At 40.6% G+C, this 57,671-nt stretch carries 52 protein-coding genes (2 of these 52 cut by a window edge); 6 read left to right on the top strand and 46 right to left on the bottom strand.

Features of this window, described 5'->3' with window-relative positions; translation table 11 throughout:
• Positions 1 to 817, bottom strand: the beginning of a protein-coding gene (gene parC, locus HMPREF2758_RS03140) for a DNA topoisomerase IV subunit A (protein ID WP_070609116.1). 1,682 nt of this gene lie to the left of the window's left edge; 817 of the gene's 2,499 nt are visible here — the first part of the coding sequence; its start codon is at positions 815 to 817; its stop codon lies off the left edge, out of view.
• Positions 818 to 823: 6 nt separating this feature from the next.
• Entirely contained in the window at positions 824 to 2,980 is a 2,157-nt protein-coding gene (gene parE / locus HMPREF2758_RS03135; RefSeq protein WP_070609115.1) for a DNA topoisomerase IV subunit B, read from the bottom strand.
• 223 nt (positions 2,981 to 3,203) lie between these two features.
• On the opposite strand from parE, the gene HMPREF2758_RS03130 reads away from it, so the two are divergent.
• Both HMPREF2758_RS03130 and plsY read left to right on the top strand, forming a co-directional pair.
• The gene (locus HMPREF2758_RS03130; RefSeq protein ID WP_070609114.1) at positions 3,204 to 3,806 is read left to right on the top strand and encodes a nitroreductase family protein; all 603 of its coding nucleotides are present in this window, start codon (positions 3,204 to 3,206) and stop codon (positions 3,804 to 3,806) included.
• 269 nt (positions 3,807 to 4,075) lie between these two features.
• Positions 4,076 to 4,681 carry a glycerol-3-phosphate 1-O-acyltransferase PlsY gene (gene plsY / locus HMPREF2758_RS03125; protein WP_070609113.1) on the top strand — a complete coding sequence of 202 codons (606 nt, stop codon included), beginning with the start codon at positions 4,076 to 4,078 and terminating at the stop codon, positions 4,679 to 4,681.
• A gap of 84 nt (positions 4,682 to 4,765) precedes the next feature.
• On the opposite strand, the gene HMPREF2758_RS03120 is transcribed toward plsY, so the two are convergent.
• From HMPREF2758_RS03120 to HMPREF2758_RS03055, 14 genes are all read right to left on the bottom strand, one after another.
• On the bottom strand, positions 4,766 to 5,329 hold the full coding sequence (locus HMPREF2758_RS03120; protein ID WP_006907645.1) for a thioredoxin family protein: 564 nt from the start codon (positions 5,327 to 5,329) through the stop codon (positions 4,766 to 4,768).
• A 9-nt stretch (positions 5,330 to 5,338) separates the two neighbouring features.
• Positions 5,339 to 6,232 (bottom strand): aldose epimerase family protein, encoded by an 894-nt coding sequence (locus HMPREF2758_RS03115; protein ID WP_070609112.1) that lies wholly within the window; start codon positions 6,230 to 6,232, stop codon positions 5,339 to 5,341.
• 19 nt (positions 6,233 to 6,251) lie between these two features.
• Positions 6,252 to 7,655, bottom strand: a complete 1,404-nt coding sequence (gene hslU / locus HMPREF2758_RS03110; RefSeq protein ID WP_006907647.1) for an ATP-dependent protease ATPase subunit HslU — start codon at positions 7,653 to 7,655, stop codon at positions 6,252 to 6,254.
• Between the two features lie 11 nt (positions 7,656 to 7,666).
• The gene (hslV, locus tag HMPREF2758_RS03105; protein ID WP_006907648.1) at positions 7,667 to 8,194 is read right to left on the bottom strand and encodes an HslVU peptidase proteolytic subunit; all 528 of its coding nucleotides are present in this window, start codon (positions 8,192 to 8,194) and stop codon (positions 7,667 to 7,669) included.
• On the bottom strand, positions 8,191 to 9,108 hold the full coding sequence (xerC, locus tag HMPREF2758_RS03100; protein ID WP_070609111.1) for a tyrosine recombinase XerC: 918 nt from the start codon (positions 9,106 to 9,108) through the stop codon (positions 8,191 to 8,193). Before xerC ends, hslV begins: the two co-directional genes overlap by 4 nt.
• Positions 9,109 to 9,337: 229 nt before the next feature.
• On the bottom strand, positions 9,338 to 11,398 hold the full coding sequence (topA, locus tag HMPREF2758_RS03095) for a type I DNA topoisomerase (protein WP_070609110.1): 2,061 nt from the start codon (positions 11,396 to 11,398) through the stop codon (positions 9,338 to 9,340).
• 196 nt (positions 11,399 to 11,594) lie between these two features.
• The gene (gene dprA / locus HMPREF2758_RS03090; protein WP_070609109.1) at positions 11,595 to 12,494 is read right to left on the bottom strand and encodes a DNA-processing protein DprA; all 900 of its coding nucleotides are present in this window, start codon (positions 12,492 to 12,494) and stop codon (positions 11,595 to 11,597) included.
• Between the two features lie 55 nt (positions 12,495 to 12,549).
• Positions 12,550 to 13,338, bottom strand: a complete 789-nt coding sequence (locus HMPREF2758_RS03085; RefSeq protein WP_070609108.1) for a ribonuclease HII — start codon at positions 13,336 to 13,338, stop codon at positions 12,550 to 12,552.
• Entirely contained in the window at positions 13,338 to 14,186 is an 849-nt protein-coding gene (ylqF, locus tag HMPREF2758_RS03080; protein WP_070609107.1) for a ribosome biogenesis GTPase YlqF, read from the bottom strand. The genes HMPREF2758_RS03085 and ylqF overlap by 1 nt, the downstream gene beginning before the upstream one ends.
• Before the next feature lie 129 nt (positions 14,187 to 14,315).
• Positions 14,316 to 15,806, bottom strand: coding sequence for a S41 family peptidase (locus tag HMPREF2758_RS03075; RefSeq protein WP_070609106.1), 1,491 nt, complete (start codon positions 15,804 to 15,806; stop codon positions 14,316 to 14,318).
• A gap of 10 nt (positions 15,807 to 15,816) precedes the next feature.
• Positions 15,817 to 16,539 (bottom strand): purine-nucleoside phosphorylase, encoded by a 723-nt coding sequence (gene deoD / locus HMPREF2758_RS03070; protein ID WP_070609105.1) that lies wholly within the window; start codon positions 16,537 to 16,539, stop codon positions 15,817 to 15,819.
• Positions 16,540 to 16,563: 24 nt separating this feature from the next.
• On the bottom strand, positions 16,564 to 16,776 hold the full coding sequence (locus tag HMPREF2758_RS03065; protein WP_006907656.1) for a YozE family protein: 213 nt from the start codon (positions 16,774 to 16,776) through the stop codon (positions 16,564 to 16,566).
• A gap of 78 nt (positions 16,777 to 16,854) precedes the next feature.
• Positions 16,855 to 17,355 (bottom strand): dihydrofolate reductase, encoded by a 501-nt coding sequence (locus HMPREF2758_RS03060; protein ID WP_246823234.1) that lies wholly within the window; start codon positions 17,353 to 17,355, stop codon positions 16,855 to 16,857.
• 11 nt (positions 17,356 to 17,366) lie between these two features.
• Positions 17,367 to 19,262 (bottom strand): ABC-F family ATP-binding cassette domain-containing protein, encoded by a 1,896-nt coding sequence (locus HMPREF2758_RS03055; RefSeq protein WP_070609102.1) that lies wholly within the window; start codon positions 19,260 to 19,262, stop codon positions 17,367 to 17,369.
• A gap of 89 nt (positions 19,263 to 19,351) precedes the next feature.
• Between HMPREF2758_RS03055 and HMPREF2758_RS03050 the strand changes: the two genes are divergently transcribed.
• The gene (locus HMPREF2758_RS03050) at positions 19,352 to 20,011 is read left to right on the top strand and encodes a CPBP family intramembrane glutamic endopeptidase (RefSeq protein WP_070609101.1); all 660 of its coding nucleotides are present in this window, start codon (positions 19,352 to 19,354) and stop codon (positions 20,009 to 20,011) included.
• A gap of 71 nt (positions 20,012 to 20,082) precedes the next feature.
• Here HMPREF2758_RS03050 and apgM read toward each other — a convergent pair whose 3' ends face one another.
• Positions 20,083 to 21,321 carry a 2,3-bisphosphoglycerate-independent phosphoglycerate mutase gene (apgM, locus tag HMPREF2758_RS03045; RefSeq protein ID WP_070609100.1) on the bottom strand — a complete coding sequence of 413 codons (1,239 nt, stop codon included), beginning with the start codon at positions 21,319 to 21,321 and terminating at the stop codon, positions 20,083 to 20,085.
• A gap of 12 nt (positions 21,322 to 21,333) precedes the next feature.
• A complete protein-coding gene (locus tag HMPREF2758_RS03040) occupies positions 21,334 to 22,779 on the bottom strand; it encodes an SLC13 family permease (RefSeq protein WP_070609099.1) in 1,446 nt (481 codons plus the stop codon).
• 182 nt (positions 22,780 to 22,961) lie between these two features.
• On the opposite strand from HMPREF2758_RS03040, the gene HMPREF2758_RS03035 reads away from it, so the two are divergent.
• A complete protein-coding gene (locus tag HMPREF2758_RS03035; RefSeq protein ID WP_070609098.1) occupies positions 22,962 to 23,882 on the top strand; it encodes a LysR family transcriptional regulator in 921 nt (306 codons plus the stop codon).
• A 55-nt stretch (positions 23,883 to 23,937) separates the two neighbouring features.
• Here the strand turns inward: HMPREF2758_RS03035 and HMPREF2758_RS03030 are convergent, their stop codons facing one another.
• A complete protein-coding gene (locus tag HMPREF2758_RS03030; RefSeq protein WP_070609097.1) occupies positions 23,938 to 24,615 on the bottom strand; it encodes a uracil-DNA glycosylase in 678 nt (225 codons plus the stop codon).
• A 187-nt stretch (positions 24,616 to 24,802) separates the two neighbouring features.
• Between HMPREF2758_RS03030 and HMPREF2758_RS03025 the strand changes: the two genes are divergently transcribed.
• On the top strand, positions 24,803 to 25,375 hold the full coding sequence (locus HMPREF2758_RS03025; protein WP_070609096.1) for a 5-formyltetrahydrofolate cyclo-ligase: 573 nt from the start codon (positions 24,803 to 24,805) through the stop codon (positions 25,373 to 25,375).
• Positions 25,376 to 25,433: 58 nt separating this feature from the next.
• Positions 25,434 to 26,324 carry a fructose bisphosphate aldolase gene (locus HMPREF2758_RS03020; RefSeq protein ID WP_070609095.1) on the top strand — a complete coding sequence of 297 codons (891 nt, stop codon included), beginning with the start codon at positions 25,434 to 25,436 and terminating at the stop codon, positions 26,322 to 26,324.
• Between the two features lie 180 nt (positions 26,325 to 26,504).
• On the opposite strand, the gene HMPREF2758_RS03015 is transcribed toward HMPREF2758_RS03020, so the two are convergent.
• The 27 genes from HMPREF2758_RS03015 to clpB form a co-directional block, all read right to left on the bottom strand.
• Complete coding sequence (locus HMPREF2758_RS03015; protein WP_246823220.1) at positions 26,505 to 28,016, bottom strand: helix-turn-helix domain-containing protein; 1,512 nt, start codon at positions 28,014 to 28,016, stop codon at positions 26,505 to 26,507.
• Between the two features lie 216 nt (positions 28,017 to 28,232).
• Positions 28,233 to 30,056 (bottom strand): translation elongation factor 4, encoded by a 1,824-nt coding sequence (gene lepA, locus HMPREF2758_RS03010; RefSeq protein WP_070609094.1) that lies wholly within the window; start codon positions 30,054 to 30,056, stop codon positions 28,233 to 28,235.
• Between the two features lie 219 nt (positions 30,057 to 30,275).
• Positions 30,276 to 31,424: a molecular chaperone DnaJ gene (gene dnaJ, locus HMPREF2758_RS03005; RefSeq protein WP_016647823.1), complete on the bottom strand. Its 1,149-nt coding sequence runs from the start codon at positions 31,422 to 31,424 to the stop codon at positions 30,276 to 30,278.
• An 82-nt stretch (positions 31,425 to 31,506) separates the two neighbouring features.
• Complete coding sequence (gene dnaK / locus HMPREF2758_RS03000) at positions 31,507 to 33,345, bottom strand: molecular chaperone DnaK (RefSeq protein WP_006907669.1); 1,839 nt, start codon at positions 33,343 to 33,345, stop codon at positions 31,507 to 31,509.
• Positions 33,346 to 33,430: 85 nt separating this feature from the next.
• Positions 33,431 to 34,060, bottom strand: coding sequence for a nucleotide exchange factor GrpE (gene grpE, locus HMPREF2758_RS02995; RefSeq protein ID WP_006907670.1), 630 nt, complete (start codon positions 34,058 to 34,060; stop codon positions 33,431 to 33,433).
• Between the two features lie 13 nt (positions 34,061 to 34,073).
• Positions 34,074 to 35,093: a heat-inducible transcriptional repressor HrcA gene (gene hrcA / locus HMPREF2758_RS02990; protein ID WP_006907671.1), complete on the bottom strand. Its 1,020-nt coding sequence runs from the start codon at positions 35,091 to 35,093 to the stop codon at positions 34,074 to 34,076.
• Positions 35,094 to 35,238: 145 nt separating this feature from the next.
• Positions 35,239 to 36,180: a riboflavin biosynthesis protein RibF gene (ribF, locus tag HMPREF2758_RS02985; protein WP_016647824.1), complete on the bottom strand. Its 942-nt coding sequence runs from the start codon at positions 36,178 to 36,180 to the stop codon at positions 35,239 to 35,241.
• Positions 36,181 to 36,182: 2 nt separating this feature from the next.
• Entirely contained in the window at positions 36,183 to 37,106 is a 924-nt protein-coding gene (truB, locus tag HMPREF2758_RS02980; protein ID WP_016647825.1) for a tRNA pseudouridine(55) synthase TruB, read from the bottom strand.
• A 23-nt stretch (positions 37,107 to 37,129) separates the two neighbouring features.
• Positions 37,130 to 37,492, bottom strand: coding sequence for a 30S ribosome-binding factor RbfA (gene rbfA, locus HMPREF2758_RS02975; protein ID WP_006907674.1), 363 nt, complete (start codon positions 37,490 to 37,492; stop codon positions 37,130 to 37,132).
• A gap of 16 nt (positions 37,493 to 37,508) precedes the next feature.
• On the bottom strand, positions 37,509 to 39,767 hold the full coding sequence (gene infB / locus HMPREF2758_RS02970; protein ID WP_016647826.1) for a translation initiation factor IF-2: 2,259 nt from the start codon (positions 39,765 to 39,767) through the stop codon (positions 37,509 to 37,511).
• Positions 39,768 to 39,788: 21 nt separating this feature from the next.
• Complete coding sequence (locus HMPREF2758_RS02965; RefSeq protein ID WP_016647827.1) at positions 39,789 to 40,112, bottom strand: L7Ae/L30e/S12e/Gadd45 family ribosomal protein; 324 nt, start codon at positions 40,110 to 40,112, stop codon at positions 39,789 to 39,791.
• A gap of 3 nt (positions 40,113 to 40,115) precedes the next feature.
• Positions 40,116 to 40,412 carry an RNase P modulator RnpM gene (gene rnpM / locus HMPREF2758_RS02960; RefSeq protein ID WP_006907677.1) on the bottom strand — a complete coding sequence of 99 codons (297 nt, stop codon included), beginning with the start codon at positions 40,410 to 40,412 and terminating at the stop codon, positions 40,116 to 40,118.
• A gap of 18 nt (positions 40,413 to 40,430) precedes the next feature.
• Complete coding sequence (nusA, locus tag HMPREF2758_RS02955; RefSeq protein ID WP_016647829.1) at positions 40,431 to 41,750, bottom strand: transcription termination factor NusA; 1,320 nt, start codon at positions 41,748 to 41,750, stop codon at positions 40,431 to 40,433.
• Between the two features lie 16 nt (positions 41,751 to 41,766).
• Positions 41,767 to 42,240 carry a ribosome maturation factor RimP gene (rimP, locus tag HMPREF2758_RS02950; protein ID WP_016647830.1) on the bottom strand — a complete coding sequence of 158 codons (474 nt, stop codon included), beginning with the start codon at positions 42,238 to 42,240 and terminating at the stop codon, positions 41,767 to 41,769.
• 219 nt (positions 42,241 to 42,459) lie between these two features.
• Positions 42,460 to 46,761, bottom strand: a complete 4,302-nt coding sequence (locus HMPREF2758_RS02945) for a PolC-type DNA polymerase III (protein WP_070609093.1) — start codon at positions 46,759 to 46,761, stop codon at positions 42,460 to 42,462.
• 133 nt (positions 46,762 to 46,894) lie between these two features.
• Entirely contained in the window at positions 46,895 to 48,151 is a 1,257-nt protein-coding gene (rseP, locus tag HMPREF2758_RS02940) for an RIP metalloprotease RseP (protein WP_070609092.1), read from the bottom strand.
• Positions 48,152 to 48,171: 20 nt separating this feature from the next.
• Positions 48,172 to 48,969 (bottom strand): phosphatidate cytidylyltransferase, encoded by a 798-nt coding sequence (locus tag HMPREF2758_RS02935; protein WP_006907682.1) that lies wholly within the window; start codon positions 48,967 to 48,969, stop codon positions 48,172 to 48,174.
• Positions 48,970 to 48,992: 23 nt separating this feature from the next.
• Positions 48,993 to 49,715: an isoprenyl transferase gene (locus HMPREF2758_RS02930; protein ID WP_006907683.1), complete on the bottom strand. Its 723-nt coding sequence runs from the start codon at positions 49,713 to 49,715 to the stop codon at positions 48,993 to 48,995.
• A gap of 223 nt (positions 49,716 to 49,938) precedes the next feature.
• Positions 49,939 to 50,496 (bottom strand): ribosome recycling factor, encoded by a 558-nt coding sequence (frr, locus tag HMPREF2758_RS02925; RefSeq protein WP_006907684.1) that lies wholly within the window; start codon positions 50,494 to 50,496, stop codon positions 49,939 to 49,941.
• Between the two features lie 69 nt (positions 50,497 to 50,565).
• The gene (pyrH, locus tag HMPREF2758_RS02920; protein ID WP_006907685.1) at positions 50,566 to 51,294 is read right to left on the bottom strand and encodes a UMP kinase; all 729 of its coding nucleotides are present in this window, start codon (positions 51,292 to 51,294) and stop codon (positions 50,566 to 50,568) included.
• A 99-nt stretch (positions 51,295 to 51,393) separates the two neighbouring features.
• Entirely contained in the window at positions 51,394 to 52,275 is an 882-nt protein-coding gene (gene tsf / locus HMPREF2758_RS02915) for a translation elongation factor Ts (protein ID WP_070609091.1), read from the bottom strand.
• A 139-nt stretch (positions 52,276 to 52,414) separates the two neighbouring features.
• On the bottom strand, positions 52,415 to 53,203 hold the full coding sequence (gene rpsB, locus HMPREF2758_RS02910) for a 30S ribosomal protein S2 (protein ID WP_006907687.1): 789 nt from the start codon (positions 53,201 to 53,203) through the stop codon (positions 52,415 to 52,417).
• A 153-nt stretch (positions 53,204 to 53,356) separates the two neighbouring features.
• Positions 53,357 to 53,818, bottom strand: coding sequence for a hypothetical protein (locus tag HMPREF2758_RS02905; protein WP_070609090.1), 462 nt, complete (start codon positions 53,816 to 53,818; stop codon positions 53,357 to 53,359).
• Positions 53,811 to 54,836: a flotillin-like protein FloA gene (floA, locus tag HMPREF2758_RS02900; protein ID WP_070609089.1), complete on the bottom strand. Its 1,026-nt coding sequence runs from the start codon at positions 54,834 to 54,836 to the stop codon at positions 53,811 to 53,813. Before floA ends, HMPREF2758_RS02905 begins: the two co-directional genes overlap by 8 nt.
• Positions 54,836 to 55,435, bottom strand: a complete 600-nt coding sequence (locus HMPREF2758_RS02895; protein WP_070609088.1) for an NfeD family protein — start codon at positions 55,433 to 55,435, stop codon at positions 54,836 to 54,838. The genes floA and HMPREF2758_RS02895 overlap by 1 nt, the downstream gene beginning before the upstream one ends.
• A 27-nt stretch (positions 55,436 to 55,462) precedes the next feature.
• Complete coding sequence (locus HMPREF2758_RS02890; RefSeq protein WP_006907691.1) at positions 55,463 to 56,680, bottom strand: AI-2E family transporter; 1,218 nt, start codon at positions 56,678 to 56,680, stop codon at positions 55,463 to 55,465.
• Between the two features lie 284 nt (positions 56,681 to 56,964).
• On the bottom strand, positions 56,965 to 57,671 hold the 3' portion of the coding sequence (clpB, locus tag HMPREF2758_RS02885; protein WP_070609087.1) for an ATP-dependent chaperone ClpB. Its footprint extends 1,906 nt past the window's final position; 707 of the gene's 2,613 nt are visible here — the last part of the coding sequence; its start codon lies off the right edge, out of view — the gene reads right to left on this strand; it ends in the stop codon at positions 56,965 to 56,967.

The following is a 57,671-nucleotide window of genomic DNA, read 5'->3' as shown; positions in this document are numbered from 1 at the left end:
CCTTATTAATATCATAAGGAATTTCACTGATAAGCAATTGACTCTTACCCGCTTTAAGGGATTCGACTTCAACTTTAGACCGAACGACCACTTTACCCTGACCCGTTTGATAGGCAGCTTTGAGATCGTCTAAGCCTTCGATAATCGCTCCCGTTGGAAAATCAGGCCCTTTAATAAAATTCATAATCTGGTCTAGACTGACTGTTTTTCCATCATGTTCCAATAAATAAACCAAGGCATCAATCACTTCAGCCAGATTGTGTGGCGGAATATCGGTAGCATAGCCTGCCGAGATCCCGGTCGACCCATTGACTAACAAATTAGGAAAACGTGCCGGTAAAACTCGGGGTTCTTCCAGGGTGTCATCAAAATTCAACATCCAATCTACCGTGTCTGCGTGAATGTCACTCAATAAGGATGAGGCAATCTTGGATAATCTTGCTTCGGTATACCGCATCGCTGCCGCTGGGTCTCCATCCATCGACCCGTTATTTCCATGCATATCAATTAAAGGCAAGCGATTCTTCCAAGATTGAGACATCCGAACCATGGCTTCATAGACTGATAAATCCCCATGAGGATGATAATTACCAATCACATTCCCCACGGTCTTAGCCGACTTCCGATAAGGCTTGTCAGCCGTGTTCGAGTCTGCATACATGGCATAGAGAATCCGCCGTTGAACCGGTTTGAGTCCATCGCGAATATCTGGCAAAGCTCGATCCTGAATAATATATTTTGAATAGCGTCCAAAACGATCACCGATAATCGCTGAAAAGTTCAATTCTTGAACGCCAGATTTTTCACTATTAGGCATTTAGGATCACTCCTCGAATAATTGAATTTGTTCCGTTTCTGAATCTAGGTCCCTTTTGGAAGGCGATTTTGCCGACCTAGTCGAAGCAGATTTTGGCTTCAGATTCTCTTCTAGATGGGTTTGCTTGCTGGAAGCTGCTGGATTCTTATCCGCAATCAAGGCTTCTTTGGCTAGAGTCTCTTTAGAGACTTTAGAATCTTGCCAGGTCTGATTATCTTGTAGTAATGAATCCTCTTCATCCATGGTGAACTGGACATGAGATTCAATCCACTTCCGTCTGGGCTCCACCTTAGCTCCCATCAAAGTGGATAGACGTTTTTCAGATAAGGCCTCATCATCTAAGGTCACTCGAATGAGTAAACGAGAGTCCGGATTCATGGTCGTCTCCCAAAGTTGGTCGGCATTCATTTCCCCCAAACCTTTATAGCGTTGTAAGGTATATCCCTTCCCAACCTTTTTGATGGCTTGGGCCAATTCTTCATCTGTCCAAGCATATTCTATCTGCTCTTTCTTGCCCTTGCCTTTAGAGACTTTATAAAGCGGTGGCATGGCAATATAGACCTTCCCTGCTTCGACCAAGGCTTTCATATAACGATAGAAAAAAGTCAATAATAAGACTTGAATATGGGCACCATCAGTATCCGCATCGGTCATGATGACGACTTTATCATAATTAACGGCATCCAAATCAAAGTCAGGGCCAACGCCTCCACCGATCGTATAGATCATCGTATTGATCTCTTCATTTTTCATAATTTCACTCAGGGAGGCTTTTTCCGTATTGATGACCTTTCCCCTTAAAGGTAAGATCGCTTGATACTTGCGATCCCGGCCAAGCTTGGCCGAGCCTCCAGCAGAATCCCCTTCGACGAGGAAGAGTTCATTACGGCTCGCATCCTTCGATTGCGCTTTGGTTAACTTACCAGATATCAGCCGTTCTGATTGTTTATTGCTTGAGGAGGATCGAGAAGCATCCCGGGCTTTACGAGCAGCCTCCCGAGTCTGGCGGGCCTTGAGGGCTTTTCGCAAGATACTTTGGGCCCAGTTGCCATTTTCAGCTAGAAAATAGCCCACCCGTTCCATAACCACACTTTCGACTAATGACCGAGCTTTAGGAGTTCCTAATTTGTCCTTGGTTTGTCCTTCAAATTGTAGATACTGCTCAGGAACACGTAGAGATAGGACAGCGACTAAGCCCTCTCGCACGTCCGATCCTTCCAAGTTCTTATCCTTATCCTTGATCAAACCAACCTTGCGACCGTAATCATTAAAGGCCTTGGTGATCCCTGTTTTCATACCAGTCTCGTGACTTCCGCCACCAGCTGTTCTTACATTATTAGCAAAGGAAAGAATCGTCTCTGAATAGCCGTCATTATACTGCATAGCAAAATCGATCTCGAAGCCTTCTTCCTGGGCAGAAAAACTAATAATATCACCCATGACTTCCTTATCCTCATTTAAGTAGGCGATAAAATCAATTAGTCCCTTTTCATAGTGGAAACTCTCTACTTGTTCCTTAGACTGATCGGTTAGATCGAAGCGGACGTCTTTCAAAAGGAAGGCAGACTCACGTAAGCGTTCTGCCACAGTATCAAAACGAAAATGCGCCCCAGCGAAAATCTCAGGGTCTGGCATAAAATGTACACGAGTTCCAGTTTGCCCTTTATTAGGGTGTTTACGTTTCTTAAGTGGGGTAACTGGATGTCCCCCCTTTTCAAAGCGCATAAAATACTCATAATTATCACGCCAAACAGTCACTTCCAACCAAGAGGATAGCGCATTGACGACCGAAGCTCCAACACCGTGAAGACCGCCGGCTGATTTGTAACCGCCTTGCCCAAATTTACCGCCCGCATGAAGGACGGTAAAAATAACTTGAACGGTTGGAATACCGGAAGCATGTTGCCCAACAGGCATCCCCCGCCCATTATCTTCAACGATTACCGATCCATCCGCTTGAAGGCTTACTTGGATATGATCTGCAAAGCCGGATAAAGCCTCATCGACTGAATTATCAACGATTTCATAGATTAAATGGTGTAAACCTCTTTGGTCCGTCGAACCAATATACATACCTGGCCGTTTTCGAACGGCATCCAAGCCCTCCAGAATCTGAATCGCATCATCTTCATACTGCTTTAATGAATTTTTATCTTGGGCCATTAGGTCACCTACTTTTATTTATTAGTGTTTCGAATACGAATCAACTGTTTTATCATAGCAGACATCTTAGCCTTTAGGCAAGGGAATGCCCATCTTATCACCCCTGGCCTTAAAAGATTGATTTAAAATTATTTTAATGGATGAAGCATGAAGCATATCGGTTGACATATTCAAATGATCATTATAATATACAACTGTACAAAACATATAAAGGAGTGAATGTATGTCAAACTTTTTAGAAATTGCTAACAAACTCCGTACTCAATATGCGATTGGTGGTGAAGCCAATCATTCGATCGAAGAAATCGCTGCAGAATTAGCAAAAGTGGTTACCACTTCTCCTTCTGCTTTTAATTCACAGACTACCCGGTTGGTGATTGTTTCTGGAGCAGCCAATCAAAAAGTCTGGGAAATTATTGATTGCACACAAAAAGAAATCTTAGATGAAGGAATGTATAACTACTTCAAAGGCGTTTTTGATACAGCTAAAAATGCAGTGGGTACCGTCCTCTTCTTCGAAGACCGTCAAGCACTTGAAGAAAAGGTTACAACGACCCCTGAGCGTCGTGAATTATATAAAGAACAAAATGCCGCCATGGCAGAATATGCTGCCTGGTTACGTTTAGCTGAATTAGGCTATGGGGCTAACCTACAGCACTTTAATATTGGCTTCCAACAAGGCTTTGACCGATCCATTAAAGAAGCCCTAGACTTACCAGACCACTGGGAATTAAATGCTCAAATGCCTTTCGGTCCAGTTATCGAGCCCGCACAAGACTTAGAAAAATTAAGTCACGAAGAACAAGTTCGAATCATTAAAGACTAGGCCCTAAACGATTTTACTAATTGAGCTGAGCCCTTATTATCATAAGGATCACTGACTCTACACATTATTCGACTAATCAAAACTACCCGAAAGGCCTCCTTGGTCCGATCGGGTAGTTTTTTAAGGTACAATTTCAATTCGAGTTCTTTACTGATAAGAGTTCACATTATCATCACTTCTTAATTAAGACCAGTCTAACTAGCTCTATTGCGCTTGTCCTCTTGCAAGCTGTCGTGGTAGAATAGACTATATTATAAAGGAGGATCAGCATGCCAATTATTATTTTATTATGCGCTTATCTGGCGGGATCAATCCCTTCTGGAGTCTGGTATTCAAAATGGGTTCACCATATTGATGTGAGAGAACTCGGATCGGGTAATTCCGGCGGTTCTAATATCGGACGTAATTTTGGTAAAAAAGCAGCCTTAATCGTAATTACCATTGACGTATTAAAGGGTTGGATTCCAACAGGGCTAGCTTACCATTACTTTGCTGGACAACAAGATTGGTTGGTCATGGGCGTAGGAATTGCTTGTGTAATTGGTCATGCCTACCCCCTCTTTGCCCATTTTAAAGGGGGTAAAGTCGTTGCGACATCAATAGGGGTTCTATTAGGCTACCATTTTTACTTGGCTATTTGCCAAGTCATTCTACTTGTTATTTGCCTCTATCTCTCTTCCATGATTTCACTGGCCGCGATGGTCTCATACACCCTAACGGTCATCTATATTATTATGACTCAAGCTTTTGTCTATAAGATCGGTTTTACCGCCATCGCACTTTTTATGATTTATCGCCATCGACAAAATATTGACCGAATTCTTCATGGCAATGAACGACGTCTTCCTTTTGGTCTATATCGCAGCAATAAATAACGACTCAATCCATTCAATCCTGAAAAAGGCTGTGACAAAAAAAGTCACAGCCTTTTTAGTTAATATTTAAAATTCACTCTACCTTCAATCGGCTCTAACCTGTTGCAATAAATCCTCAATCTCCTGCATTTTACTTTGATGGTCTACTTGTCCAATAATTTTATCCGACTTGATTAGAAAGAGTGCAGGTACCGTTGAGATCTTCAAAAAATCAATCAAGTCATCAAAATCGGCATCCTCTTGATGATCCATCACATTATAATAAGCAATCCGAAGCTCCAAACGATCAGCCAAATGGTTCAGCTTGGGAACAAAAGCCTGGCAAAAAGGACAGTCCTCAAATCCCAGATACAAAAGATAAACTTGATCAGATTGTTGATTTTTATAATTTTGATAAGCTTGAGGCCCATTTAAAAGATCTAATGAAGTTTGATCTTTGGGATCCACCGGTATCGGTGGGTCCATCTGATGATACTGGTCCAAGGCCTGGTAAGCCTCTTGCTTTTCTTGCTTTGTAAGGTCCAAAAGATTAACTGACAATTCCTTGAGTTTTAAGGGATTTAGGTCAGAATAATTACTCTTAGAATAAGTCCCCTGACAAGCCGTTAATAATAAGACCAGCCCCATTATGACAATTTTCTTCATCATCTTTATATCCTACTCACTCTTATCAAAGCGAATGGTTAAATCATGTGTCTGCAACTGATTACAATCTAAAGCGATAATACCCTCTTTTTCAGTTAGATCCCCCTTGAAGTAATCATAATCTGAGATCCCAGTTGCAGCTTGTAATTGAATAAAATCGGCCCGCTTTGGATAGGAAGCCCAAACCCCTAGGTAGTACATACCACTTGGCTTAAATTCAATGCCTGCTCCTTGAACTTCATCCTTCAGTATCACTTCAGTATGATGGCTCACTTGATGAATCACAGGTCCTCGGCGGAATTCTTTATAATCTAAGATATGCTTGCTGACATCACTAAAATGGGTCTTACGGTCATGGACCAATCCTTCTTTATTCAAGGGAAGACGGAAATAATGGCCTTCCGGTTCAATATCCAACCACACCCGATCAAATTCTCGTTTATTCTTTAAAGAATAGGTTGAAACATTAAAGGTTGGCAGGTAGCCCAAGCTATAATAAAGGGGCTGATCACTCGAAGGATTCAAGACCTCAAAAGAAATCGTAATTGTCTTTTCAAATAAGGTATAAGTCACCTGCAATGAAAAGTCAAAGGGATATTGTAAACGGGTCTCTTCACTTGACTTTAAGCAAAAGGAGACGGAATGCTGTGATTGATGTTGCAAACTAAAGGGCATCTCCCTTACAAAGCCATCTTGCGGCATAGAATAAACCTGATCTTTGTAACGATATTGATTATTCACTAATGAACCCACAAACGGAAAGGAGATGGGTGCTTGGAATGGCCAAGTTTTCTTATCTCCTTGCCAGATAAATTCATAATTCGATCTTTTATCAATCACTGATTGAATTTGTGCTCCTACTTCACTAATATCAATTTTTAATGATGAATTCTCAATTGTTACCATACAGGCTAACTCCTCTTTTTTATAATATATAATGACTTAAGTCCGTATTGTTCACTTTATCGGCTAAACGATCATCCACATATTTTTGATTGATTTCTACTTTCATTGGGGCATCAGCTGCTTCAAACAACAATTCTTCCAAGACAGTTTCTAAAATGGTATGAAGACGACGTGCCCCAATATTATCGGTTTCCCTGTTCAAGGTCACTGCATAATAAGCCATCCGTTGAATGGCATCCTCAGTAAAACTCACTTCCACCATTTCAGTTGCTAATAAAGCTTGATATTGCTTCAACAAAGCATTCTTCGGTTGAGTTAAAATATTAACGAAGTCTTCTTCAACAAGATCATCCAAATGCACTCGAATTGGGAAACGACCTTGCAGTTCTGGAATCAGATCCGATGGCTTACACTCATGAAAGGCTCCCGATCCAATAAATAAGATATGATCTGTCGCAATAATACCATACTTCGTTTGGACTTGAGATCCCTCCACAATTGGAAGAATGTCTCGTTGAACACCTTGACGAGAGACTTGACCAGAATCGCGACCTGACATAGCAATCTTATCCATTTCGTCAATAAAGATAATGCCAGATTCCTGGGCTAGTTTAAGTGCCTTTTGGTGAATGTCATCTTGATTCACTAGCTTATCCGCTTCTTCATCAGTTAATAGCTCAACCGCTTCTTTAACGGTAACAGTTCGCTCGATGAACTTCTTGGGCTTTAAGGAATTGATCGAATCTTGCATCTCCATCATCTGTTCCATGGCTGGGTTCAAGGAGGTCAACTGCACCTTTTGTTCCTGCATCTTAATGGTCACTTCATGTTTATCTAATTTATGGTCTCGAATTTGTTGACGGATAGCTCGGCGATTAGAAGCAAGCTCTTCACTCTCCACTTCCTCCTCTTCGCCCCCTTCTTCTGCTTGGGTCAATTGTTTAAATAAGGACTGCATATCAAATGGCATACCTTCCTTATGAGCTTCTTTTTTAGCTTTTTTCTCTTTGTTAGGTACCAAGGCTTTTGCCACCCGTTCAATGGCACGAGCTTCAGCAGTATCAGCGACCTCCTCATGCATCTGTTGACGAACGATCCGAATCGCATTTTCTACCAGGTCACGGACCATAGACTCGACATCTCGGCCAACATAACCAACTTCCGTATACTTCGTCGCTTCCACCTTGACAAAAGGTGCTTGCGAATATTTGGCCAATCTTCGGGCTATTTCTGTTTTACCTACCCCAGTAGGACCGATCATTAATAAGTTCTTAGGCTTCACTTCTTCTTGCATTTCATCGTCTAATTTTAAACGACGCTCACGATTACGCATGGCTACAGCCACCGCTCGCTTAGCTTGCTTTTGTCCAACAATATAACGATCTAACTCCGCTACAATTTGACGAGGACTAAAATTCTTCATTCTTCATTCTCCTAACTAAATGACTCAATAATGATATTGTCATTGGTGTATACATCGATTTCTGAAGCGATCTGAAGGGCTCTTTTAGCAATTTCTTCAGCCGTTAAATCATTTTCAATGCGAATCATGGCTCGAGCTGCTGACAGGGCAAAATTACCACCCGATCCAATCGTTAAAATACCATCATCTGGCTCAATCACTTCCCCTGTACCAGAAACCAATAACAATTCATCTTTATTCATCACAATGATTAAGGCCTCTAAGCGTTGCAAAGACCGATCCGTCCGCCATTGCTTAGCAACTTCCACAGCTGCTCTGGTTAATTGACCTTGGTGAGCTTGTAATTTTTCCTCAAACATCTCTGAAAGGGTCATGGCATCCGCTACACCACCAGCAAATCCGATCACCACTTGATCATTGAAGATTCGGCGGAGCTTACGTGCCCCAGATTTCATCACAAATTTTTCACCCATTGTTACTTGGCCGTCACCAGCCATAGCAAGTTGATTTCCTTTTTTAACTGCACACACTGTCGTCATTCTGATTCCTCCTTAGATTGTCTTTTTGCCCTTGGAAAGGCATTTAAATAAGCTTTTTTTAAACTCGCATTGGAAATATGTGTATAAATTTGAGTCGAAGATAGATTCTCATGGCCTAGTAATTCTTGAACAGATCGCAAATCCGCTCCATGGTCCAATAGATGCGTCGCAAATGAATGGCGAAACTTATGCGGATGTACCGTTAAGGATAAATGATGCTGATCCACCAAGGCTTGAAGAATCCGCCTTAATTGATGAGTGGTTAGTGGCTTACCCTTATCCGATAAAAAGAGAAAATCATCACTCTCACTCGAAACTAACTGGGGCCGATCCTGACTGAGATAGCTTTTAACAGCCAAAGCCGCTGGATCTCCAAATGGAATCAGGCGTTCTTTATTACCCTTACCGATCACCCGAAGCCATTGACGGTCCAAATCCAACTGAGTCAATTTTAGCCCCACACACTCGGAGACCCGCATCCCTGTTCCATATAACAATTCGAGTAGGGCAAGATTGCGCTCTTTATGTGGCGCTTGATCACACCGAGCCGCTTCCAGCAGTTGGTTTATCTCTTCTTCATAAAAGAAGTCTGGTAATCGTTCTTTCTTTGCCTTATAAGTAATTAGTTCCATAGGATCCTGATCAATCCACTCTCGCCTTAGGCAATAAGCAAAAAAAGACCGTAAGCTAGATAATTTGCGACTAATTGTGGTCGAGGATAACCCTCTCTCATTCAAGTAGGCTAAAAATAAGCGCATATCTTGATAGGTCAGCTCGGCTAAGTTCCCACCACCTGATTGATCAATAAAAACTTGAAATTCCTCCAAGTCTCTTTTATATGCTTGAAGAGTATGCTGTGAATAGCGTCGCTCATTATTAATATATGCTAAGAATGATTGAATCGCTGCTCGCAAACGTCCACATCCTTTTTATATAATAGATAAGTTCATTATACCCTTTTATGCCAAAGATTTCGAATGATAAAACTTTAATTGGCTTCTTTTTAGAGAATGACTCTCAGAAAAATAAAGAAATCAAGTGAAAATCCTTAAAAGTCTTAATCTATAACTAAAAAAGCTAGCCGTGGTCAAACCATAAGCTAGCTTATTGCAATATTAAAGCTATTCAAATCCTATCATTGTCTTAGTTCTGTAGGTCTTCCTCATAATCACAAGAAGAACATTTAACTTGTTTTCCTTTACGAGACACCTTTTCAATCAGATACTCCCCACACTTAGGACAAGCTCTGGCAATGGGTTGATCCCAAGACACAAAATCGCAATCTGGATAACGAGAACATCCAAAGAACTTGCGGTTTTTCTTAGATTTCCGTTCAACTACTTGACCCTCGTGACACTTAGGACAAGTCACCCCGATTTCCTTAACAATGGCTTGGGTATGGCGACAATCTGGGAAGTTGGAACAAGCATAAAATTTACCAAAACGACCAATTTTAATCACCATCGGATGACCACACTCGGGACAATCAAAACCAGCGGGCTCATCCTTAATCTCCACTTCCTGCATTTGGTCTTCTGCTGTATGAAGATCTTTTTCAAACATTTGATAGAATTCCGCCAATACCTCTTGCCAAATCTGTCCACCGGCTTCAATTTCATCCAGTTGTCCTTCCATATTAGCCGTAAAATCACTGTTCACAATGGCAGGGAAATATTCTTCCATCACCTGATTCACGATCAAGCCTAGCTCGGTTGGCATAAAACGCTTGGCTTCCATCTTAACGTAGTAGCGTTTGCGCAGGGTTTCCAAGGTTGGAGCATAGGTGGACGGCCGACCGATACCAAGTTCTTCTAAAACTTTAACCAACGCAGCTTCCGTATAACGTGCCGGTGGTTGGGTAAAGTGTTGACTGGGATCCAACTTAGCTAATTTCACCGCATCCCCTTGTGCTAAAGCAGGCAGGTAATTATCTTTATCAGACTTAGTCGGATAGACCTTTAAGAAGCCTTCAAACTTAATCCGTGATCCCTTAGCTCTGAAATTAACGGAATGCTGACTGATATCCGCTCGAATGGTGTCAAAGACAGCATTGGCCATTTGAGAAGCCATAAACCGACTCCAGATCAGGGCATAGAGTCGATATTGATCCTTGCTTAGGGATTCCTTAATCGACTCTGGGGTCAAAGTGACATCCGAAGGACGAATGGCCTCATGGGCATCTTGTGCTCCTTGTTGTTTATTTCCTTTTTGGCCTGGCCCCAGATAATTTTTACCATAGGTCGATTCAATGTACCGACAGGCCATCTCTCTGGCAGACGCCGAAATCCGCGTTGAATCCGTACGCATGTAGGTAATAAGTCCGACCGTATTCCCCTTAATCGAAATCCCTTCATAAAGCTGTTGAGCAACCATCATCGTCTTCCCTGTTCTAAAGTTCAATCGATTAGCTGCGTCCTGTTGCATCGTCGAAGTGGTAAAAGGTGCATAGGGCTGACGTTGCCGGGTGCCCTCTTCTACTTTATCCACTGTAAAAGCTTCTTTTTCATCTAATAGGTCCATGATTTGATTGACCTGATCTTCATTCTTTAAATCGAGCTTCTTGCCTTCTTTTCCATAGAAATCTGCCTCAAACTGTCTTCGCCCTTTTTTAAATTTGGCTGTTAGCTTCCAATACTCTTCGGGTTTAAAGGCTGAGATCTGTTTTTCACGGTCAATAATGATCTTTAGAGCCGTTGATTGAACCCGACCTGCCGATAGGCCCCGCTTAATCTTTTTCCAAAGGAGAGGTGAAATCGAATAACCAACAATACGGTCTAGTATTCGCCGAGCTTGTTGGGCATCCACCAAATCCTGATCGATTTTACGCGGATGTTTGAAGGCTTCTTTCACCGCTGCCTTAGTAATCTCATTAAAGACCACCCGGTTAGGCTCATTTCGATCCAGATCTAAAAGATAAGATAGATGCCAAGCAATGGCTTCCCCTTCACGGTCCGGGTCACTTGCCAGAAAGACTTTCTCGGCCTTTTTCGCTAATTTACGAAGCTCTTTAATTGTGTCACCGCGACCGCGAATCGAAATATAATCCGGCTCAAAGCCTTCTTCAATATTGACACCCATCCGTGATTTAGGTAAGTCACGCAAGTGTCCCTTAGACGCAACCACCTTATAATTACGTCCCAGGTATTTATCAATTGTTTTGGCTTTTGTGGGCGATTCGACAATCACGAGATATTTATAGGCCAAGTAGCATTCATCCTTTTCTTGGTTTTTAAGTTAGACCGCTGCTGATCATCAAAGACTGAGATCACGCGTCGCAGTTCTTTGATTGAATTCCATCGGACTGCATTAACAATCCATATTTTAACATCAAAAAGTCATTTGTCCACTATTTAATCATTTTAGCTTTTTGATCTAGCAAAAATTCAGCGAATAGAATGGATTATTTGGGACGAGTTATATCTTGTTGACAGGCATATAGATGATGCAAGTCTTGAACAAAACCAGGAATATCAGTAATCGCTGCTGCCCCAGCCGCAATCAGTTCATTACAGCCCTTCGATTGAGAGTCATCGATCGGACCAGGTAGAGCATAAATTTGACGATTATATTCCAAGGCATAATTAGCAGTGATTAAGGAGCCCGAGCGCTGAGCCGCTTGAATGATAACCGTAGCTAGACTTAAACCAGCAACTAAACGATTACGTCCGACAAATTGATACTTGCGCGGACCTTGATCGGGAAAGTACTCACTCAAAATTAAATGACGCTGTGCCAGACGGTCTTGAAAGGCTGCATGCTCTCTAGGATAGGGCTGATTAAAGCCCGAAGGTAAGATTGCAATCGTCGTTCTAGGTCGATAGCGATCTGCCCTTTGCTGGCAAATATAATCCACCCCTTTAGCAAGGCCCGAAACCAAGACAAAGCCAGACTCTAACAAGGCCTGACTGATATGCAAACTCGCTTTTTGACCATATGCCGATAGCTTTCTAGAACCAATGATAGATACGCACTGCTTTTCTAGAAGGGACAGATCCCCTTGATAGTAGACTAATAGCGGTGGTTGAGGAATTTGTAGCCATAATTTTGGGTAGGTATTCTCACCAAAGGCAAAAGTCTGCTTAGATAGTTGGGCAACCTGGGCTTCGTATTCAACCCAATCCTTAAAAAGAGAGGGATGCTCTTTATTAAAGGCTCCAAGCTGACTTAACTTTTCAGCCAACGCATAACAATCCTGCTTATCTCTGATCGAGCTTGTTAATAGATGATTTAAATAAACCCAACGATCATGGTAGGAGACCTTTTTTAGATCTAAATAGATTAACGCTTGTTTAAAATGCATTGTTATCACCTCTAGTAATAACTAGTAAAAAGTGACTTAAATGCGCTTAAAAAGCTTAATGATACCAATGATCCACCTTCATCACTGGACCAAAACTTTGACGGTGATGAGGAGTCTTGCCATAAGTCTGTAAGGCTTGTAAATGTTGTTTAGTCGGGTAACCCATATGTTGATCAAAGCTAAATTCGGGATACTTAGCCGCTAATTCCACCATTTTTTGATCTCGATAGACCTTGGCAATAATTGACGCCGCTGCAATTGACAAGGATTTTTGATCACCTTTAATGAGTGAGGTTTGAGGGGTTGGCAAATCAAGCGTCATCGCGTCCAATAAAATATGATCTAAATCAAGTGAAAGAGAAAGTACTGCCTGCTTCATTGCTTGACGACTCGCCTGATAGATATTGATTTCATCAATGACTGATTCCGATACTTCAACAATTTGATAGGCCTTGGCCTCTTTTTGAATCATCTGAGCTAATTCCAAGCGTTTATCATGAGATAGGCTCTTAGAATCATTAACCTGGTACCAATGAGACGTATCTTGAGGCAGTACCACACAAGCAGCCACCACCGGTCCTGCAATAGGACCCCGTCCGACTTCATCCACCCCACCAATAATAGCTTGCGGATTGTCTGTTAGAATGGCTGACTCATAACGCAATCGTTCAAGGTAAGCAACCTTTAGGGCCTGCTGATTTTCAATTTGCCGAATACGTTGTTGAAGAATTCGTTGGACTCCTTTTCGCGAATCTTGAGTCAAAGTTTCTAGCAGCGGATCGGTTAGATCTTCAACTAGCGCTAGGGCTTGCTTAATTTGCTGAATCGTTAGCTTCTGAGTCATTAATCTACCTCACCTTGCGGAAATTCTAGACTCAAAGCCCCCAACTTACCTGATCGAAAATCTTGGATGAGGCCTTCACCCGCTTGATTAAAATCTTCTCCCAAGTTCATGGCCTGAGTAAATTGAATCAAATAATCACTAGAGGATAGGTCTTCAGGAACTTCTAACTGATAATGATTCTCTAATAAGCCAGGGTAATGCTGACGTAATTGTTCAATTAACACCAAGGCTAGCTCTTGCATAGGTAATAATTGATCTTTGATCGCCCCAGTCAGAGCCAAATGATGTCCCGTCATGGGATCCTCAAATTTTGGCCAAAGAATCCCTGGGGTATCCAACAATTCAAATTCTTTACCAATTTTAAGCCAACGTTGAGCTTTAGTGACCCCTGGTTTATTACCCGTTTGTGCTTGATTCTTACCTACGAATCGATTGATCAAGGTAGATTTTCCCACATTAGGAATCCCTAAAATCATAAGTCGAATGGCACGAGGCTTGATTCCCTTGGCTTTACGTTTAGCAAAAAAATCCTGCATTTGATCTTGAATCACACGATTTATCGCTTTGGTAGAACGAAGATGTTGAGCATCAAGACTGAGTGCCTGTTGACCTTGGCTCCGGTAGTAATCTTCCCAAGCGCGAGTAGTAGCAGGATCGGCTAAATCAGCTTTATTCAAAATAAGCAGAGAAGGCTTTTGGCCGATAATTTCTTGAATGATCGGATTCCGAGAAGACTCGGGAATGCGAGCATCAGCCAGCTCGATCACTAAATCGACCAATTTTATTTTTTCTTGGGCCTCGCGCTTGGCCTTGGCCATATGTCCAGGATACCATTGGATAGTTGGCATAGTATTCATCCTTTCTTTGTATTAGATCAGCAAATCATTTCTAACATAAGAGAGGCTAGGACAACGATGTCTTAGCCTCTTATTCATAAAAATTCAATAATTTAGAAGACCAATCATGGTCTCACTCTATTATTTTTCTTGTTTGACGAGGTCTAGAGCGGCTTGGTATTGAGGATCGTGCTCTTTGAGATAATCACGGGTTAGGTCCATGAGTCGTTCACTTGTTTGCCCTTGAACCTGTCCAGTGACTTCTAATCCTTGATCTTTTTGAAAGGCTTTAACCGCTGCTTCCATCTTTTCATCATAATAACTTGTCTCAGCTAAGTCATAACCTAGAGCATCTAGCATCAAGGAAGCCGATTGAACCTGGGCGGAGGCATCTCCTTTCTTAAGCGGAGTCTTGCTATCGAGGGTGATCGCCTTTGCCACCGCTGGACGTTCTACTTGCTTGTCCGGCTTTACCCCTTTCTTATGAATCCAATGACCTTCTGGACTTAACCACTTAGCAATGGTTAACTTAAGCTCACCATAATCACTTAATTCTGAAACTGTTTGGACAGTCCCCTTACCAAAGGTTGTCGTACCGACTAACGGACGATCCGTGTTTTCAGAGATAGCAACTGCTAGAATCTCACTGGCTGAAGCGGACCCCTCATCCACTAAGACCACATAAGGCTCTGTCACCTTTTCCTTGCCATATTCATTATCATTAGCAAAATACGGCATCGCTTGCTTATCTTTTTCTTGAACTTGCATCAAAACCTGACCATTCTCCATAAAGAGGTTGGTTACTGACAAGGCGGTCGGTAATAAACCACCTGGGTTATAGCGTAGATCAAAGATAAAGCGTTTGGCTCCTTGCGTGCGTAATTGATCCAATTGGTCTACGAGTTCCTCATAAGTTGTTGAAGCAAATTGACTAATCTTGAGATAGCCAACTTCCTTATCAGTCGGATCTAACTTACCTTCAACGGTCGTTAAAGGAATCTCAGCCCGCACTAAGTCCACATCAAACTGACTGTCTCCACGTTGAACAGTGAGCGTTAGGGAACTTCCAGCCTTACCTCTAATCAATTGAACCACAGCTTGCGTATCGAGTCCTTCGAGTTTCTTCCCATCGACAGCGATAAAGATATCATTGGCTAAGATACCCGCCTCTTGAGCCGGCGTCTTATCAATCGGAGCAATAACCGTTACTTTGCCTTCTTTAATCGTAAATTGAACACCAATTCCAGTAAAAGAACCATCCATCGAATCATCTAATGGCTGAGTTTCTTCAGGGGTCAAGTATTCTGAAAAAGGATCTTGGGTCGCACCCACCATGCCTTTTAGTGCTCCTTGGATTAGCTCTTTCTTATCGATATCCTCAATATAACTCGACTGAATAGCCTGATAAACTGCTTGGAATTTGGCTAAATCCGCTTGACTTAAGGCGTCTTTGGACTCCTTTTCTTCGATTTGAGCCGCACTCTTGAGTGACGGTTGACGACTTTCGATCGAATTAGGGCCTTGCCCCCACAAAAAAATAATCAAGGCGAGTATCGCCACCGTCCCCATAAAAAGCTGCTTAGACCGATAGGCTTTAGTAGTGCTTTTTGAAGTGTGTCCTTGTTTTGACATAGTCAACTTCTTAATCGGCCTGTGCCGTTTGATAGAAGGTTTCAAGGGCTACTTCCATCATATCCGTAAAGGTCTGTTCCCGTTCTTGGGCGGTCGTTTGTTCTTTAGTAATAGCATGGTCTGATATCGTACATAAAGCCAAGGCCTTACGTTGATGTTTAGCAGCGACAGCATAAAGACCGGCCGCTTCCATTTCAACGGCTAACATGCCATAACGGGCTAATTTTTTCTTGTCTATTTCTTCGTTGTAGAAGCGGTCACTGGATAGCAAGTTTCCAACGTGGACTTTAGCTTTTCCTTGGTCTAGAGCAATATGGTAAGCTTTGTCCAATAATTGGAAGTCACTGATGGCTGAAAAAGAGACTTGTTGATTGAAAATATTACGTAGGCAAGATGAATCCGTCGTTGCTCCTTGACCTAGAACCAAATCACGCACATGAATTGATTCTTGTAGGGCACCTGCAGAGCCTACTCGAATAATGGCTTGGACATCAAAACCTGTATATAATTCTTCCGCATAAATCATGGCCGAAGGAATTCCCATCCCAGAGCCTTGAACTGAAATTGGAAGTCCCTTATAAGTTCCGGTAAATCCAAACATATTGCGCACTTCGTTATAACAATGAACATCTTCTAAGTAGCTCTCAGCAATATACTTTGCTCTCAAAGGGTCTCCCGGAAATAGAACGTATGGAGCAATATCTCCTTTTTTGGCATTAATATGTGTTGTCATAAAATCGTCTCCTTCTATATAAAACTATGAATGGTACTGATAATCCTGCCATGCCTGATCAAAATGGCTAAGCAACTTGCTATAGAGCGAACTCTTCTCTAGATAATCAGATATCTCCTCAAAATCATCAGACTGCTTGGGAAAAGCGGTATCTTTAACAATGGTATTCGCCAAGCGACTCCGTGGATCATCCGCTCCCTCATCCACAAAGCGTTTTATAAAATTATAAAATGTCAATCCATCACTCCTTTGCAGGCTTTTGATTTTTACTTATTATAGCATGTTCCCGCTAAAATGCGTAATCTCTTCCACATTTTATTTCAATGATTTTCTAAGCCATGTTTCATAACGGTGGGCATAAGGATTTTTTTCATCCACCACACCTTCTTCAACATTCACCCGTTCAAACAGGCTTTCATCGATTTTTGGCATATAGGTATCCGCTTCAAATTCTGCTTCAATCACAGTACGAATTATTTTATCCGCATGATCAAACAATTGCTTAAAAACACCCGCCCCACCGATCACCATCAACTCTTGATCTTTAGCTAATTCAAGGACTTGATCTATTGAATGGACACAAGTTAACCCTTCAATCTCTTGACAATAATTTAAATCAGAGGTTAAAATCACCGATTTTCGGCCAGGTAACAAGCGTCGATTCATCGACTCAAAAGTATTGCGTCCCATTAGAATCGTATGTCCCATGGTGACTTTCTTGAAAAATTTAAGATCATTGGGGAGATGCCAAGGTAGATCATTTCGATAGCCAATCGCTCCCATTAAATCCTGAGCGTAAACAAATGTTATCATCATGCTTCCTCCTTTTATTGTTCCAAGTCGCTGAGATAGTCATAACGTTCATAATATTCCAATAATTGAGCTTCCGTCTCCTCTAATTCTGTCTGTAGATCCATGAGTCGGTCTGCATCACTGCCAGCCTCCTGCATCAAGCCTTCGACTTCTTCAATTTTTTGTTCACACTTTTCGATGGCTTGAGGCAGAGCTTGCCACTCTTTCTTCTCGTGATAGGTCATTCGTTGTTTCTTACTGGTAGCTTGAGGCTCCGGCAAGTCCTTCTCAATCACCGCTTTACTTGAGGTATTGCCATTGGATGAATTGCTTGATTTTTTGGCCAAAAAGTCAGAATAATTTCCCCAGAAGAATTGGCTTTGACCTTGACCTTGTAATTCTAGGATCTGGTCAACCGTCTTATCCAAGAAATAACGGTCATGGGAGACGATAATGACCAAACCTTGGAAACTTTCCAAATATTCTTCCAAACTGGATAGAGTTTGAATATCTAAGTCATTGGTGGGCTCATCCAGCAGCAAAACATTAGGCTCTTGAACCAGTAGGGTCAATAAATAGAGCCGACGACGCTCTCCTCCTGAAAGTTGGCCAATCAATAAGCCATGACTCTCCTTGGCAAAGTTAAACTGCTCTAACAAAAGCGAAGCCGAAACTTTGGAACCATCAGGTCGTTTGAATTGATCTGCCAATTGAGTTAGATAGGCCAAAACCCGCATATCATGAGGTAAGTCCTGGTCCAACTGACGATAATAGGCGATGGAAACCGTCTGACCGATACGATATTCTCCCGCATCAGGAGTGAGATAACCCGCCAATAAGTTTAAGAAGCTTGACTTCCCAACCCCATTAGCGCCCACGATCCCCAAACGATCTCCCTTGACAAAAGTCTTGGTAAAATCCTTAATAATTTGATGATCCGCTACCTTTAAATCCACCCCATCCAATTCCAAAACCTGGTTACCCATCCGCTGCTGACCAAAATCCATGGTTAAATCTGCTTGGGGCGTCTGTTTTTGAGCTAATTGGTCCTTTAATTCATGAAAACGATCAACCCGTGCTTGTTGCTTGGTTGAACGCGCTTGAGCACCTTGACGCATCCAAGCCAATTCTCGTTCATAAAATCGTTGCCGCTTATGCGCCGTACGTGCTTCGATGGCGTCCTGCTCACTCTTCTGGGTTAGATAAGCCTCATAATTCCCCTCGTATTCTCGGATTCGTCCGTTACTCAGTTCCACAATCTTATTAACCGATCGTTCCAAAAAATAACGGTCATGAGTTACGATCAATAGGGCGCCAGGATAATTGGCTAAGAATTTTTCTAGCCAAAGAATTGAATCAATATCTAAATGGTTGGTTGGTTCATCTAGAATCAATAGGTCAGCTTGGGTCATCAAGACTTGTGCTAAGGCCACTCGCTTTTGTTGCCCCCCTGAACATTGGCCTAGTTTTTGGTCAAGGTCCGTAATTTGAAGTTGTGACAAGATGGTCTTAGCCTTGACTTCAATTTCCCAGGCGCCTTGATGGGTCATCGCTTCACCCAAATGAGTTAATCGATCTTGTAACTTCGGGTTTTGCGGATCTTTTTCCAAAGCGACTTGAGCCGACTGATAATCTAACAATAATTGAATCAAAGGATCTTTAGATTGATAGACTGTTTCGCGGATCGTTAAGTCTGGATTCAAGTGATTCTTTTGCCCTAAATAAGCGATCGTGTATTGGTTGGGCTTACTAATCTCTCCTGCATCATAGCTTTCAATACCCGCAATCACCTTTAAAAAAGTAGATTTACCCGTTCCATTAGGCCCAATCAAGCCAATCCGGTCCCCGGTTCGAATGGCAAAGTCAACCTGATCGATGAGGGTTTTAATGCCATAAGATTTAGAGAGCTTTTCTATTTTTAATTCTTTCATAAAAACTCCTTACCTTATATTTGTATTCATTTAATGCTTAAACTATACTCTATTATATACTAAATAATTCAATTTATTGGGAGGTTCTCATGAAAAAACAAGCTTTAACTTTAATTATTAGCTACTTATTACTCAATATGGGCATTCCAGTAGCCCTAAGTCGGCTTGCTTGGATGAATCAAGGGCAACGGCCCCTCTACTTGCTTGTCTTATGTCAGCTATTAACCATGATCATTGCATACCTACTCTACAAAGATGAATTAAAAAAACAATGGTTAGACTTGAAGGCACAAAACTTCCGTCAATTATTCCCCAAGCAATTCTTAAAACTCTATTTTGCCATGTTGGTTATTCGAATTATCTCTATGCAGATTATAGGTCTTTTCGTAGATCCTAATCTATTGGGACAAAATCAAGAGATTATCAATCAAATTGCCCAATCAACCCCCTATATAATGACTTTCTTCATGACTGTCCTATTTGCACCTTTTGTGGAGGAATTGGTCTTTCGCCAAGCTTTGATTGGAAGTTTTCAATCCAAAAAATGGATCAATATCATGACCTTTGTCTCAATCATTTTATTTACATTAGCTCATATGATGCACTGGGCAGACTTTGTGATTTATTTACCGATGGCCGTCATCATCGTTTATTTTTACCGACATTATCAGGAAAATGTCATCGCTTCGATGGCCTTTCATGGCTTAAATAATCTCATTGCAGCTCTGCTACTTTCCTTCCTGCCTTAAAACTCAAAAAAGCCAAGCACTCACTCGATTTAATCACAGTCAGTGCTTGGCTTTTATTTAGGAGGATTTATTTAGTTGCCCTGCTTTTTTACCCAATTAGCTAAATCAAGTAAACTGAATAAGAATTCACGACCTGTCAAGCGACCTAAACCACCTCGACTACAGTCTATCTCATCATAATGACTCACTGTATCTTGACGTATACTAGGCCCCCAAACAGCAATTGGGACAGGTTCTCCGCTGTGTTCACCCTTTTCACAAGGGGTAGAATGGTCAGCTACTAAGGCAATATAAGTTTGATCATCAAGGCCGTCTAAAATACGCCCTACCATCCGATCAAAGACTTCAATCGCCTGGATCTTGCCCAAGGGTTGATTATCGTGCCCCATCACATCCGGAGCTTTGATATGTGCATAAACTAAATCATGTGTTTTTAAAGCATCTAATGCCAAGTCTGCCTTAAGTTCTGGATCAGTATCGACATTACCAGTAAGCCGATCATCTGTTATGATAGTCATAGCACTCAAACGTCCCATTCCCAATACAGTGTCTTCACGTGCCACAACGGCTGCTTGATAACCAAACTCCTGACACAAGGGTTGGAAATCCGTCATCATGCCCGCGCCCCTAGTAATGATAAAATTGGCGGGATAAAGACCGGCTGCTTGTCGGTCAAGATTGACGGGGTGACTAGAAAATCGTTCATAAGCAATTTCTAATACCTGATTCAGGATACGAGCTGTCTTACGTGCAGATGGACTATCCTCTAAAGCCTGAGCAGGCTTATATGCGACCCCATCATTAGGGGCTTTAGGATCTGTATCACTTACAGCTGGGGAAAGTCCTGGACCACTTAAAACTAAGACCGCGCGGTGTTCTGTTGCTGGACTAAAATGAACCTGCACATCTTCCACCATTAAACCTTCCAATTCCTGAGCGATCGCTTGAGTTCCTTGACGAATACGTCCTGCACGACGATCGACGATAATACCCTCCGCATCTCGGTAAGCAAAATTACATCGAAAAGCAATATCCCCCGCCTGAAGGGCTAGACCTACACCAGCAGCTTCAATCGGCCCTCTTCCTGGATAAAGCTTAGGATCATTCCCAAAAAGAATCAGATGCCCCATATCGGTACCTACAGGAATCCCCGGAAAGAGAGGATCCATCACACCCGTCACTCCTTCACGAGCGATCCTATCCAAGTGTGGTGCTTTGGCCAGTTGAAGAGGTGTCAAACCTTCAAGGGCTTTAATCGGCCGATCTCCAACCCCATCCGCAATCGCAATGATGATTTTTCGTTGTTTCATAAAGTCCCTCCTCTACAAGATAATTGGTAACCAGAAGAAGTAAACCAAACAAATACAAAGGGACACTACCGTACACCCTATTAGACCGAATTTCAATTCATCTAAAACAGAGAAATAGCCGGTTGAAAAGTAAAGAGTATTCACCTTAGAATGCGGTGGCAAGCAAATCGTTGCAGCAATCCCAAACGAACAAGCTAAGGCTAATTGAACAGGATCCATCCCTAAATTTTGAGCTAAACTAATAATGGCTGGAATAAGAATCGTTGTTCGAACGGTCTTACTCGTGAAAATTAAGTGACTAAAGACCGTCACAAAAATTAATAGAATCGCCACTAATGATGGATTTAACTGGTTTAGTTTTAAGGCGGCTACTAGATGTTCAATCAACCAAGTGGCACCTCCAGAATCGTTCAATGCATTCCCAGCTGCATAGGCTCCCGCAGAAAATACCATCAAGTCCCATTTAATCTTAGCTTGTTTCCAGGTTAGAACTCCTATCTTAGGCATCAAGCATAGGAACATGGCCAATACCGCCGTCTGCTCAGTCGAAATCTCGAAGCCTAAAAATTGCTCTTGATAATCCCCCGTTGCCCACAAGAATAATGTTAGAAGGAAGATTCCTGCCGCCCTTTTCTCAGCGGAAGATAGCGGACCTAGATCTCGTAATTGTCCTGTTAAAATCGATTGAACTTCTTGATTAGATTGGTCAGTGGTTAATTCTTCCTTGAAAGAATACACTCTTAAACCAATAAAGAACATTAAGACTGCTGCTAAGATTGCCTGAGGCAAGGAAGATAATAACCAAGTCATGTAGCCGATCTCATGCCCCGTGAATTCTTTAATGAAGCCAATTGCAATAACTTGAGCGGAAGTAGCGGTCATTACCATCGATGTTGCAAAGGCATTCGTTTGAACCCCTTGTAAACAAGCTAAACGACCAAATTGCGATTCACCAGGGATTGCCTTGTAAACTTCCAGTAAAACTAATACAATCGGAACTAAGAGTGATGCCCGAGCCGTCGTTGAAGGTACAAAAAAGGCTAAAATAAAATTAACGGCAATTAAAACGGCTAATGTACGACGTGGTGTCGAGCCGAATCGGGTCACCAGACTCAAGGCGATCCGCTTACCTAGATTGGTCTCACTAATTGCTGAAGACAATACCATGGCTGCAACCATCAACCATATAATATCGTATCCTAAAGTCCCAAAGGCAACCTTCTGACTTTCAACCGCCCCAACCATAGGAAGTAGCAAGACTACTCCAATCGATGTTAAGTAAATCGGAATCGGTTTACCAATCCATAGTATTAAGGCAAAAACAAAAATCGCTAAACTCTTTTGCCCTTCGACCGACATTCCCGGAAATCCGGGAAAGAAATAAAGAACGGCCCCGCAAAGTAATGCCACGATTAGCCAACTAAGAGACTGTTTCTTTTCTTTTGTCATCTCATTCATAGCAAACTCCTTAAATAGTTAGTATTTAATATCGATATCTAACCCTAGTGTAATCCTTATCAATTTAGACTACAATTGATCTTTAGAATAGCAACATTCCAAAGTAGAATGGGTTTTCATAGCTTTACATGGTATTCTAGATAAGAAAACGGTCCCTGATATTTTTGAAAGGAGTGTTCCGTGTGGATTTTGAATGGATCAAACTCTTCCTAATGCTTGCTGAGTATGAGAGCTTTTCAGAGGTTGCTGAACAAAACTATACCAGTCAATCCTCGGTATCCAAAAAAATTAAAAAATTAGAAGAACAGATTGGAGCTCCACTCTTTGAACGAACCGCCAAAGGAACTCAATTATCTAATGAAGGAAAGATCTTTTACGACTACGCTCAAAAGATGATGGGCCTCTACCATCAAGGCATGAATGCGATCAGTCAAGAAAGTAATCCTCACCACAAGGCTCTAACGATTGGTTCAACCAGCCTTTACGGTGAACACCTCTTGGCTCCTTTAATTCATCAATACCAACAAATTTACCCCGATCAAACCATCCATATCCAGATAAATCACTCGCAAGAAACGGTCGACCAGCTCAATCAAGGCAAGATCGACTTAGCTATCGTCTCTGGCTACATCCCCTATGACCGCCAACTCTTTGATTCTTACCTTTTAGGTAGGGATTACTTTATGTTGGCAGTTCCTAAAAATCATCGATTCAAGGCTCAGACCAAGGTCCGTCTTGGTGACCTAAAAAATGAAACTTTTATCGTCAAAGGGCGTGACAGTGCGCTATACCATCACATCGCCAAACAAATTAAAAGTGTCGACCCTGATTTCAAAGTCGAAAAAATGCAAGCTATCAACCATCAGAATACCATTCTATCGGCCGTTAGTTATGGATTAGGAGTCGCGATCGTATCACAGCTTGCCTTAGAGAAAAATCAATTTCAGGATAGCATCCATACGCTAGAGATTGAAGATGTACAATTATACCGAGAAGTTATTTGCCTCTTTCCACAAAAACTAGCTCCCTACCAGGCTCACCTGATCCATTTTCTAAAAGAAAATCATCCTCGGATCCTAGCAAATCCCATTCATGAACCATAAATAAAGAGAGAGTCCCCTAGATCCCTAATGAGACTCTCTCTTCATTTTTGATGAATCACCATTGAATCGGTTTTTTGCCTTGCTGAATGAGATAATGGTTGACACGACTAAAAGGTCGCGAGCCAAAGAAAGACCGATAAGCTGATAAAGGTGAGGGGTGTGAAGATGTGATGATCCGATGTTTAGTCTGATCAATATCTGAAATCAATGCTTGGGCTGGTTTTCCCCATAATAGAAAGACAATTCCTGGATCTGCTTGGTTGAGGCTTTGCACGATTGCCCGGGTCAATGCCTTCCAACCCAATCCCTGATGAGAATTTGCCTGTCCCTTAGCAACCGTCAACGTTCGATTCAATAATAGGACCCCCTGCTTGGCCCAGTCACTTAAATCCCCTGATTGACGAAGCGGATGGCCTAGATCCTGAGCTAACTCTTGAAAAATATTGCGTAAGGATGGTGGTAGCTTTTGACCTGGGTTCACCGAAAAGGCTAAGCCATTCGCTTGATCTGGTCCGTGATAAGGGTCTTGACCAATAATAACCACTCTCACTTGAGAAAAAGGCGTCAAGGTAAGGGCTTGATAAACCTGATGACTGGGTGGGTAGATTTTTTGTTGTTTGCCGAGTTCTAATAACTGATTTTCAATATGGTCTAATTGTTTGAGATCATAATAAGCTTCAATGGCTTTTGCCCAATCACTCGCCACCGCCGAAAAATTAGCTAGCTGATACATATGCTTCCTCCTGATCACTCTTTTATCCTTCATAGTGTATCGAATATTATGTAAAGCAACAAGTCATATACAAAAGGTCTGTTCGCATTTGTACTTTAAGTCTCAGTAAACTCCTTAAAGATGCCTATAACGATTTAATTTTTTAAACAAACTGATATAATAAAAGTATCCAAAAGGAGGCAACTAAATGATTAGTAAAAATGAACTCAGACAGCTTATTTTTAAGAAACGCCAGCAACTAAGTCAAGACTATCGGCAGGAAGCCCAGAACAAAATCTACCAACAAGTCTTTGACTTGCCCCTTTTTAAAGCAGCCCAATCCGTCCTCATTTATACCTCAACTGAAGAAGAGATGGATACTCGCCCCATCATTGAGGAAGGATGGAAATTAGGTAAAACAATGACCGTTCCCCGTGTCTATCCCAAACGGCAGATGGAAGCTCATGTGATAACTCCGGACTCCACTTATCAGCTTTCTAAATTTGGCATTCTTGAGCCCCTAGCTGATTCTCCCATCATTGATCCAAAAGACCTTGATTTAATTATTATGCCCTGTGTTTCATGCAATAATCAAGGACAGCGGATCGGCTACGGAGGTGGCTTCTATGACCGCTTTCTGCTAAGAGCCAAAAATGTCCCTGTAATCCTTCCCTATTTTGCCAAATTACAGTCGGAGGAAATTCCTACTGAAGATCATGACCAAACCGTTGATGTCGTGATTACTGAAGAAGGAACGGTTGATTTAAGAAACAAGGATTAACTTGCAAAAGTACTTCTAAAACGCTATCATTAGACTAGTATAACAAAGGAGAATGACTATGAACCAAGAACAATTTGAACAAATGAAGAATGCTAAAGGCTTTATTGCTGCCTTGGACCAATCCGGTGGCTCAACCCCCAAAGCCCTCAAAGCCTATGGTATCAATGAAGACCAGTATGCTAATGAGGATGAGATGTTTGATCTCGTTCACCAAATGCGTACACGCATCATTAAAGCCCCTGCCTTTAAACAAAATAAAGTGATCGGTGCAATTCTCTTCGAACAGACAATGGATCGTCAAATCGATGGTAAATATACTGCTGATTACCTCTGGGAAGAAAAAGGCGTTGTGCCTTTTGTGAAGGTAGACCAAGGCTTAGCCCCTGAAGCTAATGGCGTTCAATTGATGAAAGAACTAACCCAACTTGATGATCTGTTAGACCGTGCTAAGGAACGTCATATCTTCGGAACCAAGATGCGGTCAAATATCCTAGCTTATAATGAAGCTGGCATCAAGGCTATCGTTGACCAACAATTCCAAGTGGGCAAACAAATTATCGCTAAAGGCTTAATCCCTATTCTCGAACCAGAGGTTAATATTCACGCGGAAGATAAAGAAAAAATTGAAGCTAAGCTTGCCGAAGAAATTTTAGCAGGTCTTAATCAATTAGATAAAGACCAATATGTCATGCTAAAGATCACCATCCCAACTCAAGCAGATATCTACCAAGAAATTATTAATCATCCTCAAATGGTTCGAGTGGTTGCTCTATCTGGCGGTTATTCAACGGATGAAGCCAACCAAAAACTAAAACAAACCCCAGGCGTGATCGCTTCCTTCTCTAGAGCATTGGCCCAAGATCTGAGAGCCGATCAGAGTGAAGAAGCTTTCAATGAGAGCCTCTCCCATGCCATCGACGGCATCTATGATGCTTCTGCCAATAAATAATTCATTAAGAAAACTGCGACTGAGTCGCAGTTTTTTACGATGTATAAACGAAATCTATTCATTCAAAAAAGAAGCAAGTTCTTATGAGCTTGCTTCTTTTAAAATCATCATTTAATCAATGTTATTTAAAGTTTCAATGTCTATTATTCATTCAAACATCCCTAGTTATTTATGAGTCCCCTATCCTAAGTTCTCCACTTTATTCTGCTCATCTAATAAATGGACTTTCGACTTGATCCAATCCACAACCTGTTTAGTCGATAAATTCGTGATAATTAAGCTACTTTCCTTATGGTCACATGGAATCTTATGTGAAATCAAATAAAGATCATAATCGAACTTTTGAGCATCCACCCAATTCCATGGTTGGTCAGTATAGTAAAATTTAATAGAACTACAAAATTGCCCGTTTAAATAGTCCGCATAGGCATGGTCAAAATAATAATTTTCTGTAGAGATCAAGGCCTTATATCTTGGCTTTCCAGCTTTCAAATCGTTAATCAAATTAGTCCAAACAGTCAAAACCGTAAAACATAGTTGCCCATAGCTTGCGCCTTGAATCTTAAAAGGCTCAATAAATTTATAAATACACGCTTCTAGATCACTCACGAAATCATCATTTAAATCCATGATCATTTTCCGATAATCAGCAATTGAAAACACATTAATATCAGAGAAATATTCACGAACAATGCGATTCATAAAACAATAATTATAAATAATAATCGTAATCAACCGAAGCTGCTCATCCGTAATACTTATCAATTGATAATTAATCGAAAGATTCTTAAGCTGCTGATAAAGGTCTTTTAAACGATTAAAATAAGCGATCTGAGGAAAATAAGCTTGTTGTAGACATTGGGGATAGAGAATGATATGGTCATCCGCAATTCCAGCGGTTAACTGATACAATAGCGACTTATCAATCGTGTAGGATCGGCCTCCGATCGTTATTTGTCGTTTATCCTCCGGAATACTTTTCAAAATATGTTCCAACTTGCTATCACTAACTGGCCATTCTCCTTCAGGGACCATCTTTCCTTCAAAAGTTCGTTGCATATTGATTGCCAACCTCAAATAAATAAAAGGATTCTTCATATAGAATTCAATAAAATTTGAATGAACGCTAACCTTCTGGAAAAAATCCAATACTTCTTGATAGCTAACATCCTTACAAAGCCATTCATCCGCTCTATAATAAATATCTAAAAATAATGGATAATAGACTCGATATACCGTTTCTGACATATCAAGCTTTAATGGAGACTTAGTGACCCGAGCAGGTATCTTTAAGTCGGTAAAAAATTTATTAATTCGTTGAATAGCTCGAGTGAGACTCGTCCTTGACATATAAAATATCTCAGCCGCTTCTTCCATGGTATCAATTTGACGCTTAAATAAAGCGTCTAAAAGCATAAATTCAGAGCTTGCGTGTGCATAGCATCGAAAGAAATGCCCATAGGTAAAATCCGTATGAATATCAATTTGGACTTGCCCATCTTCTCTTTTCAAGCTTAGTTCTTGACCATATAATGTTTCAATTTCTTCAAGATCCTTTAATAAAATGCTAAATGAACACCCAATCATTTTCGCCAGTTGCCTTGTTGGAACCGCTTTGACCTCTGGATCATAGAAGATCTTAATAATATGTAATTGTCGTTGTGCCTTTTGAGACAGTAGCCGATACCTCATAAGACACCACCTCTCTAGTAACTATTTATATAAAGGGGATAAAAATAATTCGGTCATATTTTATCATCTCCTATTTGAAATGAAAAGTCAATCTTTTTCATAATTTTATTTAATGCTAGTAATTATTTTAAATAATATATTTGATTTCTAATTCTCTTTAAATTAAAAAACTTGGCTGGCATTACTAGCCAAACCAAGTCAGTTACAACAACTATTTTATTCGTCATCCATTTGTAGGACGGCCATAAAGGCTTCCTGAGGAATTTCCACATTTCCAACGGCCTTCATCCGCTTCTTACCCTCTTTCTGTTTCTCAAGCAATTTTTTCCGGCGAGAAACATCTCCTCCATAAAGCTTGGCCGTTACATCCTTACGATAAGCCTTAATGGTTGACCGGGCAATAATTTTATTCCCGATGGCTGCTTGAACTGGCACTTCAAACATCTGACGCGGAATGATTTCTTTTAATTTCTCGACTAAGGCACGCCCTCTTGGATAGGCGAAGTCTTTATGAATAATTAAGGAGAAAGCGTCAATCACATCACCATTGAGCAGCACTTCCAACTTAACCAAGTTAGACGTTTGATAGCCAATTAATTCATAATCCAAGGAAGCATAACCTTTTGTCATAGACTTAAGCTTGTCAAAGAAATCATAGACAATCTCAGCCATTGGTAGTTCATAGATAACATTCACCCGAGTATCATCCAGATATTCCATGGTAATGAACTTGCCGCGTTTACGTTGAGCTAATTCCATCACCGGCCCTACATAATCATTGGGAACCATAATTGATGCCTTGATATAGGGTTCTAGGATATGATCGATCTCAGTTGGATCAGGCATCTCTGACGGATTATCCACAATCACTTCTTCACCATCCGTCTTAACCACTCGGTAGATAACGGATGGCGCCGTAATAATCAAGTTCAAATTAAATTCACGTTCTAACCGCTCTTGCACCACATCCATGTGAAGAAGACCTAAGAAGCCAGTTCTAAAGCCAAAGCCTAGCGCCTGAGAAGTTTCTGGTTCAAAATGCAAGGAAGCGTCATTCAATTGTAATTTTTCAAGGGCTTCTCGTAAATCATTATAATCGGCAGAATCAACTGGATACAGTCCCGCAAAAACCATCGGATTAAGCTTACGATAACCAGGCAGAGGTTCCTTAGCAGGTCGATTGGCAGAAGTAATCGTATCACCAACACGGGTATCTTGGATTGTCTTAATCCCGGCAGTAATATAACCCACATCTCCTACCATCAGGAAATCACGCTTGATGGCATTGGGTGAAAAGACACCTACTTCAATGACTTCAAACTCTTTTTGATTACTCATTAAGCGAATCTTATCCCCTGGTCTAACCATTCCATTAACGATTCGAACATTTAAGACGACTCCTCGATAAGCATCATAGGCCGAATCAAAAATTAAAGCCTGTAAAGGAGCTTCTAAATCTCCTGAGGGAGCAGGTACTTTTTCAACGATTTGTTCCAGAATCGTATCAATTCCAATTCCAGTTTTTGCTGAACAAAGTGCTGCTTGTGAAGCATCTAAGCCAATAACATCTTCAATTTCTTGTTTTACGTGATCAGGATTAGCTGAAGGTAAGTCAATTTTATTAATAACAGGTAAGATCTCTAAGTCATTATCCAAGGCTAAATACACATTGGCGAGTGTCTGTGCTTCGATACCTTGCGCCGCATCCACCACTAACAAGGCCCCTTCGCAAGCTGCTAAAGACCTTGATACTTCATAGGCGAAGTCGACGTGCCCTGGCGTATCAATCAAGTGAAATATGTATCGTTGACCATCCTTAGCATCATAATTCACTTCGACAGCATTAAGCTTGATAGTAATGCCACGTTCCCGTTCTAAATCCATGGAATCCAATAGTTGTGCTTTCATATCACGCTCAGCAACGGTATGGGTCTGTTGCAAAATACGATCTGCTAGCGTCGATTTACCGTGGTCAATATGAGCTACAATTGAGAAATTTCGAATCCGCTCTTGACGTTTTTTTAGTTCATTTATATCCAAATTCAGTCACTTCCTTCACTGCATTATCAATCATCACCCTTAATCTTATCAAAAATCTATAAGGATAGATAGTTCTAGTTATTATTTATTTGTAAAATAAGGACGGGCTAAACTCCTGAAATAAAGACTCGTTCTTAACGAAAAATAGAGCGCTCAATCGCCTCAGCTAATAATCAATAAAAAGCAGACCCACACCTCGTGCTAGTCTGCTTTATAATATTAATCATTATTAAACATATCTCGCATCTTATCAAAGAAACTTCCATCGTCTTGTTTAACAGATTCACCAGACTCTTTGGCGAAAGCCTTCAACAATTCTTTTTGCTTATCGGTTAGTTTCTTTGGTGTCACGACTTCTACCTGTACCTCTTGATCACCGGTTCGTCCGGTATTAATATCCGGAGCTCCCTTACCTCTTAAACGGAAGCTTGTTCCCGTTTGTGTACCAGCCGGAATCTTGAATTTCACCTTACCATGAACCGTCGGTATCTCAATTTCATCCCCTAATGCAGCTTGAGAGAAACTAATCGGTAATTGATAGTAAATCTGAGAACCTCGCCGTTTAAAGGTCTTAGAAGATTGTACCTGGAAGACAACATAGAGGTCACCATAAGGTCCACCGTTTCGTCCAGCTTCTCCTTGATTAGCTAAGCGCATTTGATTTCCATCTTCAACTCCTGCTGGAATTGTTACCTTAACCGAATGGCTTTGTGATTCAATCCCTGAACCATGACAGGTTGGGCATTTTTCTTTAATTTCTTTTCCGCTACCATGACAGACATCACAGGTAGTTTGAGTCATCACACGACCAAATGGCGTTGAGCGTTCAACTTGAATAGTCCCGGATCCATGACACTTATGACAAGTGACTGGTTTAGTACCGGGCTTAGCACCATTGCCATGACAGCTATGACATTCTTCATTGCGATTATATTTAATCGTTGTTTCCTTACCAAATATCGCTTCTTCAAACGTCAATTTAATCCGATATTGTAAATCTCTCCCCTTCTGTGGGGCATTAGCTGAACGATAAGCTTGACCACCAGCAGCGCCGCCAAAGAAGGAATTAAGAATATCATCGAAGCCAAAATCAGAGGCTCCTGAGAAGCCACCAAAACCACCAAAGCCTTGTCCAAAATTAGGATCCGTCGAGGCGTGACCATATTGGTCATAAGCAGCTCGCTTTTGTGCGTCACTTAATACTTCATAAGCTTCCGACACTTCTTTAAATTTTTCTTCAGCGTCAGCTTCCTTATTAATATCGGGATGGTATTTTTTTGATAATTTACGATAAGCTTTTTTTATCTCGGCATCCGAGGCATCGCGCGATACCCCCAGGATATCATAATAATCTCGTTTTTCTGCCATCGTCTACTCCTCTCCCTTATTACAAACTCGTTAAAATGGAAGGCTGGGAAGAACTCCCAGCCCCCAAGTAATGTCTTTTAGATTATTCGTCTACTTCTTCAAAGTCTGCATCAACCACATTATCATCCGATGCAGATTGACCGTCATTTGCTTGACTTGCTTCTTGACTTTGAGCTTGTTTAGCTGCTTGTTCGTAAAGTTTAACGGATAAGTTTTGAACAACTTCCATTAAAGCATCACGTTTTTCCTTCATTTGATCAAGATCATTGGCTTCAATCGCTGCCTTCAATTCATCACGAGCATCTTCAGCCTTCTTAATTTCATCTTCAGAAATATTATCATTGCCCTTTAATTCATCCAAGGTCTTATTGGTAGTGAAGACTAATTGATCCACTTCATTACGTAGATCTGCTTCCTCACGACGTTTCTTATCTGATTCAGCATTCGCTTCAGCATCTTTCACCATGCGATCAATTTCTTCATCGGATAGACCTGAAGAAGATTTGATAGTAATCGATTGTTCTTTATTAGTACCTAGGTCCTTAGCAGATACATTCACGATACCATTCTTATCAATATCAAAGGTCACTTCAATTTGTGGAACGCCTCTTGGTGCAGCTGGAATATCTGTTAATTGGAAACGTCCAAGTGTCTTGTTATCAGCCGCCATTTCACGTTCACCTTGTAAGACATGAACATCTACTGCCGGTTGGTTATCTGCTGCTGTAGAGAAGACTTGAGACTTAGAAGTTGGGATCGTTGTATTACGATCGATTAACTTAGTGAAGACGCCACCCATTGTTTCAATTCCTAATGATAGTGGTGTTACGTCTAAGAGGACAATATCCTTCACATCGCCCGAAATAACTCCCCCTTGAATCGCTGCCCCCATAGCTACAACTTCGTCTGGGTTAACCGATTTGTTAGGATCTTTTCCGGTTTCACGTTTAACGGCTTCTTGAACAGCAGGAATCCGTGTAGAACCACCCACTAAGATTACTTCATCGATTTCAGAACGATCTAAACCTGCATCTTTCAAAGCTTGACGAACTGGATTCTTAGTTCGATCTACCAAATCATGAGTTAATTCATCGAATTTTGCCCGAGATAAGGTTGATTCCAAGTGAAGAGGTCCTTCATCCGTTGCCGTAATAAATGGTAAGGAAATTTGAGTTGAAGTAACTCCTGAAAGGTCTTTCTTAGCTTTTTCAGCAGCATCTTTTAACCGTTGTAAGGCCATCTTATCTTTAGATAAGTCGATTGAATGCTCTTTCTTAAATTCTTCAACTAAGAAATCAATAATTTTTTGGTCAAAGTCATCCCCACCTAGTTTATTATCACCAGCTGTGGCCAGAACATCAAAGACTCCATCACCTAATTCAAGAATGGATACGTCGAAGGTTCCGCCCCCTAAGTCAAAGACAAGAACTTTTTCTTCTTTATCTGTTTTATCAAGTCCATAAGCTAAAGCTGCAGCCGTTGGCTCATTAACAATCCGTTCAACTTCGAGACCAGCAATTTTACCAGCATCTTTCGTTGCTTGACGTTGAGCATCATTAAAATAAGCTGGAACCGTAATAACTGCTTTGTCTACCTTATCTCCTAAATATTCTTCAGCATAAGATTTTAAATGTTGTAAGATCATTGCTGAGATTTCTTGAGCTGTATATTCTTTTCCTGCTGCTTCAACCTTGAAGCCTGCTTCACCCATATGACGTTTTACAGAAGCAACGGTATGAGGGTTGGTTACTGCTTGACGTTTTGCGACTTCACCGACTTGAATCTCACCATTTTTGAAAGCAACCACTGAAGGCGTAGTACGGTTTCCTTCTGGGTTTGGAATAATTTTTGCTTCGCCACCTTCAAGTACGGCAACTGCTGAGTTTGTTGTACCTAAGTCAATACCTATAATTTTAGCCATAATGCATTTCTCCTTTATTTAAATTTCGTTTACCTAGAATTTTATTAATATTGAATTTACTAATTTTATGATTATTGATCACTCATTATGCGGAAACGATCACCATCGCTGGACGAATGATCCGATCGTCTAATATATAGCCTTTTTGTAACACTTGCACGACATGATCTGCTTGCTGCCCTTCTTGAACCGGTTGAGTGGTTACGGCCTGATGGAAATTCGGGTCAAAAGGTTCATTTAATGGATCGATGACCTCAATTTTTTCTTCCTTAAAGGCTGCTAAGATTTGTTGGTAAACCATCTCAACTCCTTTATGAATCGCTAAGGCTTCTTCATTATCCGCTTTAACCGCTAAGGCCCTTTCTAAATTATCAATCGCATCCAATAACTTTTTGGCTAAGGATTGCGACCGATACTTAGCTGCTTCACTTCGTTCACGACTATTCGATCGCTGCATATTAGCAATTTCCGCTTGTAGTCTGAGATTATGATCCTCTAATTGATCAATTTTATCTTCATAAGCTTGAATATCAACGGCCTCCGATTGGATTTCTTCTGCGGAATCTTCTGTCTTATCATCCTCTGGAATAATTTCGACTTCAGCTTCTGTTAACACATCCTCATCTGTTGAATGATTGGATGCTTCCGGATGACTGACTTCCTGATTTTCATTCAGGGTGATCTCTTCATCATGATTCATTTGATTCTCTGTCACTAAATGACCTCCTTTAATGATTAAATTCGATTAGCACTTGCTCCATCAATGCGATAATACGAGTAAATCGCATGGTGGAAGGTCCTAGTATACCGATGGTCATTTTTTGGTTATCCTGCTTAACAGTCCCAGTGACCAACGCAAGGTGTTCATTGCCAACTGGCAGGAAATCCTGACCAAACAAAACATCAATACCTAAATCTCTTTGTTCTAACAATTCAAAGATTTCTTTCGACCCGTCTATTAAATTGAACAAATCTTTAAAATGAGAGACATCTTCTTGAGCGCCAATCAAGTCAAATAGGTTATTCTTAGCCAAAACTTGATAGCGTTGGCCCTTCACTTGATGGATAGCTCTTTCAACCAGATCCGAAAAATCATAGGCAATGCCAAATCGTCTCTGCATTAGCATAGGAATGGTTAACTTGAGCCGTTGATAAGCATCTTCTAAAGAAACGCCTATTAATTCGTCATTCAAGAGCTGAATAAGCTCGTTCATCACCTGTGGGTTAAGATCGAACTGCATCGTATAAATACGACTTTCGACATAGCCCAAATTTGTTAGTAAGACCAACATTACTTGATGGTCAGACAGGTGAACTAGCTTAAAATTATCAATTAAGTGCTCCTCATTACTCTGTTCAAAGATTAATGTCGGATAATTAGTCAAAGAGACTAAGAGATCTGCAACCATCTTTGCCATTTTAAAAGAATCCTGACTACGATTGTCAAATATTTCTTTGACGGCTTGGCGGTCGCTTTGATATTGGTCAGCGAGGCTTCGGTTTTCATGATGGATCAAACGGTCTACATAATAACGATAACCTTCATAGGAAGGGATCCGCCCAGAAGACGTATGTGCCTTCACTATATACCCGTTCTTTTCTAAAACCACCATCTCATTCCGAATCGTTGCTGGTGATACTTCTAATAAGCTCTTTTTCAACAAGGTCTTGGAACCGACTGGCGATTCTAAACTCGCATAAAGACGAACAATCAGATCAAGGATCTCATGTTGTCTCGGCGTTAACATTTCCATCACCTCACTTAATTAGCACTTTTAATATCTGAGTGCTAACTGTCTTTAGTTTAACCTCTAATCCATACTTTGTCAAGCTTTTTTCTAAAAAAATTAGCACTCTTTGCAAAAGAGTGCTAACGCCTTGTTAGAATACTATTTATAGTTGTTTAAAATATGCTAAACTATTGACACGATCTTGATTCAACTGATCAATCAGTCCCTGAGCGGAATCAAATTTTAGCTCAGGACGTAGAAAAGAGTGCCAACGGATCTCCACGTGTTCGCCATAAATCATTCGGTCAAAATCAAAAATATTTACTTCAATAGAAGGCTCTTCCAAGGCTTTGAAGGTAACATTATATCCAATTGAGGCCATCGCAGGATACCATTGATCTTTAAGCTTTAATTCAACGACATAAACGCCAATACCTGGAATGACTTGATTATAATCGCTGGCAATATTAGCTGTTGGAAACCCTAGTGTTCTTCCGCGCTTTTCACCGTTAATCACTTGACCCGATGTTTGGTAAATATACCCTAATGCTTGGTTTGCTTCTTGAATTTTCGATTGTAACAATAATTGACGAATCGTCGATGAAGCTATCTTCTGACCCTCAATCAAAATCGGGCTGACATCATGAACCATAAAACGATTTTGACTATGAATCGGTAAGGTGCTCATATTAGCAATTTCTCGAGGTCCATACGTATAATCAAAACCTGCAACAACCTCTTTGGCGCCCAAAGCTACAATATATTGTTCCACAAATTCTTCCGGGCTTAAATGCGCTAAATCCCAAGTAAAGTCAGCCACATAAACGATATCTACCCCCAGAGCTTCAAAGCGTGTCATTTTATGACGCAAATCTGTTAAATAATCAAACTCATGAGGATGAATTTTTTCAAAAATAAGTTTCGGAGTATGATTGAAGGTCAAAACGGCGACTGAATAGCCTTTAGCTTTTCCTATCTGAAGAGCACGCTCAATCACCTTTTGATGGCCAAGATGAACACCGTCAAAAAAACCCAAAGCAAGGACAATCTCCGTATCAATCAAGTCATCTTTCGCATAAGGATGATTCAAAATGACTGTCTTCATAATTAACCTTCTTCCTTAGGAAACATCTTATAAGGTTTCAAATAATCTGTTTTTTTGGGATGAACTTGATAAATGGCCAGCAAGCGATCCTCCTCAAATAAAGCTAAATAAGGATCAGGTAGAATATCAAAATAATCCTTCTCTAATAGGACACCATTTTGAACTTTTTGGGCTTGTTCAGAGCTTAAGTCATAGCGAGGCAAGTTAGCAACCGCTACTTCCAATGGAATGACAGCTTGATCCAACCGTCCTTCTTCCTTTAAAATTCTTAATTGGTCTAAGGACCATGATTGATCCTTATTAAAACCACCTGTCGCCAATCGTTCAAGTTTAGACATATGAGCCGGATAAGCTAACTTCTTACCAGCATCAACTGCTAAGGTTCGTACATAGGTCCCCTTGCCACAGGATACTTCAAAGTTAAAGCATTGAGTACGTTGATTTGGATTATAAATACTAGGTCCTGTTCGTTTAAAATAATCCACCCAAACCGATCGTATTGGAGGATCTACCTCGATTCCAGCTCGAGCATATTCATAGAGTTTTTTACCATTGACCTTAACCGCGGAATAAAGGGGGGCTTCTTGATCGATCCAACCATTAAATCCAGATAAAACACGATCAATCAGCGAATCTCCAATCGCAACTTGAATCGGTTTTTGATCAATGACTTGCCCACTTGCATCTTGCGTGTCAGTTGCAATTCCAAGTGTTACTTCCCCTTGATACAACTTTCTCCCATCCATTAAATAATCAACCAGCTTGGTCCCTTGGCCTAGGCAAACCAACAAGACCCCTTCTACATCGGGGTCTAGGGTACCTGTATGTCCAATTTTCTTCATCGCAAAAATCTTCCTCAGTTGAAACACCACGTCATGGGAGGTCATGCCGCTTTCTTTCCAAATGGCGATCAATCCGTTATACATTGCTTTCCTCCATGATTCTATCTTTAGTCCACTGAGTCTTCTTTGGCTTTAATTTGATCGATTAATTGATCAATATGGTTTCCATAATCAACTGATCGATCCCGTTCAAAAACGATCTCAGGTGCCTTATAAAGGCGAAGTCGTTTTCCGAGTTCTGACCGCACTTTTCCGGTTACTGCCTCTAAGCCCTCTTGGGTCTTCTTCCGTTGACTAGCTAAGTCCGACAGCGTCGAATAATAAATGGTCGCGTGCTGTAAATCGCCCGTCAAATCGACATCAGTGATCGTTACTCCTTCAACCCGCGGATCCTTCACTGTAAAATACAAGATATCATTGACTTCTTTTAAAATTTCTTGACGTACTCTTCCTAAGCGATGGTTCGACATCCTGCCACCTCCTGACTTATTTTCTTTCCACTTCAACCATGCGGTAAGGTTCTAAAATATCGTCCACCTTCAGATCGTTATATCCCTCGATCATAATACCGCACTCTAAGCCCTTGTTTACTTCACGGGCATCATCCTTAAATCGTTTTAAGCTTGCGATTTCTCCATCATAAATCACAATATTATCACGAATGACACGTACCTTAGAGCTTCTTTCAATAAAACCTTCGAGGACATATGAACCGGCAATCGTTCCTAATTTAGAAACAGTATAAGTTTCGCGGACAATAACTTGACCAGTAATCTCTTCCACGTATTCAGGATCTAAGGTTCCTTTCATAGCTGTTTCAATCTCATCAATCACGTTATAAATAACGTTATGTAAACGAATGTCTACTTGATCTACCTCTGCTTGACTTCTTGCTTGTGGCGTAGGTCGAACATTGAAGCCGATCACAATCGCCGAAGAAGCATTAGCTAAGGTCACATCCGATTCATTGATTGCTCCAACTGCTTGGTGAACAATATTCACCTTAACTCCCTCGACATCAATCTTAAGTAAGGAAGCAGCTAAAGCTTCTACCGAACCTTGAACATCCGCTTTAATAAGAACATTAACAGAACGTAACTCTTCCTCTTGTAACGTCTCAAATAAATTATCCAAGGTTACTTTCTTCTTCAAATCACGACTACGTTCTTGCGCTTTTTGAGCTCTTTCCTCACCGATATGACGAGCAGTTTTTTCGTCTTCGAAGACAACAAACTTATCACCGGCTAACGGAGCATCGTTTAATCCGGTAATTTCTACTGGAGTTGATGGGCCTGCTTGACGAATACGACGACCTTGATCGTTAACCATGGTCCGTACCCGACCATAAGTGTTTCCAACAACAATTGGATCGCCAACATGCAGGCTACCATGTTGTACTAAAAGCGTCACAGTCGCTCCTGTCGCCTTATCTAAGCGAGCTTCAATAACAGATCCTAAGGCCAAGCGATCTGGATCAGCCTTCAGTTCTTGCATTTCTGCCACTAAGATAATCATCTCTAATAATTCATCCAAGTTTTGTTTGAATTTAGCAGAAATATTTACAAAGATCGTATCGCCACCCCAAGCTTCTGATACAATACCGTATTCGGTCAATTCGTTCATCACGCGATCAGGGTTGGCTTCAGGTTTATCGATTTTATTAATCGCAACAATGATCGGAACATCGGCCGCCTTAGCATGATTGATCGCTTCGACCGTTTGAGGCATAACACCATCATCTGCTGCAACAACAATGACAACAATATCCGTTACATTGGCTCCACGCGCCCGCATTGTTGTAAAGGCTGCGTGCCCTGGTGTGTCTAAGAATGTAACTGGTTTGCCATCGACTTCAATTTGATAGGCACCAATGTGCTGGGTAATTCCACCAGCTTCACCTTCAGTGACTCTCGAGTGACGCAAAGCATCTAGCAGACTTGTCTTACCATGGTCTACGTGTCCCATAATGGTAACAACCGCAGGACGGGTGATTGCTTTTTCTGGCTTGTCAGCATTCTCGAAATAAACATCAAGGTCAGATTCGTCCACTTGGACCTTTTCGATCGGTTCTACCCCATATTCAAGGCAGATTAATTCAATAACTTCTGTAGAAAGGGCCTGATTTTGATTGGCCATCACGCCTTGCATCAATAATTTTTTAATTATTTCCGTGGCATCACGGTGAAAGGCTTTAGCAATATCTTGAATATTAATTCCTTCCGTATAATGGAATTCTTCCGGCAAATCCTTATGCTTTCTAGCTGTAATTCCCTTACTTTGTGGTTTATTATTCGTCGAATTATTTCTACCCTGACGTCGACGATCCCGACGTCCACCTCTTCTTTTGGACCGTGATAGCGTATCTTCTTCATCTGACTGACGTTCTTTTGACTGTTGGTGTCCCTTTAGTCGCTGCTCTTTTTTAGGATTCTTTTCTTTCGTCGTCACGTGTTCCTTATCTTTTGAATGATTTACACTGGATGAATGTGACTTCGATTCTTTCTTATTCTTAGGAGACTCTTTTGTTTTAGAGGATGACTGGTCTTCAGCGGATACTGCTTTCTTTTGATCCTTAGCAGACTGATTTCCCCCTTTCAACCATTTAATAAGCTGAGCTTGCTCCTCCTCAGAAATTGAGGACATATGACTATTAAAATCCATTCCATGGCTTTGAGCGACCTTTAGTACTTCTTTTGACTTCATGTTGACTTGTTTAGCTAATTCGTAAATTCGAATACCTGACATTTAATCACCTTCCTGATTCAATTATTTCATTTGATCGTCTTCTCCTATCGTATAAGATAAAAACTTTTCTGCCATTCCTTGATTTAATAAACCACAGATGGCACGTGATTTCCCTAAAGCTTGCGAGATTTCTTCTCGACTAAAACTTTGATCAAGCTCAATATGATATTGCTTAGCAAAGCGTTCATAGCGATCTTGTGTATTTTGACTTAAGTCATGGGCTAGGACAATCAGTTGAACTTTTCCTGCTTTGATTGATTTTTCGACTTGCTCATCACCGCTCACCAAAAAGGAAGCGCGTTGGGCAAGCCCTAACATATTTAATGCTTTCTGTTTAGTTATCATAACTTATAACAATTCTTTTCGGGCTTTTTGATGGTCAATATAGTCAAAGAGTTTGTCATAGAATTGATCATCAATTTCTGTTTTAAAGACACGATTGAAAACCTTCTTTGCCTTAGCTTCTTTGGCTAATTCCGGCTCCAATGCAATATAAGCTCCGCGACCATTCATACGTCCAGAAGGATCCAATTCAATCTTTCCTTCCGGCGTACGGACTATTCGAATTAATTCCTTTTTAGGATAGGATTGGCCTGAAACCACACATTTACGCATGGGTATCTTTCTTTTTTTATTTTGGGTCATAATTCCCCTCCTTATGATCTAAGCATCCACATCGCTAACTGTATCAGCATCATCTAATAAGTCTTGATAATCCGACTCATGGTCTTCTTCTAATTCAGCAATTTGGGCTTCAACATCTTCTGGATCATAGATTGCCTCTGCTTCTTCTTGAGTCTGACGAAGATCCTCAAGGGCTTCCTGTTCTTCATTAATCTCAAGCATTTCATCTTCCACATTAGCAGCTAATTGATCATCGATGGCTACTTGTTCTTCAGCTTCTTCAAGGGCTTGAGCTTGACGTTCTGCTTCTTCTTCTAGATAAGCTTGATAAGAATCTTGTGATTTAATATCAATCTTATATCCTGTTAACCGCGCTGCAAGTCGAGCATTTTGACCCTTCTTACCAATCGCTAAAGAAAGTTGATAATCCGGTACCACCACAATACAAGTCCGTTCTTCTTCTTCCATAAAATGAACATTTAAGACTTCTGCTGGATTCATGGCATTTTTTATAAAGGTTTCAGGATCTTCACTATATTGAACAATGTCCATATTCTCGCCATTTAATTCATTAACAATGGCCTGCACCCGTGCCCCTCTTGGACCTACACAGGTTCCAATTGGATCGATATTGGCATCTCGTGAAAATACAGCCACTTTCGACCGATCTCCCGCTTCGCGCGCAATCGACATCACTTCAACAATTCCATCGTATATCTCCGGCACTTCCTGCTCAAATAAACGACGCAAAAAATCAGGATGAGCTCGTGAAACGATAATTTGAGGTCCCTTAGAGGTCTTATCCACCTTGGAAACATAGACCTTAACGCGTTGGTCAATCGCTAAATCTTCATTAGGAATTTGCTCCGATAAGGGCATCATTGCTTCCACTCGATTCAAAGATACATAGACATTGCGACTATCTTTTCGCTCAACAGTCCCTGTTAAAATCTCATCTTGATAATCAATATATTCATTATAGATGATATCTCTTTCTGCCTCGCGGATTCGTTGCAAAACGACATGTTTAGCCGTCTGAGTGGCAATTCGACCAAAATCCTTAGGTGTCACTTCAAATTTTATTTTATCCCCGATTTCATAAGCTCGGTTAATCTTTAAAGCCTCTTCTAAAGAAACCTCTTGAGTCGAGTCATAGTTTGTTTCAACCACTTCTTTTACAGAATAAACTTTGATATCCCCTGTTTTATCGTTAAATTCTACTTCAACATTTTGCGCTTGGTCATAGTTTTTCTTATAGGCCAAAACTAATGCAGACTCCAATGCCTCTTTGATAACCTCTGGCTTAATTCCTTTTTCTTCTTCCAACAGTTGCATGGCAGCAACAAGTTCTTTACTCACACTATTTCCTCCAATTCTAAAACTTGATTGCCAAACGGGCTTTTGCCACACTGGCTTTATCGATGGTTAGTTGTTTAGTCACCGTTTTATCCTGAACTTTTAATAGATAACTTTCCGCTTCAACCGCGAGCAATTCGCCTTCATGAGATTTCGATCCATATTGAGGCGTATAATAATCAAAATGAACATACTCGCCGACTGCTGCGGCAATCTGTTCAGCTGTCTTCAGTGGTCTTTCCGCTCCAGGTGAAGAGACTTCTAAAAAATAGGCGGCAGGAAAAGGATCTGGTTCAATCTGATCGAGGCATTCAGACACTCGTTCAGAAATGGCTGCGCAAGTATCTAAGTCCATACCAGAGGGTTGGTCCACATACAAACGAAGATACCAATTCTTTCCTTCTTTAACATATTCGATATCCACTAACTCACAATTCATTTCCTCAATAATCGGAACAATGAGGGGTTGGACTTTTTCAACAATGGCGCTCATATTCACCTCTCCTAGGTCTTAATTCTATGGGCCTCCTTTTCATTAAAAAGAAACCCAAGCTTTCCTAGCAACAACAATTAAATGAAAAGAGCGAGCGTTCCCGCTCACTCCTCCTAGACATTTGATATGACCATTATAACACACCCATATTAACACAACAAGTTTTATAGGGCTATTTCCCAGGACTTAGATACACCCTCCTCAATCAAGTACAGCCAATTAAAATAGGGATAACTGATCCTCATCCGGTAAGCCTTCTAAAACACCATTTTCATCCATAAATTCAATCAAGGACTTAGAAACTTTCCCGCGTTTTTGTAGGTCTTCTTTAGAAATAAATTCCGCCTCTTCACGTGCTTGGACAATTTGCTTTGCCACATTGACGCCAAGTCCGGGAATCGTTCTAAAAGGTGGGATAAGGCTATCACCCTCCACTATAAAATGACTGGCTTGTGATTTATTCAAATCAATCATTTGAAATTTAAAGCCGCGTTCAAGCATTTCATTGGCTAACTCCAAAACCGTCCTCAGACTGTTTTCCTTTACGGAAGCTTCCATCCCTTTGGCCATAATCTCTCTCAGTCGATGCTTAACCATTTCTTTACCTTGATGCATAGCAATCACATCAAAATCCTCTGCTCGCACTGAAAAATAAGCAGCATAATAATATAAGGGATAATAAACCTTAAAATAAGCCACTCTGAGGGCCATCATAATATAGGCAGCCGCATGGGCTTTAGGGAACATATACTTGATCTTTAAGCAAGATTCGATATACCATTCTGGAACATTATTGGCACGCATTTCAGCTTGCCATTCATCCGGGATTCCTCTTCCCTTACGAACATGTTCCATAATTTTAAAGGCCAAAGCATCTTCTAATCCATATTGCATCAAGGTAACCATGATGTCATCCCGACAACCAATCACCTTGGCTAAGGGGACAATCTCCTTCTTAATCAAGTCCTCTGCATTCCCAAGCCAAACATCAGTTCCATGAGAGAGTCCCGATATTTGTAATAGCTCCGCAAAGGTAGATGGATGGGTTTGAGTTAACATTCCCCGAACAAAGGAGGTTCCAAACTCTGGTACACCAAGGGTCCCAGTTTCCGAATAGATCTGATCTTTAGTCACACCTAATACTTCCGGACTCGAGAAGATTGACATCACTTTCTCATCCGCCATCGGAATGGTCTGAGGGTCAATTCCTGAGATATCTTGTAAAAATCGAATCATGGTCGGGTCATCATGCCCCAAGATATCGAGCTTTAGAATATTATCATGGATAGCATGAAAGTCAAAGTGAGTTGTCCGCCAAGGTGAATTCACATCATCTGCAGGAAATTGTACCGGGGTAAAATCGTACACATCCATATAGTCTGGTATGACGATAATCCCTCCAGGGTGCTGACCCGTGGTACGCTTAGCCCCCTCGACACCTTTAGCCAAGCGTTCTTTCTCGACCTGAGGAAGCTGCTCCTGCTTTCGCTCTAAATATCCTCTGACATATCCAAACGCTGTTTTTTCTGCAACGGTTGAAATAGTTCCAGCTCGGTAGACGTAGTCTTCCCCAAATAGCACCTTAGTATAGGCGTGGGCATTGGGTTGGTACTCACCCGAGAAGTTCAAGTCAATATCAGGAACCTTATCCCCCTTAAAACCTAAGAAGGTTTCGAAAGGAATGTCGTGGCCATCTTGTTTCAAAGGCATACCACATTGTGGGCAATCCTTTCTTGGCAAGTCAAAGCCTGACCCAACCGACCCATCTGCTATAAACTCACAATAATGACAATCGGGGCAGAAATAATGCGGTGGTAAAGGGTTCACTTCGGTAATCCCTGTCATCGTGGCAACAAAGGAAGATCCTACTGATCCTCTTGATCCTACCAAATAACCATCTTGATTTGATTTGAGCACTAATTTTTGAGCAATCAAATAGATAACGGCAAAACCGTTAGAAATGATAGAATTTAACTCCTTTTCCAGACGTTGCTCAATCAATTCTGGTAAGGGGTCACCATATAATTCGTGAGCTCGGGTATAAGCCAAGTCACGAATTTGTTGATCAGACCCTTCAATGACTGGTGTATAAAGCTTACTCTTAATCACTTCAATATCATCCTGAATTGAATCCGCCAGTTGATTAGGGTTCTTAACAACAATCTCGTAGGCTGTTTCTTGTCCTAAAAAAGCAAATTCTTCGAGCATTTCAGATGTTGTCCTAAAATGAACCGGTGGCAAATGCAGCTCACGGTGGCTATTAATTTTTAAGGATTTTAATAAGATTTCCCGATATATCGCATCATGAGGATTTAAATAATGAACATCTCCTGTCGCAACTACTGGCTTATTTTTTTCTTTTGCCAAACGTATAAGTTGTCGCATGATATCTTTAAGGTCTTCCTGACTATTAACCAATCCTTGTTCAATCAGGACATCATAAACTGAAAGAGGCTGAAGCTCAATATAATCGTAATCATCCACCAAGCGTGAAGCCGCCTCATAACCTTTTTGCATCATGGCGGTGAATACCTCTCCTTCAGAACAGGCCGTTCCTAAAAGCAAATTAGCACGATATTGTTTTAGGATGGACCTTGGTATTCTTGGTGTCCGATAAAAATAATTGACGTTGGATAAGGAAATAAGCTTAAAGAGATCTTTCAAACCCTCTTGGTTTTTAACTAAAAGTGTCGTATGGAAGGGTCTGGATTGTTTATAGGCATCGCCCTTGCCGAGTTGGTCGTTCAATGACTGATGGTTAGTCATTTGATAATCTTCAATCGCCTGGTCCAATAATTTAAAGAAGATCAAACCCGTTGCTTGCGCATCATAGATGGCTCGGTGGTGTTGCTCAAGATTCACTTCATAATGTTTGGCTAATTGATTCAACCGATGGCCTTTAAGGTGCGGATTCACTAATCGAGATAAAGCTAAAGTATCAATCGTCGCTTGTTCACATTTTCGATTCAAATGCCGTTGATAGGCTTGGCTTAAAAAACCGATATCAAAAGAAGCATTGTGGGCCACTAGGATACAACCCTCACTGAATTCTGCGAAATCCTTGATAACTTGTGCTTCTTCGGGCGCATTAGCTACCATGTCATTAGTGATCGATGTTAGTTCTGTCGTAAAGGATGATAGCGTTTGGTGTGGATTAATGAAACTTGAGAAGGTGTCTATCTCATGGCCTTGGTGCATCTTTGTCGCAGACAATTCAATGATTCGGTCATATACCGAAGACAATCCTGTTGTCTCCACGTCAAAAATAACATAGGTCGCTTTTAAAAGATCAATATCCGACTCAAAGTAAGCAATTGGTTCCCCATCATCTACAACATTAGCTTCCATACCGTAGATCACTTTAATGCCTGCTGCTTTACCTGCATTATAAGCTTCAGGAAAAGCCTGGGCACCAGCATGGTCGGTAATTGCAATAGCACTATGACCCCATTTAGCTGCTTGCTGGATAAAATCCGAAACCGAATTGGTAGCATCCATTTGAGACATATTACTATGTAAATGCAATTCGACCCGTTTGGCTCCTTCAGCATCATCCAACCGTTCCGGCCCCTTGATACGGCGAATTGACCGTGGACGAAATTCAAGTTCCCCTGAATAATTATCGACTTCCATATCACCTTCTAGGCGCAGCCAATCCCCCTTATTAAATTGACTAATTTGCTCTTTACTTAATCGACGATTAGAGATCAACTTAACAGCTACAGAAGACGTATAGTCCGTCAATTTAAGAATTACCAAAAGTTGCCCCGATCTAAGTTCTCTTTCCTCTTTAGCAAAAACATAGCCTTCAATGACTTGACGTTTTTGATGATCGATCAAATCAAGCATAGAAAGTGCAGGAATATTAGGAATATCTTTACCAATGTCAGGTATATCACTCGCTATCGGCGTTTGCTCTTGCTTCTTTTCTGCTTGTTCGATAGCGCGCATTAAAGAGGCTTGATCAAGTTCATCAAGGCGCTGGCGGTTCTGCTCACATTCTCTTTGATTAAGTTCATCATCAACATAATAAGTCACAGAAACCGATTCGATCGCTGCTTGTTTTAAACGCTGCTGAATAAGCGTCTGGTATTTGCCCTCTAAATTATCCTGAACACTTTGACTAGATAATCCAATACGAATCCCTGAATCCCGGTCATAATTGGCTTTACAATTCGATAAAGCTAATTTTAAGAAGGGAGATTCTTGGATCAGGAGCGTTTTTATGGCCTGCCAATACTCCAGTAATTCTTCCTTCGAAAGATCTTCATCTTCTTCAAAAGACCACCAGACTTCGACCTTAGCAATCGAAGCGAAAGCTGCCACCATTTGATGCATAACCAGTTGATAGACATCCGGATGAATCCGACGAGGCAAGCTAAGATAAAAATGCCATTCTTGACTTTGCTGATACACATCCACATGATCAACTCGTCCACCTCTTAATACATGGCGTAGATCCGTATCTTGAATCGCTAATTGATCCAATAAAATATCAAATAAAGACGGTTGAGTATCCATAAAATGCCCCTTTCTTAATAATCCAATCTCTGGTCTTGACTGATCAATAACCAATCATGGATAAATAAGGAAAAACCCAGGCATTAACTATCACCTGGATTCCCTTCTTTTTGACTTGATTGTGCGTTTCAGCTTAGAAAAAAGCGCGCATAATATCATTCCAAGTCACTAATAACATTAATATAAATAAAAAGCCCACTCCAATTAGCGTAATTATTCCTTCTTTTTCTTGGCTTAAAGGTTTACCGCGAACTCCTTCAATAAGATTCAAAACAATTTTACCACCATCTAGAGCAGGGATTGGTAATAAGTTAATAATCCCTAAATTAGCTGATAAAGAAGCCGTGAAGGCTAAAATATCCAGAATTCCTCGTTTAGCTACCGTAGAGGTCGCTTGAGCAATGGCAACAGGACCTCCAAATAAGTTCAGATCAAAGCCCCGTGTAAAAAGAGAAGCCAAGGCCGATACCACCATGGCAATGGTGTTCCATGTCGCTGTAAAACCAAAAAGAAGCCGGTCTTTAATAGCCGTGTTCGATGCCATCATGATTCCAAGAATGGCATTTCCATCTTGATCCTGATCAATGTGAGCTTCCTGTGTTAGGGTCTGTCCTCCACGATCAATCGTCAAGCGAACTGTTTCACCACCGTGTTGACCAATAGCTTGCGTTAAGGCATTCCAATCTTTTGTCGGCTGATCATTTAAACTTACAATCCGATCTCCTGCCATCAAACCAACTTTTTCAGCAGGAGAATCTGAAACAACCTGACCAATTTGATTAGAATATGACGGAATTCCTGGTAAAAGAAATCCCACAATCATAAAGGTTATAATTGAAAGAATGAAGTTATTAAGTGGCCCTCCAAAATTGGTCAGAATTTTATTTTTAACACTGACCGCTTCATAGCGCATTTCTCTAGGGGCTACCATCAGCTTGGTTCCATCAGCTTCAATAATTTGAGCATCTTTAGCTACTTCAAAACTTTGCAGATCCTCTTGGTTTGGAAGATAAGCCCACAACATCATTTGATCTTTAAGGTCAACCTTATCTACCCGAACAGCAAGTTCTTCTACTGAGAGAGATCTATCAGAGGTATTAATTTGTTGAATCTGGTTTTGGTCATTAAATAAAAGAGCGAGCGACTGCCCCGGCTGAATCTCTTCCTCTTCATTAAGGCCGGCCAATCGTACATATCCACCTAGTGGCAGCATCCTAATCGTATAAGTTGTACCATCCTCAGCTTGATGGGAATACAATTTTGGACCCATACCTAGTGAAAACTCTCTCACTAAAATTCCAGCCCGCTTTGCCCAAAATAAGTGACCATACTCGTGTATCACCACAATGACAGAAAAGATAATTAAAAAATAGATCAATGTTTTTAACATTTAATACGCCCTCTCTAGCATTAAAACTTACTGATACTTTGCCAAACCATAAACATAATCGCTGCAAAAATTGATGAATCAAAGCGATCTAATACGCCTCCATGTCCCGGTAAAAAATAACCTGAATCTTTAACGTTGAAATGACGCTTATAAGCTGATTCTACTAAATCACCAAACTGCCCTGAAATAGATATCAAAATGGTCAAGAGTGGTAGCCACTGACGATGACGAATATCCAGCTCAAAAATCCAAGCATAAATCATCGAGAAAAGTAAAGCCGTAGCTATTCCACCAATGGCTCCCTCAATGGTTTTATTAGGTGAGATATGACTAGCTAACTTATGCTTCCCAAAAGTCCGACCAAAAAGGTAGGCACCTGTATCCGTCATCCAAATTACTAAAAAGAGGTAAATAATTGTGGCTAAACCTTCATCTCGAATCTGAATTAAAAAACGAAATCCAGATCCAATATAAAGCGCTGCAAAAATCAATGTTGCCGCATCCACAAAGTTAAAAATTTGATAGCGATATACTGTCAATACTAAAAGTAACATGGCCGCCACATAAAACATAAATACCGGCTGAGATAACGGAAGAATGATCCGATAATAATAATTAGGCAAGACGATGGAAGCCATGGCGAAACAAGAAATAAGTCCGATCTCATTAAAAAAAGAAATCTTCTTCATCTTAGCAATCTCATAAAGTGCAATGAAACTCAAAAACAGGATGGCCCAAGCAAAGATACGCCCCCCTTTTACTAAGATTGGCAAAAAAATAGCCAATCCAATCACTGCTGAAATAATTCGTTGCTTCATGACTGATCCCCTTACTCTATTTATTATACTTTGCCATAACGACGTTGCCGTTTAGCATAACTTTCAATGGCCTTATCCAATTCTTCCGCTGTAAAGTCAGGCCACAATACCTCGGTAAAATAAAATTCACTGTAGGCTAACTGCCATAATAAAAAATTCGACAAACGTAGCTCTCCTGATGTACGAATCATCAAATCTGGCTGGGCTAAATCCCCTAAAAAGCCAGTCATCAAATGCTGGTCCATCAAGGTTTGATCAATTTCATCTACCTTTAACTCCTGATTAGCTACACATCGACTAATTGATTGAACTGCTCGAAGAATCTCATCACGCCCCCCATAATTCAAGGCAATATTTAGGATTAGACCTTGATTGTCTTTCGTCTTTTCCAATGCTTCCCGCATCATTGCTTGAGTCTCAGCTGGGAGTGCCTCAACTTGACCGATCACCGTAATTTTCACTTGATTTTCCATCAATTGAGGCATGAAATCTTTAAAAAAGCTTTCTGGTAGCTTCATTAAATAGTTCACTTCATCCTTAGGACGAGCCCAATTCTCCGTTGAAAATGCGTACACCGTTAAGACCTTAATCTTAAGTTGGTGACAACGCATGACAATCTCTTTTAATCGCTCGACACCCTTTCGATGTCCATACACTCGGGGCATCATTCTTTTTTTAGCCCATCGACCATTACCATCCATAATGATAGCGAGATGCTTAGGGATACTATTTGGCGTTACTTGCATGGCTTACTCCTCGTTCATTCAAATTCAGTATCTATTATAACAAAAGTCACCCAGAAAATAAAAATAAAGTCCACAAATGATCTAACTTGCCAACTCATTGACTGTAATGCAGGCAAGCATTATTAAAAGGCTGCGACCTAAAAGTCACAGCCCTATCTATAAAAAGCTTAATAGTTCCTCTTAACTGAATAAAAGATTCTTGAGTCAATCACCAAAATAATGATTAATTATTTCGAATTTCTTCTTCTTTCACTTTGGCTAGGCGATCAATTTCATCCGTTGCGTTATCAGTTAATTTTTGAATATCTTTTTCGTAACGCTTCACGTCATCTTCCGTTAACTCATTATTCTTTTCCATCTTTTTGCAATCATCAATCGCATCACGGCGAATATTGCGAACTGAGATCTTAGCATTTTCCTGTTCCTTACCAACCACTTTAACAAGATCTTCACGACGTTCCTTGGTTAAAGCTGGGATGGTTAAACGAATAACGTCACCGTCATTGTTAGGTGTAATACCAACATCACTCATTAGAATTCCTTTTTCAATATCTTTTAAAGATCCTTTATCATAAGGTGAGATCATTAACATTCTTGGTTCAGGAATGGTGATCGATGCCAGTTGATTTAAAGGGGTAGGCGCGCCGTAATACTCAACACTCACTCGATCTAGGATACTCGCATTGGCAACCCCAGCACGAATACTTCCTAATTCTCTTTGAAAAGCTTCAATGGATTTATCCATCCGAGCCTTCGTTGTTTTTAATAAATTATCAGCCATTCTATTCCTCCTGAAGGTATTGTTTATTTATTATAACAAAATTTTTAACTGGCGAACAGTCATCAACCCCTAATTATTGGCGTTTCCAACTGTTGTCCCTATATTTTGACCCAGAACAACCTTTTTAATATTTCCTGGTTGATTCAAATTAAAGACCACTAAAGGTATATCATTATCCATACTCAAGGATGAGGCTGTTGAATCCATCACTTTCAATCCCTTTTGAATAACATCCAAATGCGTTAAATGCTCGAACTTCTTAGCTGATTGATCTAATTTTGGATCAGCAGAATAGACCCCATCCACATTATTTTTAGCCATTAAGATCACATCCGCCTCAATTTCAGCAGCTCTTAATGCAGCGGTCGTATCCGTTGTAAAATAAGGATTTCCAGTTCCACCCGCAAAGATGACAACGCGCTGTTTTTCTAAGTGTCGAATCGCCTTTCGACGAATATAAGGTTCTGCAACTGCCCGCATCTCAATCGAAGTTTGTACCCGTGACGGTACGCCTAGATTTTCCAATGAGTCCTGTAAGGAAAGAGCATTCATAACAGTAGCTAACATGCCCATATAATCAGCTTGAGCTCGGTCCATTCCCATTTGTGAGCCAATGGAACCACGCCAGATATTCCCCCCACCAACAACGATCGCAATTTCAACCCCCAATTCATGGACTTCTTTTAATTCCTGACAAACCGCCTGAACAGTTTGAGGGTCAATTCCATAGCCTTTTTCACCAGCTAAAGCCTCGCCCGATAACTTTAACACAATACGCTGATACTTGGTCTTTGACATCTTCATCCTCCTTTAAACACTTGCCTCAAATTCGTAAAAAAAAGGCGGGCAAGAAAGCCAATACCCGTCTTTCTTTAACTCCCACCTTATTCAATCTGATTAGTTATTCATTTGTGCTGCAACTTCTTCAGCAAAGTTTTCGGAACGTTTTTCCATTCCTTCACCCACTTCAAAGCGCACATAAGCTGCAACTTTACCACCATGGCTAGCAACATACTTAGCTACAGTTTGATCGCCATCTTTAACAAACGCTTGTTCATTCAAGCAGATTTCGCTATAGAATTTATGCATACGACCTTCAACGATCTTATCAACGATGTTTTCTGGTTTACCTTCATTTAAAGTAAGTTCACGTTGTACAGTCCGTTCGCGTTCAACTTCTTCCGCATCCACATCTTCTGGATTTAAGTACTTCGGATTAATCGCTGCCACGTGCATTGCAACATCTTTAGCTACTTCTTCATCTTTAGAATCAGCAATAACGGTTAATACACCAATACGTCCACCTTGGTGAGCATATTCACCAAAGACGTCATTGTCAGATTTAGTTAAAATCGCAAAACGACGGAAAGAAATCTTTTCGCCAATGACCTGAGTTGCTTCAATAACTTGGTCAGCAATACTCTTGCCATCAATTTGAATTTCGTTAGCTGCTTCAAGATCTGCTGGTTGAGCTTTTGCTACAGCTTGCGCAATATCGTTAACTAACTTGATGAATTTTTCATTGCTAGCCACAAAGTCTGTTTCTGAGTTGACTTCTACTAATGATGCAACATTTCCATCAACATAGCTAGCTGTCAAACCTTCTGCTGCAATACGATTAGCTTTTTTAGCAGCCTTTGCTAATCCTTTTTCACGTAGGTTGTCGATTGCTTTATCTAAATCGCCATCTACTTCAACCAATGCTTTTTTAGCATCCATCATACCTACACCGGTGATGTCACGTAATTCTTTAACTTGTTTTGCGCTAATGTTTGCCATTAAAAATCCTCCTTGGAATATCTTGCTTAGATAAGCATTTATTTAATTATAACAAAATTTTTGTCCCAACTAAAGTGTTATTATCGTCTTTCAAAAAAACTACCCGAGAGGCTCAGACGTCTCCGGGTAGTGAACACGATTACTCAGCCTCGTTTTCAGCTGTTTCTTCGTTTGCTTCTTTGCCTTCTTCAAATAGGTTGTCGAAGAATTCTTTATCATTTTCTTCATCAACTTCAACATCTACCTGACCTTGTTTTGCTTCAACACAAGCATCAGCCATTGCCGCTGTAATCAGTTTGATGGCACGGATTGCGTCATCGTTAGAAGGGATAACATAGTCGATTTCATCTGGATCACAGTTTGTATCTACCATAGCGATGATTGGAATGTTCAACTTACGTGCTTCTTGAACAGCAATGCGTTCTTTACGAGGGTCTACAACGAAAAGAACATCTGGGATTCTTGGCATATCTTTGATTCCACCTAAGAATTTTTCAAGGCGATCCCATTCTTTACGAATTTCAACCACTTCTTTTTTAGGTAGAACATCAAAAGTACCATCCACTTCCATTTGTTCGATTTCTTTCAAGCGACGGATACGTCCTTGGATTGTTTTCCAGTTAGTCAATAGTCCACCTAACCAACGGTGATTGATGTAATATTGACCAGCACGTTCAGCTTGTTCTTGAACAGATTGTGCTGCTTGTTTTTTGGTTCCTACGAATAAGCAAACGCCACCATCAGCTACAGTTTCACGCATAAAGTTGTATGCTTCATCAACTAATTTAACGGTTTTTTGAAGGTCGATGATATAGATACCATTGCGTTCTGTAAAGATATAACGTTTCATTTTAGGGTTCCAACGTCTTGTTTGGTGACCAAAATGAACACCGGCTTCGAGTAAATGTTTCATTGAGATTACTGACATAATATAACTCCTTTTGTTTTTATTTCCTCCAAGTACTTCTTCTAACTTCAGGACTTCAGTAAGCAACCCTCAAATTATCCATACTTGTGTGAATTGTGCTCAATCGCACTCTTAGCATTTTAGAATAAATCAATCAAAAAATCAAGCTCTAATTTATTTAGATCTTAATGATACGGGCAGATCAAGAATCTCCTTAAGTGCCACCGCCTTCTTCAATTGAGAAGATCGCTGTCTTCTTCTAGCTAGTGAGTTTGCCACTTGCAGATTTTCTTGATTGGGTTTTAAGTCATTTGAGCCTATTTTTGAAGATCGCATTAGTGGATCTTGATTCCCTATTTGAGAATCCATTTGGGTTGGCAGTTTTTGTGCTTGATTAATCTTTCGACATTTTTGAGCATTGTTTTTTCTTTTTGCTGCTGCATGCTTGTCCAACCGTTCACTGGTGACTATTTGACTCGTCTGTGCTCTTTTAGAACGCTTAGTCGCTTTTAAAGCAGGTTCTTTTACTTTAGACTCGCTCTTTCTTACTTGACTAGAATCGTCAGTTTGCTTTAGATGACGGCCTTTAACAAAGGCATAGGCTAGAAAAAATAGAATAACGAGAAGATTATTCATTCTGATCACTCATTTTAAATGAATCTGACTCCTCGCCTGCAATCGCTTGACGCATCTTAGAGTCTGATTGAATATTTTCAAGTTTATAATAGTCCATAACTCCCAGCTGTCCTTTTCTAAAGGCATCCGCTACCGCTAAAGGAACTTGAGCTTGAGCCTCAACGACCTTAGCACGCATTTTTTGAACCTGTGCCACATTCTCTTGTTCTAAAGCGACAGCAATGGCACGCCGTTCTTCGGCTTTAGCTTGAGCAATTTTTTTATCAGCTTCTGCTTGATCCGCTTGAAGTTTTGCTCCGATATTTCGGCCGACATCCACATCCGCAATATCAATCGATAGAATTTCAAAAGCAGTCCCAGAATCCAACCCCTTGCGCAAAATCGTTTGGGAGATGGAGTCCGGATTTTCTAAGACTTCTGAGTGAGTCTTAGCAGAACCTACTGTGGTTACAATCCCTTCGCCAACCCGAGCAATAATCGTTTCCTCTCCAGCCCCTCCGACAAGGCGCTCGATATTCGCACGTACCGTTACCTTGGCCTTCGCTTGAACTTCAATCCCATTCATCGCAACCCCTGCAATGACTGGCGTTTCAATCACCTTCGGATTGACAGATACTTGAACTGCTTCAAAGACATTACGTCCTGCTAAGTCAATGGCCGCTGCTTGCTCAAAGCCTAGCTCAATATTAGCTCTTTGAGCGGCAATCAGCGCATCAACCACTATATTGACATTTCCACCTGCTAGGTAATGGGCCTCTAACTCATTCGTCGTTATTGGTACCCCGGCTTTTGTCGCTTTAATTAGAGGGTTCACAATATCGGAGGGTTTTACCCGTCTTAACCGCATTCCTGCTAGATCTGCAATGGATACCTTGGCTCCAGAGAAATAAGCCGTAATCCATAAGCCAATCGGAACAAACCGTAAGAACAAGGTCAACAGGATGATAATCAATACAATAATCATCAGTGTTGAAAAAAAACCAGGATTTAGCATAATCTCATACATTAAACTCTCCATTATTTCACTCTCCTAACATATAATTGATTCGACTGGTAGCCAACAATTATTATTTTCGATCCGGCTTCAATCAATTCATCTTGACTGAAGGCTTGATATAATTTCTCTCCCAACTGAATCTTACCAACTGGCTTAAGATTCGTCCGTGCTACTCCCATTTCACCGATTAATTGAGATAGGTCTGGTAATAGCTCTGATTGGTCCTCAGATAAATGGCCAATAGTTTTATCAAGAACAAACCGTGGACTCATCTGCAATTGAAAGCCCCAATTCAATAACAGAGTTGCTTCGATCACAGACCAGATAATAGTTCCAAGAAAGAAGAGCAAAGTCAGCTCAACACGTCCTATTTTTAACCACAGACCAACAAATGCAAGAATCAAGCCCAGAAGGCCTGCTAAACCTAAATCTGGCACATACAATTCCACCACTAACAAGGCCATACCAAAGGCAAATAATAAAAAATAGTATAAATTTGCCCCCTGCCAACCAAAATAAATCATAAAGGCTAACAATGCTAAAAGATAAAGTAGCCAAGAACGTTTCGTAAAAATTGATAAAACTAACAAAGACACACCTATTAGAATAAAGAAAGTCATATTAAACCATCTCCTTTCCTTAACTCTTTATGGATTTATAGATTTTGCTTCATCTTTAGCTATCTGTTGGAAAGAGTCCTTTGGTGCATGTCGTAGAAAGGCCTGGCGTTGTGAATACGAGTAACCATCTCGTTCAAGAATATCTCGTTTAATGATCCGATATAAAGCAGATGCAATCGGCACCCCCAATAACATTCCTGGAATTCCTAATAGGCCACCTCCAATGGTAATAGAAAATAGAACCCACATACCCGGAAGCCCTAATGAAGATCCCACAATCCTTGGATACACAACATTTCCTTCAAACTGCTGGAGAATAATAATAAAAAGTAAAAACCAGAATGCCTGTGAAATCGAATGAACTGAAATCAAGACCATTCCTAAAATACCTGAGATATAAGCTCCAAGCATTGGGATTAAGGCAAATACCCCTGTTAAAACACCAATCATACCTGCATATGGGAAGCGGAATAACCACATTCCTAAGGTGACCATCACTCCTAAAATGGTAGCTTCAATCACTTCACCGGTTAAAAAGTTCGTAAATGCTTCATCTAAAGTTGTTAGAACGTATAAAATTTTTCGAGATCGTTTCTTCGAGACATAGGTCGTTAGAACATGAAGAAACTGATCTATTAGCTTTTCCTTAGACATTAACAGATATAATGAAAAAATTAAAGCCAAAACACCATTAACGATAATCGAAGCTAGAGAACCAACCGTCGATAAGGTGGTATTGACAAAGCCAGATAGAAAATCATTCGTCCAAGATTTAAAATTCGATAGCATGGTTGACCAGTCTATTTCAAAGCGAGACATAACTGGGTTCGAATTATCTGGTAAAACCCTTTCCAACTGATGGGTCCATTTTTCAACGTGAGAAATAAAGACCGGAAAAGCCTTAATAGCTTCTGTAGCAACATTATAAACTTGTGGTACAACCAATCCAATTACAAAAAGCATAACCAGGAGTATCGTTAACAAAGACAAAGTAATCGCTAAGGGGCGCCGCGATTTTTGCCAATAACCTTGCTTTTTATGAGGCCACAAGATCCTTTCAAACTGAACCATCAGAATATTCAAGATATAAGCAATAACAAAACCGGCAATAATTGGGGTCATTACCATCCATAATTTACCAACCCAAGCAAAGATCAGCTTATAATTGAAAATGGCCAAGGTTAAGGCTGCAACCAATAGAATATAGCGCACAACAATTTTATCCAATTTTTGATATCCCTGCATTCACTCACCCTCTCTATTTTTTCTTCATTTTACCATGAAACTTTATCAAAAGCGATCAATTAACGCATCACGAACATGCTTTTACTTGGCTACTAAGCTCCAATAATCGTCCATCATTGAAGCTCACAAAGTTTAATTTATACTGACTCGCTATTAGCATTAATTTAGCTCAACTTACTGATTACAAACTTCCTTGAATACCCTTTAAGATAAGTAAGAAAGAACAAAAAAGAAGTTGCAACAAACAGTTGCAACTTCTTCATCAAATCCATTAACTAACCCGATTAGTCTTTTAATGGGCTATATTTAAAGACCAAATGATCTTCTTCTAGATCAGCTTCAATCATACTATGAGGAAGCACATCCCCTTTAATAATCGCTCGAGCTAATGGATTTTCCAATTCACGAGTAATAAAACGCAAGAGTGGACGGGCACCATATATTGGATCATAAGCACTCCTTGCAATCCAATCAATGGCTTTATCGGTTAAAGTCAAGCCCAAGTCTTGGTGAGCCAACCGTTGTCGTAATTGACCTAAGAATTTTTCTACAATGCCATGGAGATTATCTTGAGTCAATGGTTTAAACATGACAATATCGTCAATACGATTGAGAAATTCTGGTTTAAAATGATCCTTTAATAATCCTTCTACGGCTTGAGCGGTCTCATCTTTAATTTCTCCTTGATCCGTCATTCCTTCCAATAACAAGTGAGAACCAATATTTGAAGTCATGATTAGCACCGTGTTTTTAAAATCTACTACACGACCCTTAGAATCAGTTAATCGACCATCGTCAAGTACTTGCAATAGAATATTAAAGACATCGGGGTGAGCCTTTTCGATCTCATCCAATAAGACAATCGAATAGGGACTACGACGTACCGCTTCCGTTAATTGGCCTCCTTCTTCATAACCAATATAACCTGGAGGGGCTCCAACTAGCCGAGAAACCGTGTGTTTCTCCATATATTCCGACATATCAATTCGGA

It is taken from the genome of Facklamia sp. HMSC062C11 (genome assembly GCF_001810675.1).
GTDB lineage: Bacteria > Bacillota > Bacilli > Lactobacillales > Aerococcaceae > Facklamia > Facklamia hominis.
This window is presented reverse-complemented; position numbering and strand designations above follow the sequence as displayed.

Coding starts and splice junctions, on each gene's coding strand:
- parE (WP_070609115.1), bottom strand. CDS start 2,980: ATGGCCCAAGATAAAAATTCATTAAAGCAGTATGAAGATGATGCGATT.
- HMPREF2758_RS03130 (WP_070609114.1), top strand. CDS start 3,204: ATGTCAAACTTTTTAGAAATTGCTAACAAACTCCGTACTCAATATGCG.
- plsY (WP_070609113.1), top strand. CDS start 4,076: ATGCCAATTATTATTTTATTATGCGCTTATCTGGCGGGATCAATCCCT.
- HMPREF2758_RS03120 (WP_006907645.1), bottom strand. CDS start 5,329: ATGATGAAGAAAATTGTCATAATGGGGCTGGTCTTATTATTAACGGCT.
- HMPREF2758_RS03115 (WP_070609112.1), bottom strand. CDS start 6,232: ATGGTAACAATTGAGAATTCATCATTAAAAATTGATATTAGTGAAGTA.
- hslU (WP_006907647.1), bottom strand. CDS start 7,655: ATGAAGAATTTTAGTCCTCGTCAAATTGTAGCGGAGTTAGATCGTTAT.
- hslV (WP_006907648.1), bottom strand. CDS start 8,194: ATGACGACAGTGTGTGCAGTTAAAAAAGGAAATCAACTTGCTATGGCT.
- dprA (WP_070609109.1), bottom strand. CDS start 12,494: ATGCATTTTAAACAAGCGTTAATCTATTTAGATCTAAAAAAGGTCTCC.
- HMPREF2758_RS03085 (WP_070609108.1), bottom strand. CDS start 13,338: ATGACTCAGAAGCTAACGATTCAGCAAATTAAGCAAGCCCTAGCGCTA.
- ylqF (WP_070609107.1), bottom strand. CDS start 14,186: ATGCCAACTATCCAATGGTATCCTGGACATATGGCCAAGGCCAAGCGC.
- HMPREF2758_RS03075 (WP_070609106.1), bottom strand. CDS start 15,806: ATGTCAAAACAAGGACACACTTCAAAAAGCACTACTAAAGCCTATCGG.
- deoD (WP_070609105.1), bottom strand. CDS start 16,539: ATGACAACACATATTAATGCCAAAAAAGGAGATATTGCTCCATACGTT.
- HMPREF2758_RS03060 (WP_246823234.1), bottom strand. CDS start 17,355: ATGATGATAACATTTGTTTACGCTCAGGATTTAATGGGAGCGATTGGC.
- HMPREF2758_RS03055 (WP_070609102.1), bottom strand. CDS start 19,262: ATGAAAGAATTAAAAATAGAAAAGCTCTCTAAATCTTATGGCATTAAA.
- HMPREF2758_RS03050 (WP_070609101.1), top strand. CDS start 19,352: ATGAAAAAACAAGCTTTAACTTTAATTATTAGCTACTTATTACTCAAT.
- apgM (WP_070609100.1), bottom strand. CDS start 21,321: ATGAAACAACGAAAAATCATCATTGCGATTGCGGATGGGGTTGGAGAT.
- HMPREF2758_RS03040 (WP_070609099.1), bottom strand. CDS start 22,779: ATGAATGAGATGACAAAAGAAAAGAAACAGTCTCTTAGTTGGCTAATC.
- HMPREF2758_RS03030 (WP_070609097.1), bottom strand. CDS start 24,615: ATGTATCAGCTAGCTAATTTTTCGGCGGTGGCGAGTGATTGGGCAAAA.
- HMPREF2758_RS03025 (WP_070609096.1), top strand. CDS start 24,803: ATGATTAGTAAAAATGAACTCAGACAGCTTATTTTTAAGAAACGCCAG.
- HMPREF2758_RS03020 (WP_070609095.1), top strand. CDS start 25,434: ATGAACCAAGAACAATTTGAACAAATGAAGAATGCTAAAGGCTTTATT.
- HMPREF2758_RS03015 (WP_246823220.1), bottom strand. CDS start 28,016: ATGAGGTATCGGCTACTGTCTCAAAAGGCACAACGACAATTACATATT.
- dnaJ (WP_016647823.1), bottom strand. CDS start 31,424: ATGGCAGAAAAACGAGATTATTATGATATCCTGGGGGTATCGCGCGAT.
- dnaK (WP_006907669.1), bottom strand. CDS start 33,345: ATGGCTAAAATTATAGGTATTGACTTAGGTACAACAAACTCAGCAGTT.
- hrcA (WP_006907671.1), bottom strand. CDS start 35,093: ATGTTAACGCCGAGACAACATGAGATCCTTGATCTGATTGTTCGTCTT.
- ribF (WP_016647824.1), bottom strand. CDS start 36,180: ATGAAGACAGTCATTTTGAATCATCCTTATGCGAAAGATGACTTGATT.
- truB (WP_016647825.1), bottom strand. CDS start 37,106: ATGTATAACGGATTGATCGCCATTTGGAAAGAAAGCGGCATGACCTCC.
- rbfA (WP_006907674.1), bottom strand. CDS start 37,492: ATGTCGAACCATCGCTTAGGAAGAGTACGTCAAGAAATTTTAAAAGAA.
- infB (WP_016647826.1), bottom strand. CDS start 39,767: ATGTCAGGTATTCGAATTTACGAATTAGCTAAACAAGTCAACATGAAG.
- HMPREF2758_RS02965 (WP_016647827.1), bottom strand. CDS start 40,112: ATGATAACTAAACAGAAAGCATTAAATATGTTAGGGCTTGCCCAACGC.
- rnpM (WP_006907677.1), bottom strand. CDS start 40,412: ATGACCCAAAATAAAAAAAGAAAGATACCCATGCGTAAATGTGTGGTT.
- rimP (WP_016647830.1), bottom strand. CDS start 42,240: ATGAGCGCCATTGTTGAAAAAGTCCAACCCCTCATTGTTCCGATTATT.
- HMPREF2758_RS02945 (WP_070609093.1), bottom strand. CDS start 46,761: ATGGATACTCAACCGTCTTTATTTGATATTTTATTGGATCAATTAGCG.
- rseP (WP_070609092.1), bottom strand. CDS start 48,151: ATGTTAAAAACATTGATCTATTTTTTAATTATCTTTTCTGTCATTGTG.
- HMPREF2758_RS02935 (WP_006907682.1), bottom strand. CDS start 48,969: ATGAAGCAACGAATTATTTCAGCAGTGATTGGATTGGCTATTTTTTTG.
- HMPREF2758_RS02930 (WP_006907683.1), bottom strand. CDS start 49,715: ATGCAAGTAACGCCAAATAGTATCCCTAAGCATCTCGCTATCATTATG.
- frr (WP_006907684.1), bottom strand. CDS start 50,496: ATGGCTGATAATTTATTAAAAACAACGAAGGCTCGGATGGATAAATCC.
- pyrH (WP_006907685.1), bottom strand. CDS start 51,294: ATGTCAAAGACCAAGTATCAGCGTATTGTGTTAAAGTTATCGGGCGAG.
- tsf (WP_070609091.1), bottom strand. CDS start 52,275: ATGGCAAACATTAGCGCAAAACAAGTTAAAGAATTACGTGACATCACC.
- rpsB (WP_006907687.1), bottom strand. CDS start 53,203: ATGTCAGTAATCTCAATGAAACATTTACTCGAAGCCGGTGTTCATTTT.
- HMPREF2758_RS02905 (WP_070609090.1), bottom strand. CDS start 53,818: ATGAATAATCTTCTCGTTATTCTATTTTTTCTAGCCTATGCCTTTGTT.
- floA (WP_070609089.1), bottom strand. CDS start 54,836: ATGGAGAGTTTAATGTATGAGATTATGCTAAATCCTGGTTTTTTTTCA.
- HMPREF2758_RS02895 (WP_070609088.1), bottom strand. CDS start 55,435: ATGACTTTCTTTATTCTAATAGGTGTGTCTTTGTTAGTTTTATCAATT.
- HMPREF2758_RS02890 (WP_006907691.1), bottom strand. CDS start 56,680: ATGCAGGGATATCAAAAATTGGATAAAATTGTTGTGCGCTATATTCTA.